Here is a 57,671-nt window from a genome sequence, read left to right on the forward strand (position 1 = left end):
GTGGAATATTTGGAGAAGAGCCGGCAGGCTATTCTGGAGCATAAGTGAAGTGGAACCATATGAATCCCTTTCTGTTTATACAGGAGGGGATTTTTTGACGGACTATATCCGCTTTTAGTATAAAAAAGCCAAAAAAAGAGCCCAGACTAATGTTGGGCTCTTTCAACCTCTAGAAATACCTCTGTACAGTTCAGGAAGGCCCTGCAATGGCGCTGCGGACAAATCCGTCAGCCAGATCAAGTCTTCGCTGAGCTTCCACGGCGTCCACGCCTGCCATCAGTATGACGATTGCCGTTTTTACATGACCGTCTGCACCGGCAAAAGCCTGTTCAATATCCGCTTCGTTCGCTCCGGTTGCCAGATGGATCATGCGTTTGGCCCGATGGACAAGCTTCTCGTTCGAAGGGTTCAGATCGACCATGAAATTACGGTAAACCTTGCCCAGACGAATCATGGCGGTAGTGGTGAGCATGTTCAGAATCATTTTCTGGGCGCTGCCGGCCTTCATACGTGTTGAACCCATGACAACCTCCGGGCCGACAACAGCTTCGATGCTCACATCAGCCAAAAGGGTCATCGGCGTACCTGCGTTGTTACTCAGGCTGATTACAGTAGCTCCGATCTCCTTGGCGTGTCTCATCGCACCCAGCACATATGGGGTTCGCCCACTGGCTGCAATGCCGACCACGACATCGTTTTCGTCTAATCCATGTTCATCAAGGTCCGTAGCTCCCAATTCCTCGCTATCTTCAGCACCTTCAACCGGGTCCTTCACTGCCCGGAATCCCCCTGCAATAATACCCTGCACCATGGAGGGAGGGGTTCCGTAAGTAGGCGGGCATTCCGAAGCGTCAAGTATTCCCAATCGTCCACTGGTACCTGCGCCTACATAAAACAGCCTGCCGCCAGACTGAAAGGCCTCCAAGATCAGGTCCGCCGCTTGGGCAATGACCGGAATCAGGGGCTGAATGAGCTCCGCAATCCGTTGATCTTCCTTATTAATTAACTCCATAATTTCTGCCGAAGGCAATTCATCTATATGATCCGTTAGTGGATTGGGTTGTTCCGTTAGTAGTGAGTTCAGCATGTGATTCATCCGTATGGCCTCCTTCTCTCTTTTAAAATGATTCATTCAGGGAACAGCGTTTTCTTGCCAGTTGTGCTGCACCAATCGCTGAAGCGGGGGCATCTTCACGATATACAAAGTCCAACTCTCCATAATATCCCGATAACTTCTGGATAAATGTATTTCGGAATAGTGCAGCGTATCGAAACAGTGATCCGGACAGGACAACCTGAGTAGATGCAAATTCGGGATGACGAGCAATCAGCGCCTTGGCGGTATCTGCTAATTGTGCAGCTTCATCGATAATCAGTGCCCGAGCGGCCTCATCCCCAGATTCAGCAGCTTCTATAGCAAGACGGGCGATGGATGCTGTCTCGGTTTTGCCCCAATCTGTCTGGTACACCCGTGCCTTTAACTCCGATATATCCCGAAGGTTCAGTTGTTTTAAAAGAAGCGGGGTTAAACGGGTTGGAGGAAGAGCACCGTCATAGCTCTGCATAACCACTTGGAGTGCACGCTGCCCAATACGATAGCCGCTCCCCTCATCTCCGAGCAGATGACCCCAGCCTCCTGCACGGTATCGCTCTCCTTCCAGCGTAAATCCATACACGATGGACCCTGTTCCAGAGATGCACAATACACCGTGAGTATGTCCGAGAGAGGCCATCAGGGCTATCTCTCCTTCGGATACAACCCAGACCGGACAGCCTTCTGATCGCTGTCGATTACTACTCTTCATATAGTTATTTACTGCGTCGGCTATAAGTTGCCGTTCTTGGATCGTATCTACACCTGACATGCCGAGGCATATACCTTCACAATTTGTCGATAAATCACTTTTTAGATTAAATAGCTGTTCCAGCACTCGTTGCAGTTCGGAAAGGGCCTGTTCAGTTGATACGCTGTGAGGATTCGTGGGACCGCCGCTGAACCGGGCGAGAATTTCGCCAGACTCAGAAATGATTGCTGCATCAGTATTGGTACCGCCTCCATCTACGCCTACATATACTCGCAAAGTGGCTCACCTCGATTGCTTGAGTTTTCTTTTTACATAGTATAGAGGCATGAAATGAAAAAGTAAAATTAAATTTTATAATAAAAAATAATATTGAATTTTTATTTCATAGCTCATATAATGAACTCAATCTACAATTTTGGAAGGAATTAATACTGTTAATGTTAACTAAGTTGACGTTAATATTGCATTTAAGAGATTAATCCTGCGTACGTTCAGGTCTAATCCATAAGGGAGGTGCATTTTCCTTACTGCCACGCTCAATAGTCTGTTAAGCCGTTTAAGGATGGATGATTTCAAAAGGGGTAGCATGGTTAGGCAATGCAATTATCGGGAGACGACACGCGAAGGAGATGAAGGGATGAAAAAGAAGGGTCTGGTATGGGCAATGTTGTTGATGATGGTCTGGGTTACTGCCTGCGGGAATAGCGGGGGCGCTGCTTCAGATGATCCCAATGCGGAAGATACGGTGACCGTATGGACTTATCCAGTACATGGGACATATGAAGATGAACTGAAGGATCTGATCGTTGATTTCAATAAAGAAAACCCGAACATTACCGTGAAGACGGAAATGCTCTCCTGGGCGGAAGGGCCCAAAAAATTCGATGTCGCTCTGAACGCGGGCAACCCGCCGGATCTTTACTTTCATAGTGTAGACGGCACGTATGTGAATACAGGATTGGCACTTGAGCTGGACAGCTACCTGACACCTGAGATCAAGGATGACTATCTGCCAGGTACGCTTGAATTAGGCCAGATCCAAGGGAAACAGTACGGACTGCCGTTGTATCAATTCCAATGGGCATGGGGTGGCAACAAACGCATTCTGGAGGAAGCGGGCATTGACTGGAAATCCATTCAGCAAAATGGCTGGACCTGGTCCGAATTCAACGCTGCCGCAGCCAAGCTGACCAAAACGCTGGATGGCGGGGCTAAACAATATGCACTGGTTACCGATGGAACCTCGCTTGATTTCATTGAAATGCTGTCCCGAAACAACGGCATGATTGACGTTCTCGACAAAGCTGGCACGTTCCAATGGAATGATGGCCGCATTCTGGATACTCTCTCTTTTATCAAAAATCTGATGGATCAAGGTTATATGCCGAAGGAAACGGCTGCTCTTGCTCCAGCAAAACGGACGGATATGTTCTACGCGGGTGAAACGGCGATCATCTCCAAAGCGATTCCTTATTATGATGTGATGATTCAGAACCGCAACAAGGATATTGATGATGGCAAGGTACAAGGGGAGAAAATTGATTTTGTCCTGCTGCCTGTACCGCATAATGACGATCAATCTGCGGCAACAACGATGGGCGGGGAAGGGTATGTAGCCTTCAAACAGAAGAAGGACAAAGGCGAACAGCATGCCAAAAATACGTTCCTGGTCATGGAGGCGCTCAGTGGTGCCAAAGCAGGGAACTCGGCCAATGAACTGGCGCTTCCATTCGTAAGACAATCCCAGGTGGATCTGTTTAAAGGAAAAGAACTTGGTCAACCGGATAATCTGGATGCTGCGAAAGTAATGGCAGAGAATATCGCTATGCCGGTTGTACTGGAACTGGATATCGACAAAGCATCACAGCAAAAACAATTCAAGGAACAAGTTGTGAAGCCTAACATTCAGGCGCTGTTCTCGGGTGAGAAGTCACCGGAGCAGATCGCAGAAGACTTCAAGAACAAAGGCCAGCAGATGTTTGGACAATAACTCGGACAATAAAACATAACGCAAAACCACACTGATTAGGAGAGGAGGATTCGCCATGCAGACCGCCCTTGCGCCAAAACCGTCTGTGCCCCGGACTTCCCGGGTTGCCCGGTTTTGGCGAGACTACGGGTGGGCGTATTTGTTCATTTTGGCGCCTGTCCTGCTGTTTCTCATTTTCACACTGTATCCCGTTCTGACTGCTCTCGTGATGAGCTTCCAGAAATACAACATTATGAACTCGACGTGGGTTGGATTGGATAACTACGAGCGTTTGGTGAAAGATGAGACGTTCTGGAAGTCGATTAAAAATACACTCATCTTTACTGTGGGTACGGTACCGGTCAATATTCTCATTACATTTGTACTGTCCTACTTCATCTTTCAGATGAAAAGCAAGTGGCAGACGTTCTTCAAAGCAACATTGTACCTGCCTGCGGTAGCATCAGGGGTAACCATCTCCATCGTATGGCTGGCGATCTTTGACCCGACGGATTCGGGATTGCTGAACCGCTTCCTCGGCCTGTTCGGCCTTGATCCGGTGATCTGGCTGGGCCAGTCGGGAACGGCACTCTTTTCACTCATTCTGATGAACTGGCTTGGATCGCACGGCGCGGGCATTATTCTGTATCTGGCAGCCATGGGCGGTATTCCGAAATCGCTGTACGAAGCGGCGGATATTGATCATGCCAGCGGCTGGACCCAGTTCAGCAAGATTACATGGCCGCTCCTCAAACCAACGACGTTGTATCTGCTCGTTACAGGTGTGATCACGTCTTTCCAGGTGTTCATCTCGGTATATCTGATGACACAGGGTGGACCGAACTTTGCGACAACAACGATTGCCTATCTGATCTATGAGACGGCATTCAAGTTCTATGAGTTCGGATTGGCTTCTGCACAGTCGTTTGTATTGGCGATTATCATCATTGTCATCTCCGTCATACAGTTCAAATATTTCTCCAGCGATATTGAGTATTAAGCATCCGGGGGTGAATGAAATCCATGAAATCAACACAGAAAAAGACACTGCTTGTCGTTGCATCCATTCTGCTGGTGGTCTGGGCACTGGTGACGGTCATTCCGATGTACTGGATGCTGGTCGGTTCGGTGCAGGATAGTGCGATGTCGGCTTCCTTCAAACCGCAGATGATCCCGGAGCAGCTGTCGTTATCACCATATGAGCGCTTTTTTGCCAAAACTGATGCCTGGCGCTGGCTGTACAACTCGCTGCTCATTTCGGTCATTCTGACCGTGACGAATGTGTTCTTCGCCTCCCTGGCGGGATATGCGTTCGCCAAACTGAAATTTCCGGGAAGTCAGGCCGTATTCTGGACCTTGCTGGGGACGATGATGATCCCGGCACAGGTGACGCTCATTCCCTTGTACATTCTGATGGTCAATGTGTTTGATCTGGGGGATACGTACACGGCCATTATTCTGCCTGCTGCCGTCAGTGTGGGCAATATTTTCTTGATGAAACAGTTCATGTCAACGCTGCCCACATCACTGATTCATGCGGCACGTATTGATGCATGCAGTGAGTTCGGCATCTTCTGGAAAGTGATCCTGCCGATGGCGAAGCCAGGGATCGCGGTGCTGGCGATCTTCACGTTTGTAGCTTCATGGAATGAATTTTTCTGGCCATTCCTGATCACTAATTCCAACGAGATGCGCACCGTTCAGGTGGGGCTGGCTTCGTTCGTATTTGCCGAATCAACGGACTTCGGCGCAATGATGGCAGGGGCAACGATTGGTGCGCTGCCGATGATCATTCTATTTTTCTCGCTGCAACGTTATTTCCTACAGGGCATTACGATCGGTGCGGTAAAAGGTTAACTCCTATATATGTTCAACTAAACATTTACACGATAACGGAGAGGACAGAAATAACCTGAAGAAGCGAAGGCGTTCGCCTAAAAGCTTTCTAAAAGAAAGCTACATCGGAAGCATATGCTATCACCGGATTTCCCCTTTTCATAAAGGAATCAAAGAAATCTGGGGATAACAGCGATCGGAAGGTTGTTCTGTCATCGGAGTGCCAGTGTAAATATTCGTTAGTTGAACTTATATAGTTCAGGACAAGCGACAACGTAAAGGGGGATCTACCTATGGCACGCGTGGAGTTTCGCCAAGTGCGCAAAGAATTCAAAGACGATCATAAAGGAACGTTCACGGCTGTCGCCGGCTCGGACTTTGTTATAGAAGATAAGGAATTCGTGGTTTTTGTGGGTCCTTCGGGCTGTGGCAAGACGACGTCACTGCGGATGATTGCGGGACTGGAAAAACAGACGAGTGGCGACATTGTCATCGGGGAACGGGTCGTGAACGATCTGCATCCGAAGGACCGCGATATCGCGATGGTATTTCAGGATTATGCGCTTTATCCGCACATGACCATCCGTGAAAATCTGTCCTTTGGCCTGAAAAATCTCAAGAAGCCAAAATCCTATATTGATGAACAGGTACAGAATGCTGCCTCCATTCTGGGGCTGGAGGCGATGCTGGAGCGCAAACCGCGCGAGCTGTCTGGCGGTCAGCGCCAGCGTGTGGCGGTAGGGCGTGCGATCGTCCGTGATCCGCAGGTATTTCTGTTCGATGAGCCACTCTCCAATCTGGATGCAAAGCTGCGGGTGCAGATGCGGGTGGAATTGGGTGAGCTGCATAAGCGGCTCGGTGCCACAATTGTATACGTCACGCATGATCAGGTGGAGGCCATGACACTTGGGGAGCGCATCGTGGTCATGAATCATGGAGATATTCAGCAGGTGGCTTCACCGAAAGAATTATATGCGAGTCCACGTAATATGTTTGTTGCCGGATTTATCGGTTCCCCAGCGATGAATTTCATTGATGCCCGGATTGAAGGCACGCAGGTTGTTGTGGAGGGGGCATCATTCACCCTGCCAGAGGATGTACTCGCTCGTCTTCAGAGCTATCAAGGTAAACCGGTGATTATGGGTCTGCGTCCAGAGCATATTTTTGGTGACGACGTCGCTCCGAATATTCCGACAGACCATATGCTGCAGGCGCGGGTTCAGGTTGTAGAGCATTTGGGCTCCGAGAATCTGGTGTATTTCCATTCGGGTGCCCGTACCGTTACGTCCAAGGTTCACCCGGAAACACATGCTTATGTAGGAATGGACAAAAATTTTGTGCTGGATCTGCGTAAGGCGCACTTTTTTGACCCAGAGACGGAACTGGCGATTGGACGGGAATAAGAAGCGAGCTGGATGAGGAAGGAACTGCAAGAAAGGGAGTGTGGAGATGCGTAAGCTGAGTGAAGTGTTGGTCAAGTCGGGGGCGGAAATATATCGGGATATTATTCCGGTGGCCCTATACAGTGTTGTCAGCTCCATCGTGCTGGTACCCATTCTGATGTTTGCCCCGCTGCCAATCGCGGTGCTGCTTTTGGCCGTGATTTATATGCCAATCCTGTTCGGTGTCAGTTATGCCGTACATCACAGGCTGGAACGCAAGGAACGCCGCAATGGGCTTAAGGATATCTGGAACGGAACGATGAGGGGATTCATCCCGGGAGGGGCAGTAGGTGTGCTTTTCGCCGTGCTTGGCTTCATTCTGTGGTCAACCTGGTGGTATTACGGCGGACAGGGCGGGATTACAGGCACAGCGGTGAGTATGTTCCAAACGTTCTTCGTCCTCATGGCGCTGATGTCGCAGTTCTATACCTGGCAGCTTGTTCTGCAAAAGAACATGGGCATCATTCAGGCGATGGGGGAAAGTGTGAAGCTATTCTTCCGTCATCCGGGGTACACGATGGGAGCCTGTTTTCAGGCGCTGTGTCTGACGGCTCTATTGATGCTGACGGTTGTTGGCTTCGGAGCGCTGTTCGCGGGCATGTTTGCCATCTATCAGCATAAGGTCGCCCTTAATGTGCTGGAACCGGAAGAGGAACCTGTCACATCTGGCGGCAATGACCACCAACATACGAGGTGGATAAGCCAGGGGAATGTGTGATGGGCGTAAGAACTGGAGTTGATCTTCTGTCGGGAGGATTCTCCCACCCATGGTTAACGGATGCGCGTATTGGCCTGATGACGAACCCCACTGGTATTACGGCCGACTTTGTTTCTACGGTGGATGTTTGTGCCGGATTGGCAGATGCCCAGCTTACTGCGCTTTATGCTTGTGAGCACGGTCTGGATGGTGAGCTCCAGGCTGGTGTCCGATTCGGGGATACGGTGCACCCACGTCTGGGCATCCCTGTGTTCAGCCTTTATGGGGAACACAAGAAGCCTACGCCTGCGATGCTGGCTGAGGTGGATACGGTGCTGTTTGACATCCAGGATGTGGGCGTTCGTTATTACACGTATGCATCCACTTTGTTCCACATGATGGAGGCCTGTGCCGAAGCAGGCAAACGCCTGCTGGTGCTGGACCGCCCCAATCCGCTGGGCGGGGATTCGGTGGAAGGGGGCCTGCTAAGCACGGGGTATGAATCACTCGTTGGCGCTTGGCGTGTACCTGTCCGCACCGGACTGACGGTTGGTGAACTGGCCCTGTTGGTGAACAGTGAGATGGACGTACCCTGCGAACTGGATGTAATTGCAATGGAAGGATGGCAGCGCTCCATGGAGTTTACGGATTGTGAGCTTCCCTGGATGCTGCCCTCTCCCAATATGCCCACGATGGACAGTGTGCGGGTGTATGCGGGTACTTGCCTGTTCGAAGGCACCAATGTATCGGAGGGCAGGGGCACGACCCGCCCATTTGAGTGGATTGGAGCACCCTGGATTGAGGGTGAACGACTGGCGGAACGCTTTCGGGAACACAAAATGGAGGGTGTGCATGTGCATCCGGTGTACATGTCGCCAACCTTCTCCAAACATGCAGGTGAGCTGTGCGGAGGTGTGAGGATTTTCGTGATAGACAGCAGGGCATTCCGGGCGGTAGATACAGGTCTGGTGCTTTTGCATGAACTGGCATCGCTCTATCCGGAGCAATTTCGCTGGTTGGAGCCGCCACAGCCGGGTTCCCGTTATTTTATTGATCTGTTGACCGGAGGCAGGAAAGTCAGGGATATCATTCATGACCGTGAAGAATTAGTACGCTTGATGGAAGATTGGAATGCAGAGGCAGAGGAATGGAAGGAACGGCGTAAGCCGTTTTTGCTATATCCATAAAGAGTGAAATTCATCAATAGAATGTCGTGTAATGTACGGATGATGTTTGTCATGGGGAGGAGGCGTGGAATGAGTGGGCCAAAAGAGATATACCCGTTGAAGCTGAAACAGATGACCCTGCGTGAGAAAATTGGACAAATGCTGCTTTGCGGCTTTCATGGCACCGAGGCTGCCGGTGATGTGCATGCTTTTCTGCGAAAGTATCCCATTGGCGGCGTAATCTATTTTGCACGCAACGTCGAGTCGCCGGAGCAGGTAGAGCGGCTATCGTCGGGGCTGCAACGGATTGCTGTCGATAGCGGTAATATGCCGCTCTGGATATCCATTGATCAGGAGGGTGGCATGGTGGCCCGGATTACCGAAGGGATCGCCCTGATGCCGGGACAGATGGCGATTGCCGCAGCAGGTTCCATCGAGGATGCATACCAGGCAGCCTATATCAGTGGGGTGGAGCTGAGATCCATGGGAATTAACATGAACTTTGCTCCGGTCCTGGATGTAAATAACAACGCCGCCAATCCGGTAATCGGTGTGCGTTCATTTGGGGAATCACCGCAGTCCGTGGCAGCGTATGGGGCCAGGAGCATTGTGGGAGTACAAGATGCTGGCATTTCAGCGACAGCCAAACATTTCCCGGGACACGGGGATACGGATACCGATTCACATCTGGATCTCCCGGTCATCACCCATGATCGGGAACGGGTAGAGCGTGTGGAACTGATTCCGTTCCGGGCTGCCATAGCGGCAGATGTCGATGCGATGATGTCGGCACATATTTATTTTCCGGCTCTGGAACCGGAGCGTCTGCCTGTAACACTATCGCGAGCCGTGTTAAGCGGACTGCTTCGCCAGGAACTGGGTTATGACGGCATGATTGTAACGGATTGTATGGAGATGGACGCGATTGCCGCCAACTATGGCACTGTCGATGCAGCTGTGATGGCGGTAGAGGCCGGCGCAGATCTGGTGTTGATCAGCCACACAGTTCATCTTCAGGCAGGAGCGTTTGAAGCGCTGCTGGCAGCCGTGCAGAGCGGGCGAATTAGCGAGGCCCGCATTGACGAATCTGTAACCCGGTTGCTGAAGTACAAGGCCAAACGAGGCCTGCTGGAGAAGGGAATGGGCACAGGTAATGATGAAGTGCACGGTTCGGTGTCGACTTCACTCTCCGCTGAGGCATCAACTGATCCAGCTTCATCGAAGCGCCAAGAGCGCAACCAACCGTTACACCAAGAGGTGGCTCGACGAATCAGTGAGAACAGTATCACGCTGGTGCGTGACCAACTGAACATGCTGCCTTTGAAGCCGGAACGTACACTGGTCATAACGGTTGCTACATCTGTGACAACGATTGCCGACGAACAGCTGACTCAGGTGGTTACCCTAGGCTCGGCTTTGTCGCACTGCGGTCTGGATGTGGTCGATATAACAGTCACACCAGAGGAAGTTGCCATTCGTTCTGCCCGTCTGCTTCAAGCTGCGGAAGAGGATGACATTCGCCAGATTGTGGTGGGGACGTATAATGCAGGCAGTGCCTCTGGTGATCCGCAGTGCAGGTTGATCGGCTGGCTACAGCAATTGGGCAAGCCGATCGCTGTTGTGGCGCTCCGCAGTCCCTATGATCTGCTTGCGATCCCGGAGGTACAGGTGTATGTGGCAGCGTACGAGAGTAGGCCGCTTGCCATGGATAGCGCCGCTCGGGCGCTGATGGGGGATATTCCTTTTGCCGGGAAACTTCCTGTATCCATTAAGTAGACAGGCATTAAATGACGAACGAGCGAAAGTATGATCCGGATTATGAAGACCAATATAGCAGAAGGGACGATCCTAATTGGACCGTCCCTTCTGCTATATCTAATGAATAATTACAGAATTATTGCAGATTCAGTGCCTGAGCTGTCTTAGCCTCGACTTCATCCATGAGCGAAGTCATATCCATGCCCGCATGATTGCCGAGCAGAATAATGGTAACATCATCTGTTAAATTACGTGAGAACGCTGTGGCAAAACCACCGCCGCTACCGTTATGGAACACGGTACGATTCTGATCGCTTTCCTTAAGAATCCAGGCATAGCCATAATTTTTATCCGAATACGGTTCATACATCTGCTCAATCGTACCCTGGCTCAGAATTTTGTCCGTGTACAGTGCCCGATCCCACTTCAGCAAATCATCCACAGTGGAGTAGATCGTCCCTGAACCTGATTGTGAAACATAATAAGGGGCAGGTACCCACTGCTTATTCTCCGAAACAAATCCGCTGGTCGTATGGACCTTGCGTGAAGCTTCTCCGGAGTTCTTCATGCCGAGTGGCTTCAGAATGGTCTGTTGTACATAATCGGCATAACTCATGCCAGACACTTGTTCAATAACATAGGCCAGCAGAACATAACCACTGTTACTGTACAAATAGGCACTACCCGGTTCGAATTTTAATGTTTTGTGCCGGATTTCCTCTACCGTTTCTTCCAATGAAGTGCCTTCACCCCTGCCAAAGGCGGATGGAATACCTGAAGTTTGGGATAACAGCATATGGAGCGTGATCTGATCTCCCTTTGGTATACCGGAGATGTACTTGGATATTGGATCTTGCACATCGAGCTTCCCTTTTTCCACCAAGCTGAGAATGGAGGCTGCGGTGAAGGATTTGCTCAGAGAGGCGATTCTGGTCTTCTGATCTGGACGATTCAGCGTCTGTTCATCCGCTAGTCCGTAGCCTTGGCGAAGAAGGACTTCTCCATTGCGGGCAATCAGAGCCATGCCTGGAAAATCAATTTCGCGCAAATAGCTGTCTACACTAGCGACTTGACTATTTAATAGGCTTACTTTGTCCGTCTGGATATTAACACTCATCTGCCCTGAGGCTGTACGTTGCACTTTAATATCTGCCTTGAGTGCATTGGCAAGCGCGCGGACAGGTAACATCAGGGTGCCGTTAATGGTGCGGGATTGCACACCGGAGGACAGGCGAACGTGATTAACTTGAATGAAGTCACTGCCAGCCTGGTGAACGAGCTTGTCTCGACCAACGGTAATCGTAGCCGTTTTGGTACGAGCTTCCCACTTCAAGGTGCCATTTACAGAGGTAACAACATCTCGCAATGGAACATACGTTGTACCTTTGAATACAAGGGGGGCACTTTTCCACGATTGCTCTTGACCATTCACTTCAATGTGAACTGTTTGCGTCTCTTGTGCTGCGGATGCCTTGAAACTGGCTTGTCCCATGATAGGGCCTGCACAAAGGATGAGAGCTAACAGAATACGGAACATAGATGAATATAATCTGGTAACAGGTTGTTGCACATGTGACTTGCGTAAGATTCGAATCCTCTCCTTCCAATCGTTTCATGGATAACCAGCTTATGAGATATTGTAAACGATCTCGAAGAGGGGGTCAAAACGGGGAATGAGCATCATTTTCTATTATCCTAACAAAAATAATGTAATTTCGATTCATTTTAGTATCCATACATAATATTTTTACTACGTTTGTCCGATAAAAAAGGGGTGAAGATGATGATGGGGGATATTTAAATGAAGAAAAGGATTCGCAATTGGTTTACATTAACGGTTAAGAAACGTCTGATCGCTTCGTTGCTCTTGTTCCTGATTGTACCGAGCATTAGCGTGGGATGGTTGTCTTATTTAAAAGCAGCAGACCAGGTCAAGGAAGAAATCATTCATTCTGCACAGGCTAAAACGGAAATGCTCAGTCTGCAGATTACTCAAATGCTGGATATGGAGAAGGATAACGCAGCACAATTTGCAGCGGGTATTACTTCAACAGATATTATCAATAAATCGCCAGCTGTTCAGAGACAAATGGATCGTATGTCCAAGGCTCACAAAGAATTGGGTGTAATAACAGCAGGCGCTGAAGATGGCAGCTGGATGAAATCCCCTGATCCCGGACAGCAGATCTATGATCCACGGGAACGCAGCTGGTATACGATGGGCATGTCACAGGATGAACCAATTATCTCGGACACGTTCCAGTCGGTAACCACGGGTGAATGGGTTGTCACCGCCGCTGCCAAGCTGGCCGATGGTAAAGGGGTAATTGGAGCCAATGTAAGTCTCAATCATTTGAAAGAATCCGTTGATAAGATACATATTGGTGAAAAGGGAAAACTGTATATGCTGGATAACGGCGGAAAGTTTCTATTCCATTACAATATCGAATCCGGTGTGCAGTCCAATGAGAGCTACATTAATGAGATGTATACAAAAGACCAAGGAACTGTAAAGTACACGTATGATGGACAAGAGTTGGAAGCCGTATTCTATACGAATCCCGAAACGGGCTGGAAAATTGTCGGTGAGATGGTTCCTTCTGAAGCGGCAGATGCGGTAAGACCGATCCTGATCCGTGCCTACACTCTGGTAGGAACCTCGTTGATCATTGGTATTATTCTGCTTGTGTTCATTATTCGCAGTATTCACCGTCCATTGTTGCAACTAACGCAAGCAGCATCCAAAGTAAGCGCGGGTGATCTGACAGTTCGTGTAGGTTTACAGCGCCGTGACGAGTTTGGACAACTCGGGGCAAGCTTCGATACCATGACCTCTTCGCTACGTAACGTTCTGGGCGAAGTACATGATACATCGAGCCAGCTAGCAGCATCTTCTGAGGAGCTTATGGCGAGTTCTGAACAGACATCCAGAGCAACTGAACAGGTTGCTGAATTGATGCAGGATGCAGCGTCAGGAACGAACAAACAAAACGCCAGTCTTGCTGCAACGGGTCAACTCGTCAGTGAAATGTCTATAGGGGTCAAAGAAATCTCATCGAGTGCTGAAGACACTGCTCGCATAGCTGTAGAAGCATCTTCCAAGTCCGAAGCGGGTATGGTTACGGTGGAAGAGGCGGTTGCTCATATTCAGAAGGTGAATAATGAGAGTGAGGCCATGGCTGCTGTCATTCAGGATCTTCGAGCGAAAAATGAAGAGATTGTTGAGATTGTGGCCGAGATTACCAACATCGCCAAACAGACCAATATCCTTGCCTTGAACGCATCCATTGAAGCTTCAAGAGCAGGTGAACAAGGTCGAGGCTTTGCTGTCGTAGCCAATGAAGTAAAATCGCTAGCCAACAATTCGGGCAGTGCTGCCGAACGTATTAATGAACTTATGCGTGAGATGCAAGAGAAAACAAATGCGGTACAGTCTACCTTTGCCCTTACAGGAGAAGGCATGATTAAAGGTACGCAAATGATTACGGAGGCGGGAGAGGCCTTCCAAAATATCCGTAGTGCCGTGCAGTTGGTTGCTGCACAAGCTGGAGAAGTGTCGGCAGCTTCCCGTCAGATTGATGGAGGCATGAGTCATGTGTCCAAGGAAGTGAACGACACCATTGAATTATCCAATCAGATTGCTTCAGGAACCGAGGATGGTTCAGCTGCTGCTCAGGAGCAGCTCGCTACAATGGAAGAGGTTGCAGCTTCTTCTGCGGCATTGTCCCGTATGGCTGAAGATCTGCAAAGCATGATTGAGAAATTCAAGTTATAGTTCAATAGCATTTCTCGAAGGAGACTGTGGGGTTGTGACCCTTCAGTCTTTTTCTCGTTGGTGTTATTCGTTAATCAACGGTTTATGAAGACTCGAAACTCATCTGTTCTGTAAAAGTGAATCTGTCTCTCCCTGAATGTCTCATCCTGTGGTATATTTCTAAATTAAAAGTATTCCGCAAGATGTGGATGACATGGAAAGGGGATGAACCGGATTTGGATAAATCCATACCACTGACATCCGGGCCTGCAAATACCGAAGAGGTGCTGGATGATGCTTCATTTATGCAAGGGGTTAAGGACTGTATCCCAACACTGCTTGGATATTTAAGTATTGGGTTTGCAGCGGGTGTCATTGAAATGACGGCAGGCTTAAGTTTGGCGGAAACGGCTCTGCTCAGTCTGATTGTATACGCTGGATCGGCCCAGTTTATTGCCGCAGGCATGCTTGCCTCGAGTGGTTCAGCGACTGCTATCATTTTCACCATATTCTTCGTGAATCTTCGCCATCTGTTGCTGAGTGCAGCTGTATCACCGTACTTTCGTCATCTGACGCCGCTTAAAAATATGTGGATCGGCTCGCTGCTTACCGACGAGTCATTTGGAGTAGCGATGACGCGAGCGATTGGCCGGAAAACGTTGAGTGAGCGCTGGATGCACGGTCTGAACATTACAGCATATCTGAATTGGTTTGTGGCGAATATGGCGGGAGCTTACTTTGGACGCTGGATAACCAATCCCGAGCGGCTTGGACTTGATTTTGCCCTGCCAGCAATGTTTATTGGTCTGGTAGTGCTTCAACTGATGCAGCGCAAAAATAAAAAATTACACATCAATGTGGCGATCATCGCCGTTGTCTGTGTAATCTTCGCCAGCATGGCTTCGCTTGGCAGCATGAGTGTCATTGTGGCTGCGGTCATTGCGGCAACGATGGGAGTAGTGATGGAACGATGGAAGTAAGGTGGGATGTATTCTGGATTATTATGGGCTCGGCTTTGTTAACGTTCATCCCGCGCGTATTGCCGCTCATGCTGTTCAGTAAAATACAGATTCCGATGTGGTTGTTACGCTGGCTTGAATATGTACCCGTGGCTGTCATGGCGGCACTGATTGGTCAGGAACTGTTTATGTCGGACAACCAGTTGGTGCCGATTATTCATAATGCGGCCCTGTGGGCAGCACTGCCTACGATTGCAGTAGCAATCTGGACACGAAGTCTGCTCGGAACCGTACTTGTCGGTATTGTTGCGATGATGATTTTGCGGTACTTGATGGGTTAATATACGGGTTCTTTATTGGATTAGGTAAATCCTTCGCTCTAACGGTTAATAATGTCCTATAGGATCGTAATAGAGCGAAGGGAGCTAAATCCATGAGTAACTCGAAGCACAGAATATTGATTACGGGAGCAGCGGGAGTCATTGGTCGCAGTCTGCTGGAGGGGCTGAGGGAAAAGGGCAAGTATGACATCGTGGCTGCAGATCTTCATGATGATCCTCAAGCAGGCATTGTAGCGATGGATGTAACGGACGGAGAACGACTTAAAGAGCTGATGCAGGGTGTTCAGACGGTGCTGCATATTGCATGGGCCAAGGATGAAGAAGATTTTCTGGGCAAAGTCCTGCCGATCAACATAACAGGGGCCTACCATGTGTATGAAGCTGCACGGTTGAACGGTGTACAGCGGGTTATTTTTGCTAGTTCAAATCATGCGACAGGGTTTTATCCAACAGGAGAGGATATCGAAGTGGATGATCCATATCGGCCAGACAGTTTCTATGGGCTCAGCAAATGTTATATAGAGCTGCTTGGGCGATATTACGTGGATAAATATGATTTGTCGTCATTCAATATTCGAATTGGCAACTTCTCGGGCGATGCACATCCGCATTCTGAGCGTTCCGCACATATTTGGATATCACCAAGAGATATGGTACAGCTTGCCGAGTGCTGCATTGAGGCGGATTCGAGCATGAAATACGTTAATCTATATGGAACTTCAGCGAATACGGACAATTATTATGATATTGGATATCTGGAACAGAAGATTGGGTACCGTCCGAAGGACGATGCGGCAGAGTTATGGGACGAAGCGAAACGTAAAGGGGCGCCGGATAAGCAGGATGAGACGGAATACCAGGGCGGAGGATATGTCGCGAAGAGCCCGAAATCCTGAAATCTTAAAGACCTGAAACGTCTCACAGACCTTGGAGAACTGCGGGTGACCTTGTAGGAAGTACAACGCGGAGAGTTAACTTAAAGCGTTTCGTCCTGAAAACGCTATTTTCTATTGCGCCCGAAAGGGATAAAATGAAGACTGAAGGTTGAGGTTTTCATTTTACATACAGGAAGGAACGGTTTTGATTATGAGTACACATTCATCCGTTATACTTTTTCAGGGAGACTCCATTACAGACGGGGGAAGATCGCGCAATGATGATCCGAATCATTTTCTCGGACATAGCTACGCGTATCTGATCTCAAGCAAACTGGGTGTGGAACTGGCAGCCAAACAGCCAACGTTCTATAACAGAGGAATTAGCGGGGACCGCGCTTCCGATCTGTATGCACGCTGGAACGAGGATACCTTTAGTCTGAAGCCGGATCTGATCAGTATTCTAATCGGTGTTAATGATGCCTGGCGCACCATGAATGGCGAACCCAGTGGAGTGACGGATCGCCTTGGCCGTGCATATCGTCATTTGCTGGAGGAGACACGCGAAGTGATGCCGAATACTGGGCTGGTTTTAATGGAGCCATTCATTCTTAAAACGGGAGCTACAGTGGAGCAATGGGATGTATGGCAGGAACGGATTGGGCATTATCAAAATCTGGTTCGTGAACTCGCCAGTGAGTTTGGAGCGATCTGGGTACCTTTGCAGGAAACGTTCAACGATGCTCTCGAACAGGCTGACGCTGCTTACTGGTTGTGGGATGGTGTGCATCCAACCGCAGCGGGTCATGAGCTTATCGCGCGTCAGTGGTTGTCTGTTGTACAGGGCAGTCCACTTAAAATTCAATAATAATGGAGCAGAGGGTCTTGTACAGATCCTGTGCTCTTTTTTACATAACAAAATAACGAAGGATTAACATAAGTGAAAATGACATATTTAGAATTTATATGTTTTAATCCCAAATGAGAGGGTAATTAAGAAGCGTAGCACACTATACTCAATACCCGATAAGGAGTGAATTCAAAATGGCACAAAATAACCAAAACGGAAAAATGAGCCGTGAAGAAGCAGGACGTAAGGGTGGAGAAGCAACCTCCAAGAATCATGATCAGGAGTTCTACCAAGAGATTGGTAGCAAGGGCGGAGAGGCAACCTCGAAATCCCATGACCGCGAATTCTATCAAGAGATTGGCCGGGAGGGCGGAAGCGCCCGTGGCAACAATGATGGAAACGATGATCAAGATGGAAAAATGAGCCGTGAAGAAGCAGGACGCAAGGGCGGACAAGCGCGGTCCCGTAATCGGAAAAACTAATCGATTGATATAGAAGCATAATATAGTTCAAGCAAACAAGGCCAGATCTCACCTGTGGAAAAGGGTGAGTCTGGCCTTGTTGTTTTGTTAAAGCTGTGCACTAAACAGGTTAGGCAATATGTGGTTCAATCGCTTGACGATAACTGAACAGGGATTCATCAATGATGGTACGCAAGAAAACGGGATCCATATCAAATAGCAGGGACTCTGCATAACGCCAGGCATTTTCCTCAATACGCAGCCGAATTCCAGCTTGCTCAGAAGCCGTAAGTGGACTATCGAGAAGGTTGGACAGATCCATCAATTCTACATCCTCGGCGTGACCCAATTCATGAGCCAGAATGACATAAATATAGGCCTGTAGCGGAGCCAGCGAGCCAAATAACATTCGACATTGCTCCATAATCTCTTTCTTGTATAAATACACGGTATGACTCCCCATGTGATATTTGCCGCCGACGAGGCGATTGTCCGGAAAATGGGATTCAATTTCGACAAGCGCGCGGCTGTTCGAGCGATGCAGCAACTCGATTACAGCCTGATTAAATAATTCATTATTCAGTATGGTTCACCTGTCCTCATAATGGAATGAAATACATATGCCATGAGTTGAGTACCGACAACCCTTTTACGAGAAAAACCTCTGAAAAGTTTCATTTATTTTCATAATTTATTTTTTTATACAACATTAATCCGAACTCCCTTCATTTTTACTAGACTATGGGCTAAAATGAAATCGGTTACAAAATTAGGGAGGAATTCTCATGACGATTCACCCTGGATTAAAGTGGACGGCTGATCATATTATTGCGGCCATGAGGCATGGAACAAGTAGTGGTAAGGAGTACATCTGTCGTTGGAAAGACAGACTGGCGGACATGTTGAATGATCCCGACTATGCTTCCTTCTGGTCAGATCTAAGAGTATATGAGCAGAAAGCGAATACGGAGAACCTGCCTGAACTATCCTTTTCCCTATATCGTCAATTCAGGGAGACAGGTGAACGCCAAGCATATGAGCTGGCATATTTCGAACGGCGCGGGAGGCTCGCTGCACTGGGATTACTTGCCGCGGCATCGCCATCAGCCGAGCGTCTACAATTGCTGGAGGACCTGATCTGGAGTGTCTGTAACGAACAAACCTGGTGTCTGTCCGCTCATGTACCTGAAGGGAAAGAAGCGGGCGCAAGACAACACATCGATCTGTTCGCTGCAGAAACAGCGCAAACGCTCTCGGAGATGATCGTCATGTTAGATGACGTTCTAGACCCACGTGTGTTGCGAATGATGCGGGCTGAGATAGAGTGCAGGATCTTCACCCCGTTGTATCGAGAGCAGCAGACATACGGTTGGGAGAACGCTGACCACAACTGGTCAGCGGTTTGCAGCGGCGGCTGTGGGATTGCGGCTCTCCTTCTGTTAGAAGATGAGCATCTTAGAGCAAAGGCAGTGCAGCAGACGATTCATTCCATGAATGCTTTTTTAAGGGGGTATGGGATGGATGGGGGATGTGCTGAAGGTATAGGTTACTGGGTTTACGGGTTCGGTTTTTATACGTATTTTGCAGAGATGCTGAGAATATTCAGTGCCGGAAAACTAGATATGCTGTCCAATCCCGAAACGAGAGCGATCGCTGCTTTCCCCGGAAATGTTCACTTGTCAGGCGGGGTGTTTGTCAATTTTTCGGATAGTCGCGAGCGGGAGACCATTCCGCCTGGCCTGCTTTCTCTTTTATCCGAGCGACAGCAGGTTCAAGTAAACTTGGAGCTTCGTATTCCGCTTCTGACAGAGGACCCCTGCCGCCGATGGGCTCATGCTTTGCGTAATATACTTTGGAGTAATCCGGCTGTGTATAGAAGGGAAAGTGAAGCAGAGTTGCCGGCAGCCCCAGTGTATCTGGAGAACCTGTCGTGGGGGATAGCCAGAGGAGTACTGGCAACGGGAGAACAAAAGGAAATGACTGCAGCCTTTGCAGTAAAGGGCGGTCATAACGCAGAGCCCCATAATCATAATGATCTGGGACACTTTATTCTTCATGGCGGAGGCGAAAACATTCTCTGTGACCCAGGTTCAGGCGAGTATACTCAGGCCTATTTCGCACCTGGGCGGGAAAGCATTTTTCAAATTGGCTCTCAGGGGCATAGCGTTCCGGTTATCGAAGGAGCGGGTCAGCATTCCGGACGGCAAGTAGAGGCGAAAGTACTGCACATCAAGCGATTATCTCCGCAGGGGATAGAGGCTGCATTTGATTTGACGTCGGCTTACCCAGATGCTCCGACACTGGCGAGGTATACCAGGCATTTGAGTTGGAACTGTCTGCCGGAAGCCTCCGAAGCGGAGCTTTTCCTTGAAGATTATTATCAGTGGCAGCAACCTTCTAAAACGTGTAGAGAAGAGCACCTGATTGAAAAGCCGCCAGTCGTTGAGTATTTTATTAGTCGAATTAATCCTGTCATACAAGAAGCATTGGTCCAGTGGGAAGGGAACAAGGCTGTAGTGACGATGCATTATGATGCTGACCTCTGGGATGCACAAGTGGAAGAGCTAGAGACAGTGGATCACGATCACCTGCCCCTAAAATTTTATCGGGCGGCATTATCCTTGCGGCAAACGGCAAATGAAGAGGAGGATCCCTGGAACCACTCCGTAAAAGAGACATGGTGCAGATTGAAATTCTTCATACATGCAAAGTAAGGACAAAAATCAGAAGTAAAGTCGAATACGGATTAATGTACCGGGAACCTGAAAACGACTCGAACCAATTCAATCCCAGATGGAAGTTGGGATCGGAAATGAGGGTGATTTGTTTTGTTAGCGTATACATCGGATTCAGCATATCCATGGAAAAGTGAACTGGAAAGATTCCGAACAGATGCAGAGCAGGCCAATCTTGCAGAACCTAGCGGATGGGATCGATCGCGTAAAATAGCACTTATCGAAGACATTGTACGTGCCTACTCAGTATATCAGCAGGAGAACGGTGCCGTTGTGGACCCCTTCTCTGGCCGCGAACGCTATTATTCCACCCCCGCTTATGCGTTTGCAGCTGCGGTCCTGGTAAAAGAGGGGAGAACTGATCTGCTCTCTTCAGCTTCGGCAGCTCTGACCCACAGTATCTCACTGGTTGTTCGTGGCGAGGTTCCGGACAATCATGCCGACTTCTTTCCCATACTTATGCTAAGAGCCTACGTGCTGCTCCAGCCGCTGATGCCTGAACAAGCGACTCAATGGGCAGCGGGGCTGAAACAGATTCAACCGGAAGAAACGTATGTATTTACAATGTCCAAAATGAATAATCCGAACCGGATGATTAACTGGAATGCCATCATGATCTCGGGTGAATATCTTCGCTACCGCGAGCAGTTGGCGAGTGAAGGGATCGAATGGATGGATCAGTACCTGAAGAGATACCATCTGCCGCGTTTCACAGGGCTGGGCCTGTATCAGGATGGTCCGCTCGATCGGCCAAATAGTCCACTCGCGTATGATATTGCTACCCGCTACCACCTGGGTGTCATGCTGGATGCCGGATATGACGAGAGCTGTGCGTCTTCACTGGATGAGTCCATCCGGCGCGGGGCGTTCACTTCGCTTCTGACGTTATCACCGCTGGGCGAGATCCCTCCGCGAGGACGCAGCTCACAGCATCAATGGAATGAAGCTGCGGCTGCGTACGTGTTCTCCAGTCATGCCTCAGCTGCGAAGCAGATCGGTGATCCCATTATGGCAGGCGTATTTGCGCGTGCAGCCAATCTGTGTTTTGAAGCCGTGGATCGGTGGAAAAGGGAGGACGGCCGCTTGAATATCGTTCGGAATCGCTATGCTCCGGAAGTTCGCCACGGATACGAGATATATACCAACCATACGTGTTATAACCTGTGGACGGTTGCGGCACTAGCCAATGCGTACCTGTGCGATCCCGGGGATGAAGTGGCTGAATTGCCTATTCCGTCCGAGATTGGTAGTCGAGTCCTTCAAATGGATGGCTGGTTCGAGACGATCACGGCTTCAGTACCGGGCCAGCAAATCGTATTACATACGGCTCTGAATGATCCATATACGGTGCCCGGATTGGTGCGGATTCATCAGCAGGGGCTTCCGGGACTCATTGGTCCCGCTGCTGCTGGACATGCCGAGTCTGGATTCACTGAATTTTCGGAGGGGGAAACGAAGGCGATCAGTTATTGTCCAGCCTGGCGAACACCGGATGGACAGTGGTATTGCTTGTCCGCAGGTATTCCTTCCGGTTTCGAATATGATCGGGATGCAGGGATCAACCCTTCCGATGGCGGGGGAGCCGTCGTTTTCAACGTAATAAAGGATCAGGCGCAGGAAACCAACACATTCACAGTAGACTGGGTCGGCCCACTGGTCGGATTACAGGCACTTCGAACGGTCTATACGCAGCAACCGGGTTTGTTAACGGTCACATATGAGTTCGAGGGAGAGATTGAAGCGGCCGGAGCGGTCATTCCGCTGATGTTCAGCGACGGTGAGGAGCAGGCTGTCATCACAGTCTCCGGTGATCATGTTCGCAGTGAGTTCTGTGGAGCCTACGTGGAATCAACCGTGCTTGATGAAGGAGCAGAAATTCACCTTCAAGACCATATGGTGGCTTCTCGCAATGGGGTGTTAAAGGAAGCTCGAATGATAGTGAGCGGCAGTCAAAAGATTACGTTTACGGTTCGTCTGGGCAAATGAGGCGAGGCCACTAAATAATATATGAAGAGACGTAACGTGAGCGCAAGGAAATGGATACGAAAAGGATCTGAAAAGAGGAGGCAATGCTCGTGAATACATCAACATCGGTAACTTGGGTTGAAGAAGCATGGCGGCAGGGAGCGGCCAAAATCATTCGCAATGCGCATCGCATCAAGGATACATTTCCGCACACCGCCCCGAAGGGAATGTATGACCGGAATGATCCCGAATGGTGGACCGCCGGCTTCTGGCCAGGGCTGTTATGGCTTGTCTATGGCGAGTCGCCGGAAAACGAAGCAGTCGCTCCGTTATCCCGCATTGCCGAAAGTTGTGAGCGGCAATTGGAAGGTTGTCTGCGTGATCCTGAATCGGTGGATCACGATCTTGGGTTCATCTGGCTGCTTAGTGGCGTAGCCAACTACCGCCAGACAGGCAGCGCTGACGGACGGCGGCGGGGAATGCTGGCCGCCAATCTGCTCGCTGCCCGCTTCAACGTGCGCGGTGAATTCATCCGCGCCTGGAACTTCAGCTCGTCAACCATGGATACGCGCGGCGTAGCCATCATTGACAGCATGATGAACCTGCCGCTGCTCTACTGGGCATCCGAGCAGAGCGGCGACCCTCGCTTCCGCTGGCTGGCGGAAGCACATGCGGACACCGTGGCGCGCGAATTCGTCCGCACTGACGGGTCCATCTGCCACGTGGTGGAGTTCGACCCACTCACGGGGCAGAAGCTGCAGGAGCATGGCGGGCAGGGCCATGCTCCAGGTTCCGCCTGGGCGCGGGGTGCCGCCTGGGCCTTGCACGGGTTTGCGCTGTCTTTCCGGTATACGGGCGAAGCCCGCTATCTGGAGACAGCGGAGCGGGCGGCCGATTTCTTCCTCGCCATGCTTGGCGAAGAGATCGTGCCGGTGTGGGATTTCCGCGCACCTGCCGAGCATCAGGTGGCGTGGGACTCGTCCGCTTCGGCGATTGCCGCAAGCGGCCTGTTGGAGCTGGCGAAGCTGTCGCCGCGCGGCGAGGAATATGCAGCCGCGGCAGAGCGTATCCTCCGCGGACTGCATGAGAACTATAGCTCCGGTGAGACAGCAGCGGAAGAAGGTCTGATCATGCAGGGCACTGTGCATTATCCAGAGGGTCGTGGCTTGAATGTGCCGATTATATACGGCGATTATTTCTATATGGAGGCGCTGGCCAAGCTACGTGGCCGTCCGGGTTTATTTTAGAGAAACTAGAATTAGGAATGTCACACTTCAAGCGGCGAGTATGAGTGAGGGGCATGAGTATAAGACCCACCATACAGCCGTTCGAGTGTGCCTGCCTCCTAGTGGGAAAGGGTATTCCTGTCTTGGAGGCGGAGCACACTCTCGGTATCAGTCCGTTTTATTTTCGATGCCGGGTGTGCGTCTTAAGATGACAAAGTCGGCCGAGGACTGATCGGGATATCGCTGAGGAATAATTTCATGTACTTTGAATTCGGGATAGTCGAACAGATAATCAAAAATATTTCGGTCCTGAATGGTGCTAACCCCTGGATTACCGTTTTCTTTCAAACGAGTGTACAACACAACCCACCCTGACGTAGAGTGCAGAATGTCGTAGAGAGTATTGCGAAAATCCGTTTCATCCGTAATATGATAGAGCACATCCAGACAGACGGTGAGATCAGCTTGCAGGAAACCGCGATTAATCCATAGACCGGGTGTATATAACATGAAACTCTTGGAGGTATCGTTAGCAAACTTGGAGGCGCATAGACGCACCGACGAGGCGGCTACATCGACACCTAGATACGTAGTATAGTTCATATATTGCAGTTGATTGCCATCCCCGCATCCAAATTCAATGACACTGGAAATACCCTCACGCTGAATCAGTCCATTTACCACCTCTGCCTTGAATTCAGCCAATACGCCATACGAGCCCCTTCCGGATGTCTCACCTGAGCTATACGTTTGTTCCCAGTATCCTTTGTAGTCAAAAGGCTGACTCATGTTTCTCCCCCGATCATATAAATGAATTCAAAATAGTGACTATACATAGGTTATGCGTAATATTTGAGGGTATGAATCATTGAATTTTGGAGGAATCACTGAATGAATTCCCACTAATTTTCCTGAAAATTCCCTGAAAGTCTAAACATCTGGAAAGAACTTGCCGACATTAAACCTAAGGAACAAAATGATAAGAATCGGGGGGAAATGATGTTAAAGCCAAGATTGACCAAGTGCATGGTGATGATGCTGGTATTGGTGCTGAGTATTTCCAACGTAGGCTTGGCCGCTGCGGCAGATAAAGAACTGTCCAAAATTGTAGTTTCCAAAAATGAGCTGTCGCTCGAAGTGGGTGATTCCAGTTCGGTTACGGTGACAGGAGTATATACCGATAATACATCGGCTAACGTAACAATCAGTTCTTCCTGGAGTAGCAGTGATACTTCGATAGCGACTGTATATAATGGTGCCATTACTGCCAAAAAGGAAGGTACGGCAACCATTACAACTTCGTATCTGTCTCAAAGTCAAACGGTTCAGGTGAATGTAACCAAAAAGGTCAAAGCCCTTTCCAAAAACGTGCAGTCGTTGGACTTGCGCACAGGGGATAGCAAAGACATTATTTTGACGGCAACTTACAGTGATAATACGACGAATGCAGATGCATCCAAAGTTGCTGAGTGGTCATCCGATGACGAGAAAGTGGCAACGGTTGTGAATGGTAAAGTTACTGGACAAAGCGCCGGTACAGCTGTCATCACAGGTAAAGTCGGCAGTCAAAGTGTGACTGTGGATGTTAACGTTGAGGTTGTTAAACGTGTGGATATGGACAAAAAGCAGGTCAATCTGCTGTTGAACAAAAGTGAAACTGTAAAATTGACAGCTACCTATCCAGATGGCACAACCAAAGATGTAACGGATCTGGCAGAGTGGACGTCAAGTAATGAAAAAGTAGCAGATGTATTAAAAGGTGAAATCACAGGATACTCGGCAGGTTCTGCTAAGATCACAGCCAAATACGGAACGAAATCCGTATCGGTAGATGTGGATGTTGATCTGACAAGCAAACTGAGTGTGGAGAAACAGAGCATTTTCTTCCGTTTGAGCGAGTCCAATAAAACGGCAAATGTAGTATTGACTGCCTCTTACCCGAATAGCGCTGATGTGAATGTAACGGATCAAGCGACATGGACATCCAGCAACGAGAAGGTAGCGACGGTATTCAAGGGACAAGTTACAGCGATTGGCGCGGGTTCTACGACAATCAAAGCAACGTATAGCGGCAAAACAGTGGAAATCACGGTTGACGTTGATACGGCAAGATATCTGGATATTGCTGGTGTCGAAGATAAACTGGCTATGAGCGTTACAGGTGATAACAAAACCAAGAAACTGGTAGCCAATGCAGAATATATTGATGCAAGTACAGAAAACGTAACTTCCAAAGCAACTTGGACATCCAGCAATGCGGATGTTGTATATGTATCTGGCGGCGAGCTGATTGCTTATAAATCAGGAACAGCGACCATCACTGCGGCATACGGCGGCAAAACCGTTAAATTCACAGTGAATGTAGACGTTCCAGACAAGTATGAAATGGACAAGAAAAAAGCTTCTGTAGCCGTTGGTGGTACATTGTCTGTGAAAGTATTGGCTGTATACGGTGATACATCCAAAGACGTGTCCGAAGATGCGGATTGGAGCAGCAGCAGTGAGAAACTCGCTGAAGTGGACAGCAAAGGTGTCGTGACGGGTATTGCAACAGGTAAAGTAACCATCACAGCCAAAATTGAAGGTAAAACGTTAACTCTGCCTGTTGAAGTAGGCATGGCTAGTGGGCTGGAAGCAGATTTAAACTTTGTGGTGTTGTCCTCCAAGGAAACACAGCAAATCGTACTCACAGCTACGGATGAAGATGGTTTGACCAAGGATGTTTCATCCGATGCAACATGGAAATCAAGCAACTCCCGCGTAGCCGATGTGAAAAAAGGGGTTATCACTGCCAACAGCAGCGGTAAAGCCAATATCACGGCTGAATATGGTTCCAACAAAGTGACCATTCAGGTTGAAGTGGACGTTATCTCACGCATTGAAGCATCCGAACCGGCTCTTTCCCTGAAAACAGGTGATTCCGCTGACCTTACCGTTACTGCATATCTGAGCGATGGCAGTGAGCGTGATGTCACGGACAAAGCGGAATGGAAAACCAACAGCTACAAAGTAGCTCAGGTAACCAAAGGTAAAGTAAAAGCGACAGGTTCAGGTAAAGCAAAAATTACAGCGAAGTACGGCAGCAAGACGGTAACCATTGCAGTCGATGTAGATACACTGAAATATTTGCAAACCGATAAAGTAACCCTGACCATGAAGCCTGGTGACAAGGCAACTCTGGTTGCTACAGCAACGTATGCCGATGGCAGCGAAGCGAACGTATCCAAGCCGGCACTTTGGAAATCTTCCCGTATTGCGACAGCATCGGTGAAGGATGGCATCATCCAGGCCAATGGCAAGGGTAAAGCAACCATTACCGTGACTTATGCAGGTGTGAAAACCAAAGTAACTATAGTCGTTGAAGCGAAATAATATCTTCAGTACGAAGGTAAAACAAGCAATTCTATGTGCGGTGATGACAGCTTAAATGCTGGCATCACCGTTTTTTTATGGGAAAAATACAAGAGAACTAACAATACAAAAAAAGAAACGCCCCGGCACTTGTGCATACATCCACATTGGACGTACATCAACGTTGTTCCAGAACGTTCCTCGAATCTGAATAATGAATGAATTACATCGTATGAGACAGAACCAGCGCACCGTATGCAAAAGCAATGACGATGAGGATGGCTGGATGCAGCTTGGTCTTAGTCATGACCCAAAGCGAGATACCTGCAATGATCAGTGTCTGCCAAATGCCGATGGAATTGGTGGATACCTGACCGAATTCCCATGTAAGTAAGATCATAAGTACAGCAATAACCGGTTGTACGAGCAAGGTCATCCCTTTCACCTTTGGTGAAGTACGATGTTTGTTCAGTAAACGAAGCAGCAGAATTAACGCGACAGCCGAAGGTACAACTGTGGCAAAACTGGCGATGAATGCCCCAAACCAGCCAGCTACCTGATAACCGACAAATGCGGCTATCTTGGTCGCGATCGGACCGGGAAGTGCATTACCGATGGCAAGTACATCCCCAAATTGTTCCGTGGTCATCCACTTGTAGTGGTTGACCACTTCTTCCTGCATTAACGGAATGGAGGCGGGGCCGCCCCCGTAACCCAAGATATTGGCTACAAAAAATCCCCAAAACAATTCCCACCATGTCTGAAGCATCGCTTAGAACACCCCCTTGTCGGAATTGCCTTTGGATTTGAAACGCTGGACCACATCCAGATGGAAGACGCCATATCCGAGGAAGACGGCAATCACAATACCGGGGTGAATATCCAGCAGCTGCAACAGTACAAATGCAAGGACACCGAACAGGGCGGCAAAGGTTGTACCGAGTCCCTTCCATGCTTTCTTGGCGAATTCGTATGCCATCATGCCGAGCATAACAAAAATGACCGGGCGAACAGCTGCCACCATGCCCGCTACGATTTTCGATTCGCGCAGCGCGTACATGGAACCAAGCAGCGCAATGATGGCGATGCTCGTCGGCAAAATGTGGGCCAGGACGGACACAATAGCACCCAGCACGCCCTTCGTTTTATACCCGAGATACGCGGCCATCTTGGTCGCAATGGGACCAGGCAGAGCGTTGGCAATGGCCAAAATCTCGCCAAACTCATCATCGCTCACCCACTTATAGCGGGTAACGGCTTCATAACGGATCAGCGGAATAACCGAGGGGCCGCCGCCATATCCCAAAATTCCGGTTCGTACCATCCCAATGACGAGACCGTTGTAATCTTTCCAACTCATGCTGATTTCCTCCTAGAGTCTCATGCCCATTCGGCTTTTATATCGTTTTAACAACAGCTGTGATTCTACCTTGACGATGCCCGGCATCTTGTAGAGCTTCTCCAGCAGGAACTGCTCCATCTCTTCCATATCTGCAAAAATACCATGCATGTGCAGGGTACTCGGGCCTGTCATATGATAGAGGCTGGTTACTGCGGGTTCTTCGTCCAGTTTCGCGGCCACTTCATCCAGAAATAACGGTTCTACATCGACATTGAAAAAGGCAGAGACCTGGAGCCCAACTTTGCCCGGATTGATAACCACGGTGAAGCGTTCAATGATTCCCTTTTCGGATAAAGCATTAATGCGGGCCTGAACGGCCACACGGGACAAACCGATCTGTGCACCCAGATCGGTGTAGGATATCCGGCTATTTTGGTGAAGGGCGGCAATGATTTTACGATCGATTGCATCCAGATTGTGCATTTGCGGGATTTCTCCCCCTTTGGAGGAGCGTTTTTCTGACATGATTGACCATCCTTTTTTTTAACTATATAGAATAAAAAATTATGATAGGATCTACGTACAATTTGTATGCAGCATTCATATTTTAATGACGAATCGTAATTGGAGTCAATATATTTATTGTAAATGTTGAATTTATCTGATTAAGAGCTTTCATTTTGTCATTTCTACCAATTGGAGATGATGAAGAGACCGAGAGGCAAGCATGAATCGGAAAAGAGACTGTTCACGGAGCATATCCGTAAACAGCCTTCTATATAAAGTACAGGTTGGAGCCAGTTAATGAACAGTTTTGGGTAGACAAAGGGTAACTACAGTTCCTTCCCCAGGCTCCGAAGATACTACTAGTGTACCTCCGGCTCCACGGGCTCGCTCCTCCATGCTAAATAGACCAACGCCGTTACCAGCCGTCGTACCGTTGAACCCCGCGCCTCGGTCCTCGATTTTCACAACGGTTGCCTCTTCCGAATCTACCACCGTCACATGAGCTTCTGACACATCGGCGTACTTGGCTACATTGGTTAACGCCTCCTGAATAATGCGGTACATGGCGATCTCCCGGTTCATCTCCAGTCGTTTTCGCAGATTACATTCTAGCTCCACTTCAATCCCGTAGTGGCGGGTATAGTTCTCGATATAAGTGCGAATGGCCGGAACGACACCAAGGTCATCCAGTACGGAGGGTCTCAGTTCCCATGCCATGCCGCGTACATCCTCCATAATGCCCGTAACTTGTTTTCGCAGTGCTTCCACGCCGGATTGGGGCTGATCAGCGAGCAGTCGATCCATCTGAATGACAAGGGAGAAGAGACTCTGTCCAATGCCGTCATGCAGCTCACGGGAGATGCGACGCCGCTCCTCTTCTTGAATGTTCATGACCTGGGTCATCATCGTCTGTAACTCAGCTTCGACCCGCTTCAACTTGGTTACCTCACTACGAACAGCCAAATACTGATAGGGCTCACCATCGTTATCGAGAAAAGGCACAATCGTTGTATTCACCCAATAATGGCTGCCATCACTGGCACGGTTACGGATTTCTCCGTTCCACACTCGCCCGGAAGAGATTGTTTCCCACAGGTTTTTCATAAAGTTCTTGCCGTGATAACCCGAATTAATGATTCGATGATCCTGGCCGATCAATTCTTCCCGATTATATTGTGAAATTTCGCAGAACTTATCGTTTACATACTGGATTTTTCCTTTGCGGTCCGTGAGGGCTACAATGGACGACTCATCCAAGGCAAATTTCAGATCACTGAGTTGATGCAGGGAACCTTTCAGTCTGCTGCGGAATTCAGTATCTGTAATGTGACTGTCGATTTCCTCTAATAATTGACGCACAGGTTGGTCGGCAAATCCGCTAAGTCTGTTTTTGCGTGTGCTACTCAAAGTTCAGCAACCCCTTTTTCATCGCAAACTTCACCAGTTCCGGTCTGGTACGAAGGCCGAGCTTCTCCATCAGATTGCTTTTGTGGGATTCGACCGTTTTGACACTGATCACCAGATGCTCAGCGATTTCCTTGTTGGCGTAACCCTTGGCAATCCAGGACAAAATCTCTTTCTCCCGCTCGGATAACGTGTCATACGGTCCAGCGTTCTCCTGCTTTGCTTTGTCCAGGTATTCACTCATCAGCCGCTTGGTCGCACTTGGGTACAGATAGGCGCTACCCTCTGCTACGGAACGAATAGCGGCAAGCAATTCTTCATGCGGCGCGCTCTTGAGAATATATCCGGATGCTCCCGCGTGGATAGCGCGGAACAGATATTCTTCATCGTCATGCATGGTCAGGATCAAAATGGAGACATCCGGCATTAATTTCTTTAATTCAGCGGTAGCTGTCAGACCGTCTTTGCCTGGCGGCATGCTGAAATCCATTAAGACCACATCCGGCTTCAGTTCTTGTGCCTTGGCAATAGCTTCATCACCATCGGCCGCGTCTCCAACAATATGTATATCATTCTTTCCGTCGAGCAGGGCGATCAGCCCGGAGCGTACGACTACATGGTCGTCGACAACTAATAATTGAATCACATCATTTTCCTCCTGTCCGGTTCCACAGTTCTTTCTTTATCATACCAAAAAAGAAAGCCATTCAGAGGGGAATCTCTGAATAGCTTCTTTTCTCTGTATATCGGACAAGAGGAATTAAATTTTAGTTCTCTGTTTTACCGAAACGCTCCTTAATCATGTCTGCAATTTCCTGAACCTGTGCTTCCACGGCAAGTGGATCATAGGGCCAGAAGCGTTCTCCATCAAGTTTGAACACGCGATTGTTCTTCACGGCATCCAGGGATGACCAAACTGCTGAACCCTCATCCAGTGAACCTCCGTTGGACAAATCCAGGAAGATATAGTCACCTGCGTAATCTGCCAGCTTTTCCTCGGATATCGCTACGGTATCTTTATCCTGATCAATGAGCTCTTTCTGTACAATATCTGGTGCTTTCAGTCCGAGCTGTTGATAGATGGCCTGTCCACCGCGATTGACACCATCCCCGTTGATGTACCATTCTTTGCCGAACAGACTAAAGTTGGAGAAGGTTGTGCCTTCCTTGACCAGTCCTTGAATGGACTCTTTGGCGGCCTTCACTTTTACTTCGAATTGGGATAACCAATCGTTGGCTTCCTTCTGTTTGTTAATGATTTCACCAAAAGCGGTGATTTCCTCATGGACATTGTCGTATGTTCCATAAGGGATGATGAGTGTGGGTGCGATTTTACGATATTGCTCATTCAGCTTCTCATCTCCACCTACAGTAACGATCAGGTCAGGTTGAAGTGCCAAAATTTTCTCCACTGATCCGCCGTCAATCCGGCCAATGTCTGCCACGCCCTCAACGAGATCAAGCACATATGGGCTTTCCAGCTCATAATCTGGCGCGCCTACAGGTTTGATGCCAAGTGCCAGAAAATCAGCAAGGTAACCTTGCGTAACGATACGCTGAGGATTCACGGGAATTTCAACGTCTCCGTTAACCGTCGATATAACCTGTGTTTCTGCTTCGCTTGTCGCTGGTTGTTCTTCTGTTACGGCAGGTGCGGAGGCATTATTTTCTGTCGTTTCTTCCGCTTGACCTGAGCAACCAATAATTCCTATCACAAGTAAAAGGATTATGAGCCCGGCCCACCATTTTGATCTAACCCCTGTCATTCTGCTTCTCCCCAATCAATAATGATTATCTTTCTCAATAAAACCTCCTATGTATCGTAGCTTTTGTGCACAAGTATCGTCTATCTCAAAATGTGACCAATTGAGTATGGACAAATGTTACCTCGCCTTAACGCTATTCTCCCGAATCAGGATGTCTACCATAAGTTCAAGTTGCTTCTCCAGAGATAAGGCATCATTACACCAGAATTGTTCCAGCTGAAGAGGGTAAATGCGACGATTTCCGTTATTCATAACCTTGCGCCAGCCCGGGCGCTCTCTAAGTTTATCTGGTGAATCGTGATACAGGCCACCTTCATGTGCCGGAAGAACAAGAAACATATGATCTGCTGCATATTCTGCCAATTGGTCTTCTTCAATGTATTGATGATTGTCAGGTTCCAAAACATCACGGAGGATGTTGGGGTGGGGAGTAAGATGAAGTCCATAATATACGTTATAGGCTGCTCTGGCGGTTGCATTCCAGATACAAATGGTGCCGTCTTCCCACAGCTCATACAGACCAACCGTTTCTCCAGGCTTAATAAAATCCTTTAGTCGATCAGATTCGGTCCTGGCCCGTGTTGTGTAATGTTCGATCCAATCTTCGGCTGCCTGTTCTCGCCCTACAATTCGGCCAATCAGACGAACAGTCTCCAGTCGATCTAGTTGATTCCAAGGGAGCACAATGACCTGGGATATACGTTCAAGTTGTTCAAGCTTGTGCGGCAAGTAGTACAGATAATCTGGTGCGATGATCAAATCAATCGGTTCAGCGCGCAGTAATTCTTCCACGCCATGTTCATCCAGATCAATTACGTCATGCAGCTCATCCTGGATCAATGGAGACAGGGCCCAGGGAAGAAAGGAGGCCGCAACGGGTTGAACGCCGAGGGCAAGCAGGTCTCCTGTATACTGAACAGTTGCAATCCGTCTCGCACGTGGCTGCAATCGATACTCACTTGGGCTGATCCCGGTGAACTGCTTAAATTTGCGGCTTAAATATAAACCGTCAGCATAGCCTACCAGCAAGGCAATTTCATTCAATGTGGCCTGTGTGGATAGGAGGTATTGCTTTGCCTTATCCATCCGAACTCGGGTCAGATGAGCCTGGAAGCTGCGCCCCACCTGTTTTTGAAAAAATCTAGAGAAATAGCTTGCGTTAAATCCGGTCATTCGGGCAATGTCTTCCCGGGTGAGATGATCGCCGTAGTGATGATTGATATAGTAAAGAGCATCCCGAATTACACTGTCCACCATTTCTGTGGCAGGTTTAACCGCCAGCCTGAACAACTCAAGCAGCTCACTCAGCAGAAAATGGGATCGGGCTTCTTCGGTCATGATGCTGCCTGAACGTTTGTCGGTAAGTTCCTGAATAATGGCAAGAATCCGTAGCCCTTGTGAACTTGCTCCAGTCTTTGATCCATGTGCAGGCAAGTTCTCTGATGTAAGTTCATACACACGCTTCTCATGGGACTTTTTCGTTAATCCGTATTCCAGAAAGCCGATATGATATACCGTGAAGGCAGAAGCCGGAGTATGTATAAGCTCCAGGGAGCATGGGGGATACAGGAAAAGGGTCTGGCCTTTATGTAAAACGCCATGTACCTGCCCATATTGGAAGTTCACCGTGGCCGTACAAGTCACCAGGGAAGGAGATTCTATGGAAATAAATCCGGTTTGCTGTGCAGCTTCCCAAGGAATCACACTGGCATTTGTCAGTACAAGCATATCTGTAGCCTCCTAGCCGTATGTTCTATCTTGAACATATCGATGTATGGACTCGATTATATCAATCTGTGAGAGTGACGTCGATGTACACAGAGGAGTGATGGCAAGGTGACTAATTAACGCTTGTCCAACTAAAAAATAAACCATAATCAAAAAAGTCTTGTTACTTCCATAAGGAAATAACAAGACTTCTTAGCGTATTACAGACAGCTGTCTTTATCCGTACACTTTTGGCTGCAGCTGTATAGCGACCTGTTCAGTCTGACGGACCATCTCCGGTGAGAACGTGCAGGGTAACCTGCTGCCAAGGAGCAACACGGCACCAGGAACACTTCCTTGCTGGAACACAGGCACTGCTATGGCACATACCAACCGCTCCGCAAGCATTAACGGACAACGACCGGGTGTATGCTCCCCGGTGGATTGTGCATCAGATAGAGCGGTGCGTCCAGTCCGAAGCGCTGTGCCAACCAGGTCTTGTCCGGGACGCATCTCCATGCGCTTCACACGTTCGTTGCTGGCGCCAGATGTATACTTCCAGCGTAGCATCGTGCCGGACAGACAGGCCAGTCCGCAAAAATCGCTGGAGGTACTCAGGCGCAGGCCGTCGATCATCTCCTGAATGCCAGATGGCAGTTCATCATGCATGAGAGGACACTTCCTTTTTTGGAATCATACCGTACGTTACGGTGTAATCAATCTCAATATCGTTAACCTGTGGTCAGGGAACATCTTAAAATAAGGGTATTTCGCTGCTGCTTCTATTGTAGCCCCTTTTTACCGTATTGTAATTCAGGGAAAACCCCTATTTCCGTTCTGCAATTTGCTGATCCTGTGTATGGACAGGCATTCAGGCCAGGAACGGCAAGGCTTTTTTTGATTACGGAGTCGCAAAGGTACCTCATAAGTGTGATTTATCTCACAGCAAATTCAGGGAGTTTCCCCGTGAGGTTCAGGTAATCCCCCGATAACCCCCACGCTATATTCGCGGTATGATGGATACATAAGGAAACACCGAGGGGGACGATGGTAATGGGTACGGTATTTAAAGAAAGAACAACCCAGGCGACACAACAAGAACAGACGGAGGCGAGCAAGATGACACGGGAGACAGGTGGAATCCTTTCGTTCGTGACAGCTGAGCAATGGGGCTTGATCGAGGCGAAGATGCAGCCTAAACGGGTAAAGTCGGGGTACAGTCTCTTTCTGGAAGGCGATGAAGCCGGATACCTGTACTACATTCGCTCGGGAAGAGTGAAGCTGACCAAGTCGACTGAGGATGGGAAAGAAATCATTTTATCGATTCAGCAAACCGGGGATCTGATTGGAGAGTTTGGCGGCATCGGCGGGTTATCCCATAGCTACAGTGCAGAGATGGCGGAAAAAGGGGAGCTGGGGATCATCTCGCTCAGCGACTTGGAAAGTGTGCTCAGCAAACACGGTGACCTTGCCTTGAAATTCCTGCAATGGATGGCGCTCGCCCAGCGTATCACCCAGTCGCGTTTCCGTGACCTCTTGCTCTATGGCAAGGCAGGCGCACTCGCATCGACGCTCATTCGCGCCAGCAACTCGTATGGCAGAATTACGCCGGATGGCATCGTGCTCGACATGAAGCTGAATCATACCGAGTTATCGGAAATGATTGGTGCCACGCGGGAGAGTGTAACGCGTATGTTGGGAGCCTGGAAAGAACAGGGGACGCTGGACACCCTGGATGGAAAGCTGATGATTCGTGACCTGGCAGCCTTGCGCTGCATGTGCGGATGTCCTACATTTCCAAGCTGCCCGGTAGAGCTGTGCCGATTGTAATGAAAGCAAGTTGAATAGGGTTGTACCTTCGATGGCGATTGGGGTCGTTACGGAGAAATCAAAAAAGCTGATGTCCGATTTACTCGGGGTCAGCTTTTTGGCGTGATATGAGCCGCTTGAAGCAGTGGTATGGCCTTCATAGCAAACTGCTTGGATTTGTCCGGCGCGAGGCGACCGTAATACAAGCTTATGTACATAGAGAACACCATTCTACGAATACAATCAGCAAATGGACAGAAAATATTGCTGTTTATAACGTAGACAAGGAGGTTAATCTGATTTCGATGAATGGATCACTTGAATTTTTAATGGCCATGCTCTCAAGCTCGCAACGTGAAGTTATTCAGCGTAGTTACCTGGATAATGAGGGGGAGTTCGACTACATTAGTTGCGTAGAGATGGGAATAAGCAAAAGTACGAAGAATTACGCTTGAAGCGTTGAGCATACTAGCAACTACACTGGGCTTAGAAGTCATAAAAGAACGAGAAAAGGAAGTCGTTTGTTGATTCGAATTAAAAAAGCAGAGTAGGACTGATGAGTTAACCAGTCTACCCTGCTTTTTCTCATAAATTAAAATATCGCTTCTTTGGATAGTTTACTAGATTGTTTACCCAGTGTGCGATTGTTATTTCTTCTTTTTAGTTGGCATTTTAATAACAAAGAACAACAAAGATAAGAAAAATAGAGCTTGTGAAATCGTCACCAGTAGCCTGATTCCTTCACCAGAATTTTTTATACCAAATAGAATATCGATTATGGATACCAAACCTGTAGTTATAAGTATAAACAGTGCGAGTATGTACACGTTTAGTCCTCCCTAGGTTCAATTTACAGCAGGAAAAAGACAATAGCTCTTGCAGCTGCATCGCTTAACCATCCTGGAACTCCAACGGATTGTAAAGCATTAGAAAGACCATCTTCTGCAGTGCCAGTGAAATCTACCATGATGTCCAAAGCTTGCATCAATACTTGATAGCTGAGATAGCCCTTCAAAGTAGTTTTTGCACCGTCTGTTAGCAATGGCAATTTATCTACATATACTTTAATTTGTTCATTCCAGGCTCTGGAGCCTACATTCTTAAGCTTTGAGATCAAATCTTTTGCAACTTCTTTTGCAAGTTTTGTTTTCCAACCAAGGGTACCAACTTCACCAGCAGCGGTGGTCATTCCAAGTTCAGCGCCTACAGTTCTGAAAAGAGCATCGTAATCAACTTGTCTTAACTCTAGTTCAACTCTAGCGTCTTTGACAATAGGGCCTGTTGGTAGTTCAACTTGTGTACCAGAATTAATCGAACTTTCATTTGCAACTTGAGCGCTTGCAAAAGCAGGGAGCGTGAATGAGGACAATAAGAGTGCGGATAATGATGCGATACCCAGTTGCTTAACTTTTTTCATAGAATAAGACCTCTTTTCATATAATATGGTTTTTGCAGGAATATAATAACATTAGATTCAATGTTTTGTATATATATGTAAATACTATACTGTAATTAATATACTATTAGCTTGTTTGGAAAGGTCTCATTCCGGATCAGTAGCGCCATATGACTGGGGTGTTCCTCTTCTCGCCTTCTCTAACTGTTGCAGGAAATTAGTCCCAAGTGTCTACGATGTAATCTAGCAGGATACCAAGAGTCCACAGGCCTTGAGCCTATTTTGGCTATGCGAAGCGATGATGCAGTATTATGAGAGACTATTTTCAATATTAATGAAGTAATCTTGTTAAGCTAACGGGGCAGGAAATCAGGAATTGGAAACGAATACATAGATTGGTTTGCCCATAGTAGGTTGAGCAACGTAATTTCAACATTGGAGTAATAAAAGAATCATAAAAAAGGAGTAAATTCTACCATGATGGATTTACAAAGTTTTGTTTCAGATTACACAAAAGATAAGAAACATTTACAGCTTGTTATCGGGATTGTTAGGGAGGGAGATGTTGAATACTATTCATTTGATAATAATAAAAAGAAAAGTATGATCCATCCTGAGAATATGTTGTTTGAAATCGGCTCCATAACCAAAGTTTTTACATCTATAATTTTATTAGAAATGGAAAAATAAAAATTGCTTTCCTCGGATGACATTGTTGGTAAGTTCGTGCAGAACGTTAAAAACGAATATTTGAATAAGATTACCTTGAGAAGCCTTGCTACTCATACCTCTGGATTACCTATATTGGCAACCAACCACAATTTGGCTAAAAAAAGATCGAATCCTTATTCAATGTATACCGAGCAAGATTTAACTGCTTTTTTATCTAATGCTGATTACACGGATAGCATAGGTTCGTTTGGATATTCCAATATCGGTGTAGGTTTACTGGGATACATACTATGTAAGGTGTCAGGAAGTACGTATGACGAACTGTTAAAAAAATATATAACGAGTCCATTAAAGATGAATGAGACAGCCGTTATGCTTGATTCAGAACAGAATGGCAGGTTTTTGAATGGACATGCTTCAACTGGGAAAAGAGTCCCTCATTGGGATCTTTCTATACATGAAGGAGCTGGGGGAATTAAGTCATCTGTTAGCGATTTGAGTTTATTTGTCCAAGCCAATCTAAATGATGATCATCCGATAGCCTCTACACTACAAAAAAGTCATCTCCCTATATGGATCGGAAATTCAAACCGTTATTTTGGGTGGGGTGAGGATAATCTTCTAGATAAAGGTATCCTCTGGCATAACGGGGGTTCAGCTGGTTTTAATAGTTATCTAGCTTTTAATAAGGAACTCCGTGTAGGAGTTGTATTGCTATCCAATTATTCTTTTTTCTCGAATTCTCGTATGGATTATTATTTTGCTCAATTCATAAAAATGATTACTAAAAAAGAGCCTTCTCAAGGAACGATGATAGACTCTACAAGTAAAAAAATATTAGAAGAAATCATGCGGAGAGAAACGTCATTAAAGTAACGGGAAACGATAGCAGTATTAGCCACCTAATCATTAGGTGGTTTTCTTATGGTTAATGAATTCCTTTGCAAGAATCGAATATAGACACGAATCATGATATTCCCCTTTGTAAAACCAATGCTCTCGCATCAGACCTTCACGCTGCATACCAATCTTCTGCATAACGTTCTCTGAAGCCTTGTTGTTCGGGCGGCATTTCGCATAAATACGGTGTACACCAAGTGTATTGAAGCCAAAGCCAAGCATGGCTCGGGCTGCTTCGGCAGCATACCCTTTTCCCTGATAAACGGGATTGAGCACATAACCGATCTCAGCATTCGTCTTTTCTATGTGAAGGCCAACACCGCCGATCAGGATGCCCTCCTTTTTCAAGCATATCGCCAGTTCGAAGCCCTCTCGTGGTTGTGTTTGCTGTGAATTCAGCACAAATTCCACATAAGCTCGCGTATCTTCTTCCGTATTCGGTCCCCATGCCGTATGCTGAGTAACTTCTGTCATGGATGTGTAGCTATGTATACTTTCCCAGTCTGTCTCCAGAATATCCCGGATGATGAGTCGTTCGGTTTCCAATTGCATAGCTATTCCCTCCTATATAAATTGAACTAAAGAATATTTACACTTGCCACTCCGATGACAGAACAACCTTCCGATCGCTGTTATCCCCAGATTTTTTTGAATTCCTTTTAAAGGGGCAAATCCGGGGATAAAGGCGAAGCGTATGCTTCCGATGCAGCTTTCTTTCAGAAAGCTTTTAGCTCCGCTTCTTCAGGTTATTTCTGTCCTCTCCGTTTATCGTGTAAATGTTTAGTTCAATTATATAGTAAAACAAAAATAGCCCAATAACCGATTCATGTAAAGAATGGGTTACGAGCTATGTAAGTATAAAAGCCATGCTATTGTGGTTGTTTACATTCAACTGCGGGATAAGTATAAGCCAGCTTGCGGATAATTTCCTTTTGCCATTTGGTGTCACCCAGGTTGGTTGCCAGGTTCAGAAGATCCAAGTAATCGTCGAGCTGCAGATCAGCCTTTTGCAGAGTTGTATTCATTCGATGTTCGTTCCCCTTTATCTATAAAATCGTTAAGTCATGTACAGTAGGCAGAAGACTTGAGACAAGCTCAAGAATGATAATCATTATCACAGTTATATTATCATTATGCAATGAACGATGGCAAAATGCAATGCCAAGCTCGAATGTACTTAACTTTTTTTCGAAAAAAGGCTCATCCACAGCACATAGGGAACGTACACACCCAGGTATGCAGACGGATAAAGGAACCATCCATTCAACAGGAAATGGTGAATTTCTGTGGTGAATGTCGTCATATGGGCATTAGTAGCGTACACATCACCTGCAATGACAGTGGCGGCACTATAGAAACAAAGCAGGGCAAGTACATGGAAAACACGGGTCACCATCCGGGAGCGAAGCGCAACAAAAACCATAATCAGTGGAACAATCAGCAGGAGCAGAAGAAATAGAAACTTCATCATACAGGTCTCCTTTGGAATACTTTTGTTAACCAGTATGGGCAATTGTTGGAATTTCCAAAAGTTTTTGCAAACATTTTACAAAAAGAAAGAGGAATTCAGCATATGAACGATTAAATTAAAGGTGGATAACCCATTATCAGGTAATTACGAGGAGGAGAAGGCAAGTATGAAGAAAGCGATATGGCAGCATTGGATCGGGGGATTCCTGATCTTCATCATGATGGCGACGGCATTGCTTCAACCTGGTTCACAAGGTCCGGTACAGGCCGCTGCAGCACCCTTTACGGTATCGCAGGCCATCGCTGCCCAGAGTGGCGGAGCAACGGCAACGGTGGAAGGTTATATTGTTGGACATGCCACCGGCTCGCTTACAGCCAAGTTTACATCTCCTTACGCTAATGATTTTAACTTCCTGATTGCAGATTCAGCGACAGAGAAGACTAACGCGAAACTGCTCGACGTGCAGATTCCAGCGTCGTACCGCTCGCAATATGGACTGGCTTCCAACCCGAATCTTGTGGGGCAGAAGGTTATCGTTACCGGAACGCTTGGCGCATACAACAGTTATGCCGGAGTTAAGAATCCTACCTCTATCGCACTCTCCTCTGGAACAACCAATCCTGATCCTGATCCAGGCACAACGCTGCCAGATGGTACAGGGAAGAAAGTATTGTTCGATAACACGCATGCTCAGACAGCCGGGGCTGCGGACTGGGTTATTGATGGAGCATTTTCGGATTTTGCGAATGGTTTGCGAAACGCAGGCTTTACCGTGGATCAGCTGAATCGCAGCATCCCGTATACCTTCGATGAGCAAGCCATCACCTTTAATAAATTGAAAGATTATGATGTCTTCGTTATCGGCGAAGCGAACGTGCCTTTCAAAGCGACAGAGCAGGCTGCGCTGCTGCAATATGTACAGAATGGTGGCAGTGTCTTCTTCATTGCCGACCACTATAACGCAGACCGAAACAAAAACCGCTGGGATTCCTCCGAAGTATTCAACGGCTATCGCCGTGGTGCATTCTTGAATCCAGCCAAAGGCATGTCGTCAGCAGAAGCCGAATCTCCAGCCATGCAAGGCGTGACCAGTTCCGACTGGTTGGCATCCAACTTCGGTATTCGTTTCCGCTACAATGCACTGGGAGATGTTAATGCAACGGATATCGTCGCACCTTCGCAGTCGTTCGGCATAACAACCGGAGTGAGCGCAGTAGCCATGCATGCTGGTTCCACGCTTGCCATTATTGACCCGAACAAAGCCAAAGGTCTGGTGTATGTGCCTAGTGGGGTATCCAAATGGGGCAACGCGGTAGATCAGGGCGTATACAATGGCGGCGGACGAGCTGAAGGAGCCTACGCAGCGATCGCCAAGATCGGGGCAGGTAAAGCAGCATTTATCGGTGACTCCTCACCTGTTGAGGATGCTACTCCAAAATATCTACGTGAAGAAACAGGCGCTGCCAAAACAACGTATGATGGCTTCAAAGAAGTGAATGACGGTGTATTCCTTGTGAATACAGTGAAATGGCTTGCAGTAAAAGAAAGCTACACAAGTCTTTCTCAGGTGTCTGGACTGACATTGGATACGCCGACAAGTCTGCTCGCTATTGAAGCGCCGGCTTCTTCCAACGAGCCGCAAACCGAGCCATGGGCTACACCGGCTGCAGGCTACAAATGGTATGATCCTACAACGTTTAAGGCAGGTTCGTACGGCAAAGCTCAGTAAGATAAGCAGTAAGGAAAATATACGGATAATCGGCCTGTCCGCCACGATTGCGGACAGGCTTTATTTGTATAAATGCCCGGAGTAGAGGGAAACGTATGGGTAATTATGAATGATGAGCGAGATGCCAAGGTGAGGAGGAAGACAATGATGATGAATCGGCAAGCAGACTGCGACAGCTCGACCATGAGGCAGAAACTCAAAGGGGACCTTCATCGTGTGGCAGATCGAATGAACCAGACGTTATCCACCTTTGATCATGACAGTGTGTGTCTGCTGGGCCAATTTGCAGAGATTCGAGCCGAGATCAAGCAGATCGAGGTGCTGGCGTCCTCCTTTTATCTGGATTGTTATCTGTCTCCCTTCACGGAGAAATTTGCCGAACTGACTGCCAGTGTACAGCATTTGTCTGATCGCAGATATGGTGCGCTCATTGTGATTGAACGGGAAGTGCCGCTTGAACCGATTATCCACTCAGGGGTTGCAGTCGATGCAAGGGTCACTCATGCGTTGCTGGAATCGCTGTTTATACCGGGTGCACCTCTGCATGATGGGGCGGTGCTGATTCGGGGCAATCAGATTGTATCCGCGGGCAATGTATTGCCTTTGTCACAGGCCATTGTACATGAACGGAAGATTGGCACACGGCATAGGGCTGCTCTCGGATTGAGTGAGCTGACGGATGCGGTTGTGCTGGTTGTCTCGGAAGAGACCGGTCAAGCTTCATTCGCCGTGGGTGGGGATCTGCATCCCATCAACGTGGTTGAAACCTTGCCATGATCACTCGTCGCTAGATTTTTTTACCGATTCCATGCTGGAATAAATGAACCTTTTTCCCTGTGAAGAGAGAAAGGTCTTTTTGTTACATCGTAATGTGATTTTGCACAAACTTGATCATCATGGGTACAATAGAGGGTGGACGACGAACAGAAGAAGGCGAATTGATCGCAAAAATGGTTGGAGGAGACGGTTAACACATGAGCTGGTTTGAAGCAATGGAACATCACGATTATGAGGAACTGGTACTGTGCCAGGATAGAGCCTCTGGTTTAAAAGCAATTATTGCTATTCACGATACAACACTCGGTCCTGCGCTGGGAGGCACACGGATGTGGACCTATGCTTCTGAGGAAGCGGCCATTGAAGATGCCTTGCGCCTTGCGCGTGGAATGACATATAAACATGCTGTATCCGGACTGAATCTGGGCGGAGGCAAAGCCGTAATTATCGGAGATCCGCGCCGAGACAAAAATGAAGCGATGTTCCGGGCCTTTGGCCGATACATTCAGGGACTGAACGGACGTTATGTCACCGCAGAGGATGTGGGAACAACAGAAGAAGATATGAATCTGATCTATCAGGAAACCGACTATGTCACAGGTATATCGCCAAGCTACGGCTCCTCCGGTAATCCTTCTCCGGCAACAGCCTGGGGTGTATATCGGGGCATGAAGGCCGCGGCGAAGCAAGCATTCGGCACGGATCTGCTGGAAGGCAAAACCGTGGCTGTACAGGGCGTGGGCAACGTGGCGATGCGTCTGTGCAAATATTTGTACGAAGAAGGTGCGCATCTCATCGTTACCGATATTCATAAGGATTCCGTGAAGCAGGCTGTGGATCAATTCGGTGCAAAAGCGGTGGACCCTGCCGACATTACTGGAGTGGATTGTGATATTTATGCTCCATGTGCATTGGGCGGTACAATTAATGACGATACGTTGAAACAGCTTAAGGCCAAGGTTGTGGCAGGCTGCGCCAACAACCAGCTGCTGGAGCCGCGTCATGGTGACAAGCTGCATGAGATGGGAATCGTATACGCACCAGACTACGTGATCAATGCAGGTGGCGTAATTAATATTGCGGATGAGCTGAACGGCTATAACGCAGATCGTGCGTGGAGCAAGGTTGGGGAGATCTACAATAATCTGGAGAAAATCTTCGACACGTCACGGACCGAAGGTATCGCAACGTATATTGCTGCGGATCGTTTGGCTGAACGTCGCATTGAACTGATGAAAAATACACGCAGCACATTTCTGCAAAATGGTCATCACGCGCTGAGTTCCCGCAGACTGCGCGGGTAAATGATAAGGATTCATTGAAACAGATACGAGTGTGTCCTGAAACCTCTGTCTGGAAGCTGAAGTGGACCTCAATGGGGCCGGAGCGGGCGAGTAGGCAGTCTGAACGGGCGAGCAAGTGCCGAGTTGGCGAGAACGCGGCCTGAATGTTCGAGCAAGGGATAGAGACACCGCAAATGCGGGTTATCTTCTCGGAGACCTTCGTTCTAGCGATATCCGGAGTTGTCTCTCTTGCTTGCGGTTAGAGTAGAGGGTGGAAGCTAACGAACCGGAATCCTGTTATTCAGGGGTTTGAAGCGCCTGCATAAGGATAAGGAACCTGAGACACGCTATACCGGAATTTGAGGCCGTTTTTAGCGTTTTTTTAAGGAGATTTTAGGAAATAACGCGTCTGGTGTTCCTTACGTTTGAAAAAGAGCATGCTAACGCCTCTTAAACCCTCCTACCCAAATGCTCCGAGAAAAGCACAGATAAAAGGTGGGCGTCCGTATGGATGCCCGCCTTCTTTATATTTTGGTTTTAACCCTACATAAACGATGAGCAGGTATAGGAAAGCGAAATTTATTTCAAAATGTAATACACTTCTGATTCAGCAGCTTCACAAATCGATCCAGCGCGCTGCTGACATATCGATCTTCACCCCGGACAAAGGTTGTTGTGGTATGTGTGAATCGTTCGGCCAGATCATGTACAGAGAACTCATCCGGCTTCTTGTGAATAACGCTGCAAGGCATAATGGTAAAAGCAATCCCCGACTCCACACAGCTGAGCAGGTTATCCATCGTGCTAACTTCAATCATATTGCGAGCGGACAAACCTTCTTCCTGCAAAAATTCCTCTGTAATTTCACGGTATGGACAGCCTTTTGGGAAAACGGCCCACGAAACCTGACACAGGCTTTCGGGTGCTACGTCCATCCGTTTGGAGATGATATGCACCGTGTCCTGCATTTCATATTCCACTTTCAGACCCTCTTTCACACACGCACCACTAATAAAGGCACCATCAATCTCATACTCCTGTATTTTCTTGCGCAGCAATTTGGGTGAAGTGGCATTAACAAGTGAGATGGAGACCTCGGGATATGTCACCTGGTATTCATTAAGAATCTCCATGAACCGGCTGGATGCTGCCGTCTCCACGATTCCGATTTTTAGTGTACCTGAGGGTTCCCCAGGATCAGTCATATCCTGCTCCAGATCGTTTAACAGGTCACGGATGCGTGTCGCATATTGGACAAACTGTTCTCCTTTGGAAGTCAGAACCACCCCTTTGGGGAAACGGTTGAACAACTGCACCTGATATTCCTGTTCCAGCTTTTTGATGCGTGTGGTGACGTTGGATTGTGCGTAATTCAATTCTTTGGCGGCCTGTGAGATTTTGCCGGACCGTGCCACCGCAAGAATAATATCGATATCCGAGAGTTCCATGGCTCTGGCCTCCTGAGTTGTAATGAAATGAAGTGTTAGGTATCTCTATGAGAGATATATCTATATATTTCAATCATTTTACGATATATATAAGCCGGCTTACAATATCGTTATCAACAGCGTTTACAGAGCAATGGAATCATGCAAAACGCAGATAATAGAGAAGGAGTTGTGGTGAAAAATATGTCTACATTACTGAGCCCGGTGACGATCAACGAGTGGCATTTGAGAAACAGGTTGGTGATGGCACCTCTTACCCGAGGGTTTGCCAATGATCAGGATGGGACTGCGACGGAAGAGATGGTGGCGTATTACGAGCGACGTGCCCGGGATGGCGTAGGGTTGATCATTACAGAGGGTATTAATCCCTCGTTGGCAGGCAAAGGAACCTATGGTATCCCCGGATTATATACGGTTGAACAGACCGACTCATGGAAGAAAGTAACGAATGCCGTCCATAAACACGGAGGGACCATCATCGCTCAGCTGTGGCATGTGGGCAGACTGTCTCACTCCGATCTGATCGGTAATCCGCCACTGGCACCTTCGGAGATTCCGGCTCAAGGAAAAGTTCACAAATTGCATAAGCCATATCAGATACCTCAAGCTATGAGTGTGCTAGATATCCGGGATACCATTCAACATTTTCAAACGGCTGCCCGCAATGCGGTACTGGCTGGATTCGACGGAATTGAGCTTCATGCAGCACATGGTTATCTGATCGACCAGTTTGTTAATGAGAAGACGAACCACAGAACAGACGAATACGGAGGCGATATCCAGGGGCGATTGCGTTTTCTGAAGGAGATCATTATTGCAGTTCAAAAAGAAATTAGTGTGGATCGCATATCGGTACGATTTTCTGAGAAAAAAGATGATGACCCTTCCTATGTCTGGTCAGACAAGGCCGGAGTGCTGAACGCCTATCTGAATCTGTTCCGCGAGACAGGCATTACAATCTTACATCCTTCAACAGATCGATACACCACAGTCTGGACTAGGGAACAAAATTTCCATGAGGCGATTCGCCAGCAGTGGGAAGGTATCATCATTGGCGTAGGTGATCTTGAGGCAAAAATAGCAGAGCAGGCTGTGCAAAATCGGAGCATTGATTTGGCAGCGTTCGGCAGACCGTTTATCGCCAATCCTGATCTGGTGCAAAAATTGCGTACGGGGCAGCAGTTGATCGAGTATGATGCCAATGCACATCTGACTGTGTTGGTGTGAATGTAGAAAGAAAAGGGCAGAAGCTGATCCTAAAGATCACTCTGCCCTTTGTTTACGTATGGAAGGATGGTTACGGGTTACTGACGACGGTGACTTTCTTTTCCGTTAAGTAGTATACGAGTGCCAGCAGCGGCATCAACAGACCAATCAATGTGGTGAGACTCCAACCCCCATGCGCATAGGACCAGCTGCCAAGAGATGATCCAATCGCGCCCCCTACAAAAAAGATCGACATAAATATCCCGTTTACGCGTCCTCTTGCTTCGCTCAACGAATAGATAATGCGTTGTCCCAGCACCAGATTGCCCGAGACCGCCATATCCAGCGTGATGGCAACGACCACAAGCAAAATAAGGGTAGCGGTAGAGTGACCCTGGAACAGATAGGCAAGCCCAAAAGATGCAGCCGCAATGACCATGGCGAGACCAGTTAATACGCGGGTTAAACCTTTATCCGCCCATCTTCCGGCAATAGGTGCTGCGATGGCGCCGCCCACACCAGCCAGTGCAAACCAGGCAATCCCCTGCTGGGACATGCCATATTCGTTAGCGAGCTGCATGGGAACTGTGGTCCAGAACAGACTAAAGGCTCCAAACAGACTGGCCTGATAGAGGGCACGGCGACGCAGCAGAGGGAATGTTTTCAACAGGGAACCGAGTGAGACAATTAATTGTCCATACTTCATAGCTGGTTGTGGCCGACGAGCAGGAAGTGCGCGTGACAGGAGCAATGTAAGTAATACGATTATGATTGCAGAGAAGACAAAGACCGCTTGCCAGCCGAGCAGGCTCGTAATAAAACTTGCGACAGGCCGAGCTAGCATGATGCCCAGCAGCAGACCACTCATCACATTGCCGACAACCCGTCCGCGTTGCTCCTCAGAAGTGAGGTAGGTGGCATAAGGAACCAGAATTTGCGCAACGACTGAACTGATCCCGATGACGAGGGAAGCAGTCAGAAATAATACGGCATGGGAAGAGAAGGCGGCGCCAATCAATGCAACGACTAGAATGATAAGGAAAAAAGTTACCAGCCGCTTATTCTCCAGAATGTCACTGAGCGGAACGATAAACAGCAGGCCAATAACATAACCGATCTGTGTTAACGTCACAATCAGTCCAGCAGCAGCAGAGGAAAGCCCTGTTGTAACGCTGATTGGTCCTATAACTGTCTGAGCATAATACAGGTTTGCCGCAATCAGTCCGCACGCCGCAGCCAAAAGTAAAATCAACCAACTGGGAACTGAATTTGACTTCACATCAGGTTGCATATCCATGAGTATCACCCTCCACATGTTCACAAACTATTTTTTATTAATGTAAACTTGTATTGAAATTGTCAATTACTAAACGGTACGTTTACTAATCACAAACATATAATAAACTAAACGTTTAGTATTGTAAATAGGCGTGGGAATTTTTTGTATGTCGAAGTAAGGTAAGAACGAAATTGTTTAATGTGTCGGTGTTTTAGTATAATGAACGTACAGTTTTTATGAATTACAGATACATTTGTTACACCAAGGAGGGCTTATGATGACAGCCAAAAGAGGGCGTCCCCGCAATGTGGAAACCCAGAATGCGATTCTTGCAGCTTCCTATGAATTATTACTGGAACACGGCTTCGGAGCGATTACGATCGAAAAAATTGCTGAACGTGCTAAGGTGAGCAAAGCAACGATATATAAATGGTGGCCTAATAAAGGTGCTGTCATTATGGATGGGTACATGTCTGCGGCAAAGGCAAGATTGCCTGTACCGGATACAGGATCGGTATTTGAGGATGTGCGCATTCATGCGAGCAATCTGGTTGATTTTTTGAGCAGCCGGGAAGGAAAAGTGATCACACAGATTGTCGGAGAGGGACAGTCTGATCCAGGGCTTGCAGAAGAATACCGAACCAGATACATTCAGCCTCGTCGGCGCGAAGCGTGGGGAATTTTTGAAAAAGGTGTAGAACGGGGAGAGTTGAAAAAGGATTGTGACATCGGACTGTGCATAGACCTCGTCTATGGAGCGATGTTCTATCGCATGTTGGTGACTGGCGAACCGTTAGATACTGAATTCGTGCAGCGTTCGTTGATTTCCTTGTTTGAAGGTATTAAATCTTGATCATAGAGAAAGACATCTTGGGGGAGGGATAGGGCGATTCGCAAGAATCACCCTGGGTGCAAAAGGCTTGTAGATGAATGGGGAATGTGTCGAGAACTGAGAACTACATCTGGAAGATCGGTGAGATGGCTGGGGGCCATGAATCGGGAGAATGCGAAGTGGAAGAGGGAAGAGACTGGTTCAAGAGCGGGGGCTCGTTCCATATGAAACTAGGTATTTCGCGTCGTAACACTGGCGCTACATCCTGGGCAAAGCGTTCTACCTGCTCCAGCTGCTCCGCATGGCTGAGTCCATCAACGCTGATACTCAGTACCTGATGTCCATATGCGGCATGGTAATTGAGGATCTTCTCAATGACCTGCTCTGGACTACCAATCAGTACAGGGCCATGCGCAATGTTATCCTCCAGGTCCTTAAAAGGCGACTGGTTGTGCTGCGCAGCGGCCGTAGCATGAAATGCCTCATAATAAGGCGTATAACGCCGGATCGCTTCTTCACGTGTATTCGCGAGGTATAGGCTGCCTGCACCGGAGCCAACCACCGCTCGGTTCGCATCATGACCATAATAATCGAGGCGCTCCCGGTAATGGTCAATTAACGCTTTGTATTTTGCCTGCGGGTGGAAGGAATTTGAACTAAATATCGGTTCGCCATACTTAGCTGCAAGCTCGGTAGAGCGGGTGCTCGATGCGCTGCCATGCCAGATCGGAATGGATTGCTGGAGCGGTCTTGGCTGAGTGGTAACCTCTTGAAGGGGAGGGCGATACGTTCCCTGCCAGGTTACATTCTCTTCAGTCCATAGCCGTTTCAGCAGTTCGTAGCGTTCACCGAGTGAATCCCATTGTTCCTCTTCGCTAATGCCAAACAGGGGATAGTGCCGAGGATCATTGCCTTTCCCGATGATCATCTCCAGCCGTCCGCCCGATAATTGATCCAGCGTTGCATAATCCTCGGCAACCCGTACCGGATCAAGTATACTGAGAACAGTGACCGTTGTTAGCAACCGGATACGTGAAGTCGCAGCAGCGACGGCGGTCAGCACGACGGGAGGTGAGGAAGACAGAAAAGGTGCGCCATGCCGCTCACCGATCCCGTATGCATCGAATCCCAGCCGTTCGGCCAGTTTGGCTTGTTCCAAAATATTGTGGAACTTCTGTTGTGTCGTTAGTGATTCACCAGTTACGGCATTTGGAAGATTCATCATGAGACTAAATAGGGCAAATTTCATCTAACCATCCCCTTGGATTGGATTGGAAAAGCACCTGGGTTATCTAATCCTATGGAAATAGTAGGATATTCAAGCTAAAACTAACTTTACCATGTTGCCATGCATTCTTCTAATGGATTTTTTCTATAAGGCGGATTAAAGCCGCTCAAACCTGGACATATGGGCAGGAAATTGCCACGATTTTTATTGACCGCTGTAAAATTTAGGATTAAAATTGTGCATATCATATAAATTCAAATTTATGGATTTTCATTGTGGAGGTGGGAGACATGGAACCTACAACTACGATACGCTCCTTTATTGAGGACTACATCAGGAAACAGGGCTATACCCTGCAATACTTTGCCGATATATCGGGTGTGAACGCTGGAACGTTAAGTGCGATCATCAAAGGGACGCGGCCAATCGCCATGGCTCAACTGGATCTGATTACCAAAGGCATGAAGCTGGAAGAAGGTCATTTCTACGAAATTTACGGTGCTGAGTGTTTTGTGGAGTCTGCACCACATTGGAGAAGACTGGAACCTTTTTTGCAACGTTGCGCCGAGCTGGACAAGCTCGAATGTATTCAGAGGGTAATCCAGCAAGTGACGGATGATCGATCCTATATTTCCGAATTGTTCGAGATGGCAGAGGGCATGCTTGAGCGAGGACAAAAGAAAGCGGCCCGCATGTTATATGAATGCGTTGCGGAGTGTGAGAAGTACCAACACTCGGAACGTCTCGCATTGTGTCAGTATCGTATTTTCACACTATCTCTGGGTCAGGATCAGCATGAAAATCTCAGGGCAGCTGTGCACTTCGAGCCGTATATTAATAGGCTGGATGAAGAGCGGCAACTGGATGCGATCAAGGATCTGGCGAATACATATTTGGCTTTGAGATATTGGGACAAGGTGTCCGATCTTGGGGGAGAGTTGGAACAGAAAACAAGCTTCTTGAACTCTTATAAAAAGAGAAAGTCGGAAAATCTAAGAATTGCATCTTATCCTATTTTTGTATATTCCGCATATTCAAATTTGCTACGGGCAGCCGCATGTGATGGAAGGGAAGAATACTCTGAAGCCCTCCGATATACTGAGGCGTACTCTAAATTAATTAGAATTGAACAACCGAATGAAGAAGATCTCATATTCATTAATAAGTTTAGTGGATGGGCGGAGGTAAACCATTACTTATACAGACTTATGATGGGTGATTCTGAAGTCATACGGCCTTATATTGCCTTTATTGAAAAGAATGAGGCAGAGATTTTGCCTGCATTAGTCAAAATAATGGAAGCAGCAAACCATCATAATATAGATGTTGATGCAGTTCTCAATCGGTTGGAGTCATACATTTCAATGTACGCCAAAACTTATGGGGATATCGGGAGTTATACGGAACAGATTACGAGTGGAAGATACGTGCAATTCCTTAAAGAGGTAGCGATATACCAACTTCAGAGAGAAAGATACACAACAGGATTTCAGTACTTGTTAAACTGTTTGGCTCTAGCCAAAAGTATGAAGAGCGAGTCCATCATTATACAGTGTGTAGCTCTATTTGAAAGACATAGAGCCAGAGCTTCAATAGAATTAGAAATTAAGTATAAAACTTTAATTGAGGAGGTCTACAGTAATTATGAGAAAAAAAGCAGCTTTGATCGTAGTTTTGTTTAGTGCTGTTTTATTATTTAGTTTGTATCCTCAACCTATTCCCAGTAATACTATGATGTATAGTCCAAGCACTCATGGTGGTGCAGGATTGTAATTGCATTATACTTCAATCTCCAAACTAGGCAAGCGGTATTGATCCTATCTTAGGACTATACTGCTTTTTATTTTGCGCAGATTGACCATTGTAAAATTCAGGATTAAAATTACATTTATTAAGAGCTGATGAATCCTTAAGTTAGTTTGGTTGATGGGGGTGGGAGAATTGAAACTTGCACCTACGATACGCACATATATAGAGAATCACATAAGAGAAAGAGGATATAAACTTCAGCAATTCTCAGATGTCACGGGTGTCAACGTTGGTACATTGAGTGCCATCCTCAAGGGCAGTAGACCTCTAGCTATGAATCAGTTGGATCAAATTACATCTGGTATGGGGTTGGAAAAGGGATACTTCTACGAAATGTACAGTGTGGAATGTTTTGTGGAAGCCGCACCTCACTGGAGGCGTTTGGAACCGTTCCTGTATCGCTGTGCTGAACTTAACAAGCTAGGCTGTATTAAAAAGGTAGTCTATCAGGTTACAGATGATCGATCCTATATTTCAGAACTGTTTCAAATGGCAGAGAATCTATATTTCAAAGAAATGAATGAAGCGGCGCTTATTTTATATGGATGCGTAGCCGCAGGTGAGAAATATCAGCACTCGGAACGGTTGGCGTTATGCCAGTACCGTATTTTTTTGCTTCATAAAACAATGAGTAAATTCGATAATCTGGCTGCAGCAGCCCAATTGGAACCTTATATTGAGAAATTGGATGAAGAAATACAACTGGATGCTATTAAAGATTTGGCGAATGTTTATAGTACAATACATCTCTGGGATAAAGTTTATGAATTGGCCGAAGAATTGGAACGAAAAGTTGATTTTCAACTTGAACTTCAATCTCGAAGACGGAAAAATAGAAAAAGAACCGCCTTTTACCCCATATTTACGTATAAGGCATATGCGAATTTATTGAAGGCAAGTGTCTGTGAAGCGCGTAAGCAATATGAAAAAGCTCTGGAATATACAGATGTTTACGTGACTGCTATTGAAATCTCTAATCCAACAGAAGAAGAGCAAGAATTAATAGAACGTTTCAAAGGATGGGCGGAGGGAAATCGGTATTTATACCATTTGATGAATGGGAACCATGAGGTTATTGAACCTTATCTGAATTACCTTGATGCTAATCCACATGAGATTTTAATAGCATTCGTGAATATTGTGCAAGCAGCTAACCGGCACTCACTGGATATTGATTCTGCATTGGATAGATTCGATCCTTATATTAAACAATTCAACACGGATATACATTTAAAAGGGACGTACAATATGCAAATGTTGAATTATAGATATATATGTTTTTATTATGAGTTAGCGAAGTACAGGCTCAACCAACAAAGATACGCAACGGGTATTGACACGTTACTCACGAGCCTGGAACTCTCATCATCAAGTAACGATGACCTAATGTCTATTAAATCTATTGATTTATATGGTAAATTCAGAAGGCATGTAACGAACCAACAGGAAGAACAATACATTAGGTTAATGGAGGGCCTGAGTTCACAAAATTTTGGGAGTAGAATTAAAAGTGTATAACTACTGAGATCTAATCTTGCTCAATATAACGACCTTTACTAAAAGATCTAATACAAAAATTTTGCAAAGCATTCCATTATGAATTTTTAGATAAATGTACCCTAAAATAGGTTGAAAAAGGGGTGCATGCTGTGAGAGAAATCAAGCAGATCAAAGATCAAATCGAGCAGAATCGGCAACATTTGCGTCGGTTGGTGGAGAAACATGGCATGCATGATGATAAAGTTCTCAAGCAGTCTATGGTGCTGGATGAACTGATTAATAAATATATTCGACTAATAGAGAAACACTAATTTGTTAACGCTCTTATCTTCCTCTGTAATCCACCTATAGGTGGACCTCTTTATCAACCCTGTTGTGGACGCTAGAGCGGTGTTCTCCCTGCTATGCTTAAAGCATCAAATCAAGCAAAATACAGGGGGAACAACGTATGACGACGAGCATGTGGATTCAGATGATCATCATGTTTGCGGTATTAGTATTCACTTCAATTGGACGAAAGCCAGTACGTTTTTATCGTTTATTGCTGCCTTTCGTTATTATGGGTTATTATGCAGCCAAATTCCTTAAAGACATGATTTTTACAGGCAATAATGTGCTGTTTTTGTTGGTGGCCGTGATTGTAGGGGCAGTGTTCGGAATGATTGTGCTGGGAATAACGCGTATGGAATTCGATGCGACGGCAGGTAAGTGGTATACCCGAGTGGGGATAGGTAGTGTGGTCGTCTGGGCGGTGGCATTCCTGCTACGCATTGTGCCGGTGGAATGGATCACGCATCATCCGCAGCAAGCATATCATTATGCAATTGAGGATCAATTGGATCTTCAGAATATCGGTCCAGCATTTATATTAATGACCGCTGCTATGGTTTTGGTACGTGTAGCAGGGATTCTAATCCGCTCCAGAGCGAGCAAAGTTCAGCATACGATTGGAACATAATTTATAATGTACTTCTGTTTCTTCATTCTACCTAATACAACTTCAATTTCATTTGAACTCGATATGTAGATGAATATCTGAAATATATATCTGCATGTTGTGGTTGTGGGGATTTTCACGTATTAATGCAAACTACTTGAATATGAATGTATTGTTATGTAAACAAACATTTTATTTTGCAAAGGAATAAAATATGAATTTTTTGGCAATGTATCCTAAAATGTTTTAAAAAGAGGGGGTGCATGCTGTGAGAGAACCGAAGCAGATTAGAGACCAAATCGAACAGAACAGGCATGAGTTAAGTCGTTTGGCGGAATATCATGGCATGCAAGACTACAAAGTCCTTCAACAATCGATGGTATTGGACGAGTTAATTAATGAATATAATCGCTTCAAATATAAAAAACACTTTATGAAAAGACAGCCGATTGCATAATGCAATCGGTTTTTTTTGTGCAATAGAAGAGTAGTCGACTGTAGCGATATAGTCGGCTTTTTTGCGTTTCCCCGAAACCCATAATTCAATCTTGAAATTCCGTACCAATCCCATGGTTGGCAGGATAGCCAATGATCATTAAAACTGGATATGATGAACCCCAGTTATATCCAGATTGATCTGTGAAGGGGGCTCATACAATGATCGGGAGAGGGAGGGATGAACGGAAATGATGGACAAGGTACAGGGTTATTTCGGAAGAAATATGAATCTGCGCACAAAGCTGCTCCTGTTGTTCCTGGCGTTGACCTTGCTGCCGCTAAGCTTGCAGGGAGTAGTGAATTACCTGCATTTCTCGCAGACGATTGATCGCAAGACGGAGCAGTTCACCATTGATATTGTTCGCCAGATTAATACTAACCTGAATCGGCTGCTCAAGGACTTCGAGCGGTTGTCGCTCTTGCCGCTCTATGATCAGATGGTGCTCGGTATTCTGGGCAAATACAATGCTCCGATGGGATCGGGTACATGGGCAAGATCCGATGATTATCTGAAAATGAAGCTCTACACGTCTGGTCAAGCATACGACCGACCGGAAATTCGTGGCATCCATCTGATCAGCAACAGCGGCATCCTGTTCTCCAATCTGGATTCGCTGGCAGTGAATCCGGTATGGGACAGCAGGCAGGATGACTGGTTTGCAGAGCTTAACGGCTCGGAAGGGGAATGGCGTCTGCTTCCTCCGCACGAACCTAGCTATTACACGGGCAGTCATGAAGAGCCGTATATATCGGTTGCCCGTGAGATTCGTGATCCGGGTACACTCCAGCGACTGGGCTACATTCTGATCGACATCCGGCTGGAAGCCTTTGGTCAACTCTTGTCCAATCTGAATTTTGAGCAAAATGCGAGCCTGATGATTGTCGACAGCAAGCAGCATCTCTTGTTCGAACGGACCTCTGCCGGAGGTCTATCCGCATACGACCAACTGTTAAAACATGGACAGCTTCAAGGCTACGCAGGCAACCAGAAGGTTGTCCTTGATGGGAAGCCCTATCTCTACGTACAGCACCATTCCAGCTATTCAGGACTTTCGGTGATCAGCCTTACGCCTATTGCCGTTATTCAGAAGGAGTCGGGCGAGATGCTCACGTTTACGTTTGGATTCGCTGTGTTATGTATGGCAGCCGTAGCAGTTCTCGCAGTTCTCTTATCCTATCGCATAACGAGGCCGCTGATTCGACTGAAGCACAATATGATCCGGGTGGAGCAGGGAGACTTTAGCCAGCGGGTAGCGCACTTCAGCAATGATGAGTTCGGACAGATTAGCCGGGGCTTTAACCGAATGATGGAAGAGATCAATCGACTGTTCAACGAGGTATTTCTGCTAGGCATTCAAGAGCGAGAGGCGGAGTTGTCAGCATTGCAGAGCCAGATCAATCCCCATTTTATATACAACACATTGGAGTCCATCAACATGATGGCGGTCCGCCAGAAGCACGCTGAGGTGTCTGATATGGTGACGGCACTTGGCAAGCTGCTGCGTTATACGATTGATAAGGTGGACCGGAGGGTTCCGCTTCAGGAAGAACTGGCTTTTGTACAATCCTATGTACGCATTCAACAGGTACGTTATGACGGCAAGCTGGAGGTAATCTATGACATCGATGAAGCCATTACAGAGTGTCTGATTCCCAAGCTGATATTGCAACCGCTGGTGGAGAACGCTGTCTACCATGGCATTGAAGGGCAGGCCGATGGCGGAGTGATCTGGGTATCTGCATTGAAATTTGATGATGAGCTGCTGATTATTGTGCGTGACAATGGTAAAGGCATGGCTCAGGCGGAGATTGATGAATTAAATGAATCCATTGCTCGGCAGCCTTCCAGTGAGGCATTGCGATGTCATGCCGGGGACAGGCTGGGACTTAACAATATCTCTCAAAGGCTCCGACTCATGTATGGAGAAGGCGGCAGCCTGAGCGTCGATGGCAGTCCCGGGCAGGGTCTGGCGGTCACGATATCCATTCAACTTCAACAGAAAGGGGAATGAAGCGCATGTATAAAGTATTGCTTGTGGAGGATGAGACGGTCATCCGTCAGGGGCTGAGAGAGCTGATTGTACAGGCGGCCCCTCAGTTCCAGGTAACAGGTGAAGCTTCGAGCGGAGCCGAGGCTCTGGACTTTCTGAGATGTGAAGTACCGGATGTGTTAATCACAGATATTCGCATGCGTGAAATGGACGGGTTGACACTGGTATCCAAAGCAAGAGATATGTACCCTGAACTGCTGATGATCATCATTAGCGGCTACGGGGAGTTTGAATATGCACGCAGGGCGATGGAGTACGGGGTGTTGAACTATCTGCTGAAGCCGATTGAACGTCATGAACTGGCATTATGCATCCAAAAAATTCAATTGCTGCTGGATCGCAGGTACGGCATTTCAACCCTTCCAGTCACTGAGCCATCTGGGAAAGCAGAGCACTTTGGCGGAGATACGCGGAAGATTATCCGAAATGTGAAGGAGCACATCAAGCAGCACCCCGATGGGGATCTGCGACTTCAGACCATAGCAGCTCTGGTTAATCTGAACCCCACCTATCTAAGCCAGCTGTTCAAGAACGAAACAGGAACCAATTACTCCGAATACATCGCTGAGGCTCGTATGGAACGGGCCAAGTGGCTGCTGATTAACACGGGGCTCAAAATCTATGATGTTGCAAGGTTATCTGGGCATCAGAGTCCTAAACACTTCATGCTGGTATTCAAGCAGCAGGTGGGATGGACAGCAGGGGAATATCGTGACCGATTCAGTATTTCTTGAAAAACCATACCATTTCTGTAATTGACGTGATTTATGAGCGGCCGATGCCTTCGTTATACTTTGGTTGCACATGTATACCACTAAGTCCATAAGGGGGATTTTCATGAAAAAAGCAGGACTGATATTGATACTCTTACTTATGATGATTGCTTCAATCGGATGCACAAGCTCCAATTCCGGCAGTAATCCTGAGAAT

Annotated in this window: 55 protein-coding genes (2 of these 55 only partly in view); 35 read left to right on the plus strand and 20 right to left on the minus strand. The window is 47.4% G+C overall.

The window, feature by feature from the left end; genetic code table 11:
- On the plus strand, positions 1-48 hold the 3' end of the coding sequence (locus tag ACDJ58_RS00430) for a MurR/RpiR family transcriptional regulator (protein ID WP_413379398.1). 792 nt of this gene lie to the left of the window's left edge; the window shows 48 of its 840 coding nt (coding positions 793-840); its start codon lies off the left edge, out of view; it ends in the stop codon at positions 46-48.
- 142 nt (positions 49-190) lie between these two features.
- On the opposite strand, the gene murQ is transcribed toward ACDJ58_RS00430, so the two are convergent.
- The gene (gene murQ / locus ACDJ58_RS00435; RefSeq protein ID WP_413374589.1) at positions 191-1,096 is read right to left on the minus strand and encodes an N-acetylmuramic acid 6-phosphate etherase; all 906 of its coding nucleotides are present in this window, start codon (positions 1,094-1,096) and stop codon (positions 191-193) included.
- Between the two features lie 22 nt (positions 1,097-1,118).
- Positions 1,119-2,081, minus strand: coding sequence for an N-acetylglucosamine kinase (locus ACDJ58_RS00440; RefSeq protein WP_413374591.1), 963 nt, complete (start codon positions 2,079-2,081; stop codon positions 1,119-1,121).
- A gap of 361 nt (positions 2,082-2,442) precedes the next feature.
- Between ACDJ58_RS00440 and ACDJ58_RS00445 the strand changes: the two genes are divergently transcribed.
- From ACDJ58_RS00445 to nagZ, 7 genes are all read left to right on the plus strand, one after another.
- Positions 2,443-3,795, plus strand: a complete 1,353-nt coding sequence (locus tag ACDJ58_RS00445; protein ID WP_413374593.1) for an ABC transporter substrate-binding protein — start codon at positions 2,443-2,445, stop codon at positions 3,793-3,795.
- 55 nt (positions 3,796-3,850) lie between these two features.
- The gene (locus ACDJ58_RS00450; protein ID WP_079348555.1) at positions 3,851-4,774 is read left to right on the plus strand and encodes a carbohydrate ABC transporter permease; all 924 of its coding nucleotides are present in this window, start codon (positions 3,851-3,853) and stop codon (positions 4,772-4,774) included.
- 23 nt (positions 4,775-4,797) lie between these two features.
- Positions 4,798-5,631, plus strand: coding sequence for a carbohydrate ABC transporter permease (locus ACDJ58_RS00455; RefSeq protein ID WP_062322342.1), 834 nt, complete (start codon positions 4,798-4,800; stop codon positions 5,629-5,631).
- A gap of 272 nt (positions 5,632-5,903) precedes the next feature.
- On the plus strand, positions 5,904-7,013 hold the full coding sequence (locus ACDJ58_RS00460; RefSeq protein WP_413374595.1) for an ABC transporter ATP-binding protein: 1,110 nt from the start codon (positions 5,904-5,906) through the stop codon (positions 7,011-7,013).
- 46 nt (positions 7,014-7,059) lie between these two features.
- Positions 7,060-7,770: a hypothetical protein gene (locus ACDJ58_RS00465; protein ID WP_413374597.1), complete on the plus strand. Its 711-nt coding sequence runs from the start codon at positions 7,060-7,062 to the stop codon at positions 7,768-7,770.
- Positions 7,770-8,936, plus strand: a complete 1,167-nt coding sequence (locus tag ACDJ58_RS00470; protein WP_413374599.1) for an exo-beta-N-acetylmuramidase NamZ domain-containing protein — start codon at positions 7,770-7,772, stop codon at positions 8,934-8,936. The genes ACDJ58_RS00465 and ACDJ58_RS00470 overlap by 1 nt, the downstream gene beginning before the upstream one ends.
- 69 nt (positions 8,937-9,005) lie before the next feature.
- On the plus strand, positions 9,006-10,691 hold the full coding sequence (gene nagZ, locus ACDJ58_RS00475) for a beta-N-acetylhexosaminidase (protein ID WP_413374601.1): 1,686 nt from the start codon (positions 9,006-9,008) through the stop codon (positions 10,689-10,691).
- A gap of 118 nt (positions 10,692-10,809) precedes the next feature.
- Here nagZ and ACDJ58_RS00480 read toward each other — a convergent pair whose 3' ends face one another.
- Positions 10,810-12,165 (minus strand): serine hydrolase, encoded by a 1,356-nt coding sequence (locus tag ACDJ58_RS00480; RefSeq protein WP_413374603.1) that lies wholly within the window; start codon positions 12,163-12,165, stop codon positions 10,810-10,812.
- 309 nt (positions 12,166-12,474) lie between these two features.
- Here ACDJ58_RS00480 and ACDJ58_RS00485 point away from each other — a divergent pair, with 309 nt between their 5' ends.
- The 6 genes from ACDJ58_RS00485 to ACDJ58_RS00510 all read left to right on the plus strand — a co-directional run bounded on the left by ACDJ58_RS00485 (position 12,475) and on the right by ACDJ58_RS00510 (position 17,934).
- Complete coding sequence (locus ACDJ58_RS00485; RefSeq protein WP_413374605.1) at positions 12,475-14,448, plus strand: methyl-accepting chemotaxis protein; 1,974 nt, start codon at positions 12,475-12,477, stop codon at positions 14,446-14,448.
- A 284-nt stretch (positions 14,449-14,732) separates the two neighbouring features.
- Positions 14,733-15,407 (plus strand): AzlC family ABC transporter permease, encoded by a 675-nt coding sequence (locus tag ACDJ58_RS00490; RefSeq protein WP_063568035.1) that lies wholly within the window; start codon positions 14,733-14,735, stop codon positions 15,405-15,407.
- The gene (locus tag ACDJ58_RS00495; protein WP_413374607.1) at positions 15,398-15,727 is read left to right on the plus strand and encodes an AzlD domain-containing protein; all 330 of its coding nucleotides are present in this window, start codon (positions 15,398-15,400) and stop codon (positions 15,725-15,727) included. Before ACDJ58_RS00490 ends, ACDJ58_RS00495 begins: the two co-directional genes overlap by 10 nt.
- A 92-nt stretch (positions 15,728-15,819) precedes the next feature.
- Positions 15,820-16,623 (plus strand): NAD-dependent epimerase/dehydratase family protein, encoded by an 804-nt coding sequence (locus tag ACDJ58_RS00500; RefSeq protein WP_413374609.1) that lies wholly within the window; start codon positions 15,820-15,822, stop codon positions 16,621-16,623.
- A gap of 190 nt (positions 16,624-16,813) precedes the next feature.
- The gene (locus ACDJ58_RS00505) at positions 16,814-17,470 is read left to right on the plus strand and encodes an SGNH/GDSL hydrolase family protein (RefSeq protein ID WP_413374611.1); all 657 of its coding nucleotides are present in this window, start codon (positions 16,814-16,816) and stop codon (positions 17,468-17,470) included.
- A 176-nt stretch (positions 17,471-17,646) separates the two neighbouring features.
- Positions 17,647-17,934, plus strand: a complete 288-nt coding sequence (locus ACDJ58_RS00510) for a KGG domain-containing protein (RefSeq protein ID WP_413374613.1) — start codon at positions 17,647-17,649, stop codon at positions 17,932-17,934.
- A 109-nt stretch (positions 17,935-18,043) separates the two neighbouring features.
- Here the strand turns inward: ACDJ58_RS00510 and ACDJ58_RS00515 are convergent, their stop codons facing one another.
- The gene (locus ACDJ58_RS00515; protein WP_413374615.1) at positions 18,044-18,460 is read right to left on the minus strand and encodes a hypothetical protein; all 417 of its coding nucleotides are present in this window, start codon (positions 18,458-18,460) and stop codon (positions 18,044-18,046) included.
- 238 nt (positions 18,461-18,698) lie between these two features.
- Here ACDJ58_RS00515 and ACDJ58_RS00520 point away from each other — a divergent pair, with 238 nt between their 5' ends.
- From ACDJ58_RS00520 to ACDJ58_RS00530, 3 genes are all read left to right on the plus strand, one after another.
- A complete protein-coding gene (locus tag ACDJ58_RS00520; RefSeq protein ID WP_413374617.1) occupies positions 18,699-20,627 on the plus strand; it encodes a heparinase II/III family protein in 1,929 nt (642 codons plus the stop codon).
- Positions 20,628-20,741: 114 nt separating this feature from the next.
- Positions 20,742-22,634: a glycosyl hydrolase gene (locus ACDJ58_RS00525; protein WP_413374619.1), complete on the plus strand. Its 1,893-nt coding sequence runs from the start codon at positions 20,742-20,744 to the stop codon at positions 22,632-22,634.
- 83 nt (positions 22,635-22,717) lie between these two features.
- Positions 22,718-23,860: a glycoside hydrolase family 88 protein gene (locus ACDJ58_RS00530; protein ID WP_413374621.1), complete on the plus strand. Its 1,143-nt coding sequence runs from the start codon at positions 22,718-22,720 to the stop codon at positions 23,858-23,860.
- A 147-nt stretch (positions 23,861-24,007) separates the two neighbouring features.
- Here the strand turns inward: ACDJ58_RS00530 and ACDJ58_RS00535 are convergent, their stop codons facing one another.
- A complete protein-coding gene (locus tag ACDJ58_RS00535) occupies positions 24,008-24,628 on the minus strand; it encodes a class I SAM-dependent methyltransferase (RefSeq protein ID WP_413374623.1) in 621 nt (206 codons plus the stop codon).
- 207 nt (positions 24,629-24,835) lie between these two features.
- On the opposite strand from ACDJ58_RS00535, the gene ACDJ58_RS00540 reads away from it, so the two are divergent.
- Positions 24,836-27,211 (plus strand): Ig-like domain-containing protein, encoded by a 2,376-nt coding sequence (locus ACDJ58_RS00540; protein WP_413374625.1) that lies wholly within the window; start codon positions 24,836-24,838, stop codon positions 27,209-27,211.
- 202 nt (positions 27,212-27,413) lie between these two features.
- Here the strand turns inward: ACDJ58_RS00540 and ACDJ58_RS00545 are convergent, their stop codons facing one another.
- From ACDJ58_RS00545 to ACDJ58_RS00580, 8 genes are all read right to left on the minus strand, one after another.
- Positions 27,414-27,959, minus strand: a complete 546-nt coding sequence (locus tag ACDJ58_RS00545; RefSeq protein ID WP_053780063.1) for a chromate transporter — start codon at positions 27,957-27,959, stop codon at positions 27,414-27,416.
- Positions 27,960-27,962: 3 nt separating this feature from the next.
- Positions 27,963-28,550 (minus strand): chromate transporter, encoded by a 588-nt coding sequence (locus ACDJ58_RS00550; protein WP_413374627.1) that lies wholly within the window; start codon positions 28,548-28,550, stop codon positions 27,963-27,965.
- A 12-nt stretch (positions 28,551-28,562) separates the two neighbouring features.
- Positions 28,563-29,057: an Lrp/AsnC family transcriptional regulator gene (locus tag ACDJ58_RS00555; protein WP_063566298.1), complete on the minus strand. Its 495-nt coding sequence runs from the start codon at positions 29,055-29,057 to the stop codon at positions 28,563-28,565.
- Between the two features lie 276 nt (positions 29,058-29,333).
- Positions 29,334-30,446, minus strand: coding sequence for a PAS domain S-box protein (locus tag ACDJ58_RS00560; protein WP_413374630.1), 1,113 nt, complete (start codon positions 30,444-30,446; stop codon positions 29,334-29,336).
- Positions 30,439-31,089 carry a response regulator gene (locus ACDJ58_RS00565; protein WP_053780067.1) on the minus strand — a complete coding sequence of 217 codons (651 nt, stop codon included), beginning with the start codon at positions 31,087-31,089 and terminating at the stop codon, positions 30,439-30,441. Before ACDJ58_RS00565 ends, ACDJ58_RS00560 begins: the two co-directional genes overlap by 8 nt.
- A gap of 121 nt (positions 31,090-31,210) precedes the next feature.
- Entirely contained in the window at positions 31,211-32,209 is a 999-nt protein-coding gene (locus ACDJ58_RS00570; protein ID WP_413374632.1) for an ABC transporter substrate-binding protein, read from the minus strand.
- A 117-nt stretch (positions 32,210-32,326) separates the two neighbouring features.
- Positions 32,327-33,937, minus strand: a complete 1,611-nt coding sequence (locus ACDJ58_RS00575; RefSeq protein WP_413374634.1) for a helix-turn-helix domain-containing protein — start codon at positions 33,935-33,937, stop codon at positions 32,327-32,329.
- Positions 33,938-34,153: 216 nt separating this feature from the next.
- Positions 34,154-34,585 (minus strand): GAF domain-containing protein, encoded by a 432-nt coding sequence (locus ACDJ58_RS00580; RefSeq protein WP_072734976.1) that lies wholly within the window; start codon positions 34,583-34,585, stop codon positions 34,154-34,156.
- Between the two features lie 384 nt (positions 34,586-34,969).
- On the opposite strand from ACDJ58_RS00580, the gene ACDJ58_RS00585 reads away from it, so the two are divergent.
- The gene (locus ACDJ58_RS00585; protein WP_413374637.1) at positions 34,970-35,746 is read left to right on the plus strand and encodes a Crp/Fnr family transcriptional regulator; all 777 of its coding nucleotides are present in this window, start codon (positions 34,970-34,972) and stop codon (positions 35,744-35,746) included.
- A 107-nt stretch (positions 35,747-35,853) separates the two neighbouring features.
- A complete protein-coding gene (locus ACDJ58_RS00590) occupies positions 35,854-36,180 on the plus strand; it encodes a hypothetical protein (RefSeq protein ID WP_413374639.1) in 327 nt (108 codons plus the stop codon).
- A 395-nt stretch (positions 36,181-36,575) separates the two neighbouring features.
- Here the strand turns inward: ACDJ58_RS00590 and ACDJ58_RS00595 are convergent, their stop codons facing one another.
- Positions 36,576-37,142, minus strand: coding sequence for a hypothetical protein (locus tag ACDJ58_RS00595; RefSeq protein ID WP_413374641.1), 567 nt, complete (start codon positions 37,140-37,142; stop codon positions 36,576-36,578).
- 456 nt (positions 37,143-37,598) lie between these two features.
- On the opposite strand from ACDJ58_RS00595, the gene ACDJ58_RS00600 reads away from it, so the two are divergent.
- Together ACDJ58_RS00600 and ACDJ58_RS00605 are read left to right on the plus strand one after the other, a co-directional pair.
- Positions 37,599-37,811, plus strand: a complete 213-nt coding sequence (locus ACDJ58_RS00600; RefSeq protein WP_413374643.1) for a hypothetical protein — start codon at positions 37,599-37,601, stop codon at positions 37,809-37,811.
- Positions 37,812-37,814: 3 nt separating this feature from the next.
- Complete coding sequence (locus tag ACDJ58_RS00605) at positions 37,815-38,669, plus strand: serine hydrolase domain-containing protein (RefSeq protein ID WP_413374645.1); 855 nt, start codon at positions 37,815-37,817, stop codon at positions 38,667-38,669.
- A 33-nt stretch (positions 38,670-38,702) separates the two neighbouring features.
- Here the strand turns inward: ACDJ58_RS00605 and ACDJ58_RS00610 are convergent, their stop codons facing one another.
- From ACDJ58_RS00610 to ACDJ58_RS00620, 3 genes are all read right to left on the minus strand, one after another.
- Positions 38,703-39,245 (minus strand): GNAT family N-acetyltransferase, encoded by a 543-nt coding sequence (locus tag ACDJ58_RS00610; protein ID WP_413374647.1) that lies wholly within the window; start codon positions 39,243-39,245, stop codon positions 38,703-38,705.
- Positions 39,246-39,562: 317 nt separating this feature from the next.
- A complete protein-coding gene (locus tag ACDJ58_RS00615; protein ID WP_162842450.1) occupies positions 39,563-39,718 on the minus strand; it encodes a hypothetical protein in 156 nt (51 codons plus the stop codon).
- 152 nt (positions 39,719-39,870) lie between these two features.
- Positions 39,871-40,164 carry a hypothetical protein gene (locus tag ACDJ58_RS00620; RefSeq protein ID WP_143021578.1) on the minus strand — a complete coding sequence of 98 codons (294 nt, stop codon included), beginning with the start codon at positions 40,162-40,164 and terminating at the stop codon, positions 39,871-39,873.
- Positions 40,165-40,384: 220 nt separating this feature from the next.
- Here ACDJ58_RS00620 and ACDJ58_RS00625 point away from each other — a divergent pair, with 220 nt between their 5' ends.
- The 3 genes from ACDJ58_RS00625 (at position 40,385) to ACDJ58_RS00635 (ending at position 43,974) form a co-directional block, all read left to right on the plus strand.
- Positions 40,385-41,893, plus strand: coding sequence for a DUF6359 domain-containing protein (locus tag ACDJ58_RS00625; protein ID WP_413379400.1), 1,509 nt, complete (start codon positions 40,385-40,387; stop codon positions 41,891-41,893).
- 147 nt (positions 41,894-42,040) lie between these two features.
- On the plus strand, positions 42,041-42,670 hold the full coding sequence (gene cdaS / locus ACDJ58_RS00630; protein ID WP_413379402.1) for a sporulation-specific diadenylate cyclase CdaS: 630 nt from the start codon (positions 42,041-42,043) through the stop codon (positions 42,668-42,670).
- Between the two features lie 197 nt (positions 42,671-42,867).
- Complete coding sequence (locus ACDJ58_RS00635; RefSeq protein ID WP_413374649.1) at positions 42,868-43,974, plus strand: Glu/Leu/Phe/Val family dehydrogenase; 1,107 nt, start codon at positions 42,868-42,870, stop codon at positions 43,972-43,974.
- 563 nt (positions 43,975-44,537) lie between these two features.
- Here the strand turns inward: ACDJ58_RS00635 and ACDJ58_RS00640 are convergent.
- Complete coding sequence (locus tag ACDJ58_RS00640) at positions 44,538-45,401, minus strand: LysR family transcriptional regulator (protein WP_413374651.1); 864 nt, start codon at positions 45,399-45,401, stop codon at positions 44,538-44,540.
- A 183-nt stretch (positions 45,402-45,584) separates the two neighbouring features.
- On the opposite strand from ACDJ58_RS00640, the gene ACDJ58_RS00645 reads away from it, so the two are divergent.
- The gene (locus ACDJ58_RS00645) at positions 45,585-46,628 is read left to right on the plus strand and encodes an alkene reductase (RefSeq protein ID WP_413374653.1); all 1,044 of its coding nucleotides are present in this window, start codon (positions 45,585-45,587) and stop codon (positions 46,626-46,628) included.
- Positions 46,629-46,698: 70 nt separating this feature from the next.
- Here the strand turns inward: ACDJ58_RS00645 and ACDJ58_RS00650 are convergent, their stop codons facing one another.
- Positions 46,699-47,898, minus strand: a complete 1,200-nt coding sequence (locus ACDJ58_RS00650; protein ID WP_413379404.1) for an MFS transporter — start codon at positions 47,896-47,898, stop codon at positions 46,699-46,701.
- A gap of 265 nt (positions 47,899-48,163) precedes the next feature.
- Here ACDJ58_RS00650 and ACDJ58_RS00655 point away from each other — a divergent pair, with 265 nt between their 5' ends.
- Positions 48,164-48,739, plus strand: coding sequence for a TetR/AcrR family transcriptional regulator (locus ACDJ58_RS00655; RefSeq protein WP_413379406.1), 576 nt, complete (start codon positions 48,164-48,166; stop codon positions 48,737-48,739).
- 103 nt (positions 48,740-48,842) lie between these two features.
- Here ACDJ58_RS00655 and ACDJ58_RS00660 read toward each other — a convergent pair whose 3' ends face one another.
- Complete coding sequence (locus ACDJ58_RS00660) at positions 48,843-49,967, minus strand: LLM class flavin-dependent oxidoreductase (protein WP_413374655.1); 1,125 nt, start codon at positions 49,965-49,967, stop codon at positions 48,843-48,845.
- Positions 49,968-50,236: 269 nt separating this feature from the next.
- Between ACDJ58_RS00660 and ACDJ58_RS00665 the strand changes: the two genes are divergently transcribed.
- The 8 genes from ACDJ58_RS00665 to ACDJ58_RS00700 form a co-directional block, all read left to right on the plus strand.
- Positions 50,237-51,628 (plus strand): transcriptional regulator, encoded by a 1,392-nt coding sequence (locus ACDJ58_RS00665; RefSeq protein ID WP_413374657.1) that lies wholly within the window; start codon positions 50,237-50,239, stop codon positions 51,626-51,628.
- Between the two features lie 259 nt (positions 51,629-51,887).
- Positions 51,888-53,273 (plus strand): transcriptional regulator, encoded by a 1,386-nt coding sequence (locus ACDJ58_RS00670; protein ID WP_413374659.1) that lies wholly within the window; start codon positions 51,888-51,890, stop codon positions 53,271-53,273.
- 131 nt (positions 53,274-53,404) lie between these two features.
- Entirely contained in the window at positions 53,405-53,566 is a 162-nt protein-coding gene (locus ACDJ58_RS00675) for an aspartyl-phosphate phosphatase Spo0E family protein (RefSeq protein ID WP_095206164.1), read from the plus strand.
- Between the two features lie 137 nt (positions 53,567-53,703).
- Positions 53,704-54,213, plus strand: coding sequence for a hypothetical protein (locus ACDJ58_RS00680; protein WP_413374661.1), 510 nt, complete (start codon positions 53,704-53,706; stop codon positions 54,211-54,213).
- Positions 54,214-54,460: 247 nt separating this feature from the next.
- On the plus strand, positions 54,461-54,649 hold the full coding sequence (locus ACDJ58_RS00685) for an aspartyl-phosphate phosphatase Spo0E family protein (protein ID WP_064642743.1): 189 nt from the start codon (positions 54,461-54,463) through the stop codon (positions 54,647-54,649).
- Positions 54,650-54,878: 229 nt separating this feature from the next.
- Positions 54,879-56,702, plus strand: a complete 1,824-nt coding sequence (locus ACDJ58_RS00690; RefSeq protein WP_413374663.1) for a cache domain-containing sensor histidine kinase — start codon at positions 54,879-54,881, stop codon at positions 56,700-56,702.
- A gap of 5 nt (positions 56,703-56,707) precedes the next feature.
- Positions 56,708-57,475 (plus strand): response regulator transcription factor, encoded by a 768-nt coding sequence (locus ACDJ58_RS00695; RefSeq protein WP_413374665.1) that lies wholly within the window; start codon positions 56,708-56,710, stop codon positions 57,473-57,475.
- Positions 57,476-57,578: 103 nt separating this feature from the next.
- Positions 57,579-57,671: the 5' end (the start) of an ABC transporter substrate-binding protein gene (locus ACDJ58_RS00700; RefSeq protein ID WP_413374667.1), read on the plus strand. The gene runs 1,203 nt beyond the window's last position; the window shows 93 of its 1,296 coding nt (coding positions 1-93); it begins with the start codon at positions 57,579-57,581; its stop codon lies off the right edge, out of view.

Origin of the sequence: Paenibacillus taichungensis, assembly GCF_047302525.1 — a bacterium.
In the GTDB taxonomy this organism is placed as follows: Bacteria; Bacillota; Bacilli; order Paenibacillales; family Paenibacillaceae; genus Paenibacillus; species Paenibacillus taichungensis_B.

Excerpts from the sequence above, each read along its gene's own strand:
- ACDJ58_RS00645 (WP_413374653.1), top strand. The coding sequence starts at position 45,585 with ATGTCTACATTACTGAGCCCGGTGACGATCAACGAGTGGCATTTGAGA.
- ACDJ58_RS00580 (WP_072734976.1), bottom strand. The coding sequence starts at position 34,585 with ATGCATGATGAACTGCCATCTGGCATTCAGGAGATGATCGACGGCCTG.
- ACDJ58_RS00625 (WP_413379400.1), top strand. The coding sequence starts at position 40,385 with ATGGCGACGGCATTGCTTCAACCTGGTTCACAAGGTCCGGTACAGGCC.
- cdaS (WP_413379402.1), top strand. The coding sequence starts at position 42,041 with ATGATGAATCGGCAAGCAGACTGCGACAGCTCGACCATGAGGCAGAAA.
- ACDJ58_RS00595 (WP_413374641.1), bottom strand. The coding sequence starts at position 37,142 with ATGAAAAAAGTTAAGCAACTGGGTATCGCATCATTATCCGCACTCTTA.
- nagZ (WP_413374601.1), top strand. The coding sequence starts at position 9,006 with ATGAGTGGGCCAAAAGAGATATACCCGTTGAAGCTGAAACAGATGACC.
- ACDJ58_RS00460 (WP_413374595.1), top strand. The coding sequence starts at position 5,904 with ATGGCACGCGTGGAGTTTCGCCAAGTGCGCAAAGAATTCAAAGACGAT.
- ACDJ58_RS00500 (WP_413374609.1), top strand. The coding sequence starts at position 15,820 with ATGAGTAACTCGAAGCACAGAATATTGATTACGGGAGCAGCGGGAGTC.
- ACDJ58_RS00575 (WP_413374634.1), bottom strand. The coding sequence starts at position 33,937 with ATGCTTGTACTGACAAATGCCAGTGTGATTCCTTGGGAAGCTGCACAG.
- ACDJ58_RS00535 (WP_413374623.1), bottom strand. The coding sequence starts at position 24,628 with ATGAGTCAGCCTTTTGACTACAAAGGATACTGGGAACAAACGTATAGC.
- ACDJ58_RS00470 (WP_413374599.1), top strand. The coding sequence starts at position 7,770 with ATGGGCGTAAGAACTGGAGTTGATCTTCTGTCGGGAGGATTCTCCCAC.
- ACDJ58_RS00665 (WP_413374657.1), top strand. The coding sequence starts at position 50,237 with ATGGAACCTACAACTACGATACGCTCCTTTATTGAGGACTACATCAGG.
- ACDJ58_RS00655 (WP_413379406.1), top strand. The coding sequence starts at position 48,164 with ATGACAGCCAAAAGAGGGCGTCCCCGCAATGTGGAAACCCAGAATGCG.
- ACDJ58_RS00570 (WP_413374632.1), bottom strand. The coding sequence starts at position 32,209 with ATGACAGGGGTTAGATCAAAATGGTGGGCCGGGCTCATAATCCTTTTA.
- ACDJ58_RS00555 (WP_063566298.1), bottom strand. The coding sequence starts at position 29,057 with ATGTCAGAAAAACGCTCCTCCAAAGGGGGAGAAATCCCGCAAATGCAC.
- ACDJ58_RS00485 (WP_413374605.1), top strand. The coding sequence starts at position 12,475 with ATGAAGAAAAGGATTCGCAATTGGTTTACATTAACGGTTAAGAAACGT.
- ACDJ58_RS00490 (WP_063568035.1), top strand. The coding sequence starts at position 14,733 with ATGCAAGGGGTTAAGGACTGTATCCCAACACTGCTTGGATATTTAAGT.
- ACDJ58_RS00590 (WP_413374639.1), top strand. The coding sequence starts at position 35,854 with ATGAGCCGCTTGAAGCAGTGGTATGGCCTTCATAGCAAACTGCTTGGA.
- ACDJ58_RS00680 (WP_413374661.1), top strand. The coding sequence starts at position 53,704 with ATGACGACGAGCATGTGGATTCAGATGATCATCATGTTTGCGGTATTA.
- ACDJ58_RS00635 (WP_413374649.1), top strand. The coding sequence starts at position 42,868 with ATGAGCTGGTTTGAAGCAATGGAACATCACGATTATGAGGAACTGGTA.
- ACDJ58_RS00540 (WP_413374625.1), top strand. The coding sequence starts at position 24,836 with ATGATGTTAAAGCCAAGATTGACCAAGTGCATGGTGATGATGCTGGTA.
- ACDJ58_RS00620 (WP_143021578.1), bottom strand. The coding sequence starts at position 40,164 with ATGATGAAGTTTCTATTTCTTCTGCTCCTGCTGATTGTTCCACTGATT.
- ACDJ58_RS00690 (WP_413374663.1), top strand. The coding sequence starts at position 54,879 with ATGATGGACAAGGTACAGGGTTATTTCGGAAGAAATATGAATCTGCGC.
- ACDJ58_RS00495 (WP_413374607.1), top strand. The coding sequence starts at position 15,398 with ATGGAAGTAAGGTGGGATGTATTCTGGATTATTATGGGCTCGGCTTTG.
- ACDJ58_RS00585 (WP_413374637.1), top strand. The coding sequence starts at position 34,970 with ATGGGTACGGTATTTAAAGAAAGAACAACCCAGGCGACACAACAAGAA.
- ACDJ58_RS00650 (WP_413379404.1), bottom strand. The coding sequence starts at position 47,898 with ATGCAACCTGATGTGAAGTCAAATTCAGTTCCCAGTTGGTTGATTTTA.
- ACDJ58_RS00530 (WP_413374621.1), top strand. The coding sequence starts at position 22,718 with ATGCTCGTGAATACATCAACATCGGTAACTTGGGTTGAAGAAGCATGG.
- ACDJ58_RS00615 (WP_162842450.1), bottom strand. The coding sequence starts at position 39,718 with ATGAATACAACTCTGCAAAAGGCTGATCTGCAGCTCGACGATTACTTG.
- ACDJ58_RS00640 (WP_413374651.1), bottom strand. The coding sequence starts at position 45,401 with ATGGAACTCTCGGATATCGATATTATTCTTGCGGTGGCACGGTCCGGC.
- ACDJ58_RS00610 (WP_413374647.1), bottom strand. The coding sequence starts at position 39,245 with ATGCAATTGGAAACCGAACGACTCATCATCCGGGATATTCTGGAGACA.
- ACDJ58_RS00510 (WP_413374613.1), top strand. The coding sequence starts at position 17,647 with ATGGCACAAAATAACCAAAACGGAAAAATGAGCCGTGAAGAAGCAGGA.
- ACDJ58_RS00545 (WP_053780063.1), bottom strand. The coding sequence starts at position 27,959 with ATGCTTCAGACATGGTGGGAATTGTTTTGGGGATTTTTTGTAGCCAAT.
- ACDJ58_RS00455 (WP_062322342.1), top strand. The coding sequence starts at position 4,798 with ATGAAATCAACACAGAAAAAGACACTGCTTGTCGTTGCATCCATTCTG.
- ACDJ58_RS00450 (WP_079348555.1), top strand. The coding sequence starts at position 3,851 with ATGCAGACCGCCCTTGCGCCAAAACCGTCTGTGCCCCGGACTTCCCGG.
- ACDJ58_RS00600 (WP_413374643.1), top strand. The coding sequence starts at position 37,599 with ATGATGGATTTACAAAGTTTTGTTTCAGATTACACAAAAGATAAGAAA.
- ACDJ58_RS00550 (WP_413374627.1), bottom strand. The coding sequence starts at position 28,550 with ATGAGTTGGAAAGATTACAACGGTCTCGTCATTGGGATGGTACGAACC.
- ACDJ58_RS00480 (WP_413374603.1), bottom strand. The coding sequence starts at position 12,165 with ATGGGACAAGCCAGTTTCAAGGCATCCGCAGCACAAGAGACGCAAACA.
- ACDJ58_RS00445 (WP_413374593.1), top strand. The coding sequence starts at position 2,443 with ATGAAAAAGAAGGGTCTGGTATGGGCAATGTTGTTGATGATGGTCTGG.
- ACDJ58_RS00695 (WP_413374665.1), top strand. The coding sequence starts at position 56,708 with ATGTATAAAGTATTGCTTGTGGAGGATGAGACGGTCATCCGTCAGGGG.
- ACDJ58_RS00465 (WP_413374597.1), top strand. The coding sequence starts at position 7,060 with ATGCGTAAGCTGAGTGAAGTGTTGGTCAAGTCGGGGGCGGAAATATAT.
- ACDJ58_RS00505 (WP_413374611.1), top strand. The coding sequence starts at position 16,814 with ATGAGTACACATTCATCCGTTATACTTTTTCAGGGAGACTCCATTACA.
- murQ (WP_413374589.1), bottom strand. The coding sequence starts at position 1,096 with ATGAATCACATGCTGAACTCACTACTAACGGAACAACCCAATCCACTA.
- ACDJ58_RS00660 (WP_413374655.1), bottom strand. The coding sequence starts at position 49,967 with ATGAAATTTGCCCTATTTAGTCTCATGATGAATCTTCCAAATGCCGTA.
- ACDJ58_RS00520 (WP_413374617.1), top strand. The coding sequence starts at position 18,699 with ATGACGATTCACCCTGGATTAAAGTGGACGGCTGATCATATTATTGCG.